Source organism: Microcoleus sp. MON1_C1, assembly GCF_036701945.1.
Taxonomy (GTDB): Bacteria; Cyanobacteriota; Cyanobacteriia; order Cyanobacteriales; family Microcoleaceae; genus Microcoleus.
In genome coordinates, this window is the sequence record NZ_JAUBRO010000027.1 from 11,522 (window position 1) to 69,192 (window position 57,671).

At 47.5% G+C, this 57,671-nt stretch carries 45 protein-coding genes and 1 pseudogene (1 of these 46 cut by a window edge); 27 read left to right on the plus strand and 19 right to left on the minus strand.

Translation table 11 applies throughout. The annotated features are described in order from the left end of the window. Window positions 1-4,499, minus strand: a 4,499-nt coding sequence (locus QUA62_RS16585; RefSeq protein WP_333405512.1) for a two-partner secretion domain-containing protein, incomplete at its 3' end; no start/stop codon positions are given. A gap of 899 nt (window positions 4,500-5,398) precedes the next feature. Here QUA62_RS16585 and QUA62_RS16590 point away from each other — a divergent pair. The 3 genes from QUA62_RS16590 (at window position 5,399) to atpC (ending at window position 8,524) form a co-directional block, all read left to right on the plus strand. Further along, window positions 5,399-6,322: a PEP-CTERM sorting domain-containing protein gene (locus QUA62_RS16590; RefSeq protein WP_333405514.1), complete on the plus strand. Its 924-nt coding sequence runs from the start codon at window positions 5,399-5,401 to the stop codon at window positions 6,320-6,322. A gap of 132 nt (window positions 6,323-6,454) precedes the next feature. Then, window positions 6,455-7,912 carry a F0F1 ATP synthase subunit beta gene (gene atpD, locus QUA62_RS16595; protein ID WP_333220809.1) on the plus strand — a complete coding sequence of 486 codons (1,458 nt, stop codon included), beginning with the start codon at window positions 6,455-6,457 and terminating at the stop codon, window positions 7,910-7,912. A gap of 204 nt (window positions 7,913-8,116) precedes the next feature. Further along, window positions 8,117-8,524, plus strand: coding sequence for an ATP synthase F1 subunit epsilon (gene atpC, locus QUA62_RS16600; RefSeq protein ID WP_190663502.1), 408 nt, complete (start codon window positions 8,117-8,119; stop codon window positions 8,522-8,524). Window positions 8,525-8,615: 91 nt separating this feature from the next. On the opposite strand, the gene QUA62_RS16605 is transcribed toward atpC, so the two are convergent. Continuing rightward, window positions 8,616-8,915 (minus strand): DUF7734 family protein, encoded by a 300-nt coding sequence (locus tag QUA62_RS16605; protein ID WP_333405516.1) that lies wholly within the window; start codon window positions 8,913-8,915, stop codon window positions 8,616-8,618. A gap of 407 nt (window positions 8,916-9,322) precedes the next feature. On the opposite strand from QUA62_RS16605, the gene QUA62_RS16610 reads away from it, so the two are divergent. From QUA62_RS16610 to QUA62_RS16620, 3 genes are all read left to right on the plus strand, one after another. Continuing rightward, entirely contained in the window at window positions 9,323-9,628 is a 306-nt protein-coding gene (locus QUA62_RS16610) for a hypothetical protein (protein WP_333405518.1), read from the plus strand. Between the two features lie 258 nt (window positions 9,629-9,886). Next, complete coding sequence (locus QUA62_RS16615) at window positions 9,887-11,143, plus strand: cache domain-containing protein (protein WP_333405520.1); 1,257 nt, start codon at window positions 9,887-9,889, stop codon at window positions 11,141-11,143. Further along, entirely contained in the window at window positions 11,144-13,282 is a 2,139-nt protein-coding gene (locus tag QUA62_RS16620; protein WP_333405522.1) for an ATP-binding protein, read from the plus strand. Between the two features lie 48 nt (window positions 13,283-13,330). On the opposite strand, the gene QUA62_RS16625 is transcribed toward QUA62_RS16620, so the two are convergent. The 5 genes from QUA62_RS16625 to QUA62_RS16645 all read right to left on the minus strand — a co-directional run bounded on the left by QUA62_RS16625 (window position 13,331) and on the right by QUA62_RS16645 (window position 17,603). Next, window positions 13,331-13,603 (minus strand): peptidoglycan-binding domain-containing protein, encoded by a 273-nt coding sequence (locus QUA62_RS16625; protein WP_333405524.1) that lies wholly within the window; start codon window positions 13,601-13,603, stop codon window positions 13,331-13,333. Window positions 13,604-13,823: 220 nt separating this feature from the next. Next, window positions 13,824-14,105: a peptidoglycan-binding domain-containing protein gene (locus tag QUA62_RS16630; RefSeq protein ID WP_333405526.1), complete on the minus strand. Its 282-nt coding sequence runs from the start codon at window positions 14,103-14,105 to the stop codon at window positions 13,824-13,826. A 514-nt stretch (window positions 14,106-14,619) separates the two neighbouring features. Further along, the gene (locus QUA62_RS16635) at window positions 14,620-16,074 is read right to left on the minus strand and encodes a hypothetical protein (RefSeq protein ID WP_333405528.1); all 1,455 of its coding nucleotides are present in this window, start codon (window positions 16,072-16,074) and stop codon (window positions 14,620-14,622) included. A gap of 270 nt (window positions 16,075-16,344) precedes the next feature. Continuing rightward, the gene (locus QUA62_RS16640) at window positions 16,345-16,965 is read right to left on the minus strand and encodes a DUF3177 family protein (RefSeq protein WP_190662786.1); all 621 of its coding nucleotides are present in this window, start codon (window positions 16,963-16,965) and stop codon (window positions 16,345-16,347) included. A 401-nt stretch (window positions 16,966-17,366) separates the two neighbouring features. After that, a complete protein-coding gene (locus tag QUA62_RS16645; protein WP_190662788.1) occupies window positions 17,367-17,603 on the minus strand; it encodes a Calvin cycle protein CP12 in 237 nt (78 codons plus the stop codon). A gap of 744 nt (window positions 17,604-18,347) precedes the next feature. Between QUA62_RS16645 and QUA62_RS16650 the strand changes: the two genes are divergently transcribed. Continuing rightward, window positions 18,348-19,601, plus strand: a complete 1,254-nt coding sequence (locus QUA62_RS16650) for an FIST N-terminal domain-containing protein (protein ID WP_333405530.1) — start codon at window positions 18,348-18,350, stop codon at window positions 19,599-19,601. A 170-nt stretch (window positions 19,602-19,771) separates the two neighbouring features. On the opposite strand, the gene QUA62_RS16655 is transcribed toward QUA62_RS16650, so the two are convergent. After that, the gene (locus tag QUA62_RS16655) at window positions 19,772-21,883 is read right to left on the minus strand and encodes an iron uptake porin (RefSeq protein ID WP_333405531.1); all 2,112 of its coding nucleotides are present in this window, start codon (window positions 21,881-21,883) and stop codon (window positions 19,772-19,774) included. A 1,008-nt stretch (window positions 21,884-22,891) separates the two neighbouring features. On the opposite strand from QUA62_RS16655, the gene QUA62_RS16660 reads away from it, so the two are divergent. Further along, window positions 22,892-23,836 (plus strand): hypothetical protein, encoded by a 945-nt coding sequence (locus QUA62_RS16660; protein ID WP_333405533.1) that lies wholly within the window; start codon window positions 22,892-22,894, stop codon window positions 23,834-23,836. A 145-nt stretch (window positions 23,837-23,981) separates the two neighbouring features. On the opposite strand, the gene QUA62_RS16665 is transcribed toward QUA62_RS16660, so the two are convergent. Both QUA62_RS16665 and QUA62_RS16670 read right to left on the minus strand, forming a co-directional pair. Next, window positions 23,982-26,102 carry a hypothetical protein gene (locus QUA62_RS16665; RefSeq protein WP_333405535.1) on the minus strand — a complete coding sequence of 707 codons (2,121 nt, stop codon included), beginning with the start codon at window positions 26,100-26,102 and terminating at the stop codon, window positions 23,982-23,984. Window positions 26,103-26,229: 127 nt separating this feature from the next. Beyond that, window positions 26,230-27,801, minus strand: coding sequence for a CHAT domain-containing protein (locus QUA62_RS16670; protein ID WP_445301672.1), 1,572 nt, complete (start codon window positions 27,799-27,801; stop codon window positions 26,230-26,232). An 867-nt stretch (window positions 27,802-28,668) separates the two neighbouring features. Here QUA62_RS16670 and QUA62_RS16675 point away from each other — a divergent pair. The 7 genes from QUA62_RS16675 to QUA62_RS16700 all read left to right on the plus strand — a co-directional run bounded on the left by QUA62_RS16675 (window position 28,669) and on the right by QUA62_RS16700 (window position 39,252). Further along, a complete protein-coding gene (locus QUA62_RS16675) occupies window positions 28,669-30,621 on the plus strand; it encodes an FAD-dependent oxidoreductase (RefSeq protein ID WP_333405597.1) in 1,953 nt (650 codons plus the stop codon). 306 nt (window positions 30,622-30,927) lie between these two features. Further along, a complete protein-coding gene (locus tag QUA62_RS16680) occupies window positions 30,928-31,614 on the plus strand; it encodes a methyltransferase domain-containing protein (RefSeq protein ID WP_333405538.1) in 687 nt (228 codons plus the stop codon). Continuing rightward, window positions 31,614-32,684 carry an aromatic ring-hydroxylating dioxygenase subunit alpha gene (locus QUA62_RS16685; protein WP_333405540.1) on the plus strand — a complete coding sequence of 357 codons (1,071 nt, stop codon included), beginning with the start codon at window positions 31,614-31,616 and terminating at the stop codon, window positions 32,682-32,684. The genes QUA62_RS16680 and QUA62_RS16685 overlap by 1 nt, the downstream gene beginning before the upstream one ends. A gap of 178 nt (window positions 32,685-32,862) precedes the next feature. Continuing rightward, window positions 32,863-32,964, plus strand: coding sequence for a transposase (locus QUA62_RS29390; RefSeq protein ID WP_445301673.1), 102 nt, complete (start codon window positions 32,863-32,865; stop codon window positions 32,962-32,964). A gap of 442 nt (window positions 32,965-33,406) precedes the next feature. Beyond that, a complete protein-coding gene (locus QUA62_RS16690) occupies window positions 33,407-34,597 on the plus strand; it encodes a TIGR03032 family protein (RefSeq protein ID WP_333405542.1) in 1,191 nt (396 codons plus the stop codon). A gap of 76 nt (window positions 34,598-34,673) precedes the next feature. Beyond that, window positions 34,674-36,923: a cadherin-like domain-containing protein gene (locus QUA62_RS16695; RefSeq protein WP_333405544.1), complete on the plus strand. Its 2,250-nt coding sequence runs from the start codon at window positions 34,674-34,676 to the stop codon at window positions 36,921-36,923. A gap of 295 nt (window positions 36,924-37,218) precedes the next feature. Then, window positions 37,219-39,252 (plus strand): cadherin-like domain-containing protein, encoded by a 2,034-nt coding sequence (locus tag QUA62_RS16700; protein WP_333405546.1) that lies wholly within the window; start codon window positions 37,219-37,221, stop codon window positions 39,250-39,252. Window positions 39,253-39,786: 534 nt separating this feature from the next. Here the strand turns inward: QUA62_RS16700 and QUA62_RS16705 are convergent. Beyond that, a complete protein-coding gene (locus QUA62_RS16705) occupies window positions 39,787-40,260 on the minus strand; it encodes a hypothetical protein (RefSeq protein WP_333217170.1) in 474 nt (157 codons plus the stop codon). Between the two features lie 468 nt (window positions 40,261-40,728). On the opposite strand from QUA62_RS16705, the gene QUA62_RS16710 reads away from it, so the two are divergent. Beyond that, entirely contained in the window at window positions 40,729-41,124 is a 396-nt protein-coding gene (locus QUA62_RS16710) for a transcriptional regulator (protein ID WP_333405548.1), read from the plus strand. A 16-nt stretch (window positions 41,125-41,140) separates the two neighbouring features. Here the strand turns inward: QUA62_RS16710 and coaBC are convergent, their stop codons facing one another. The 6 genes from coaBC to QUA62_RS16740 all read right to left on the minus strand — a co-directional run bounded on the left by coaBC (window position 41,141) and on the right by QUA62_RS16740 (window position 48,128). Next, on the minus strand, window positions 41,141-42,340 hold the full coding sequence (coaBC, locus tag QUA62_RS16715; RefSeq protein ID WP_333405550.1) for a bifunctional phosphopantothenoylcysteine decarboxylase/phosphopantothenate--cysteine ligase CoaBC: 1,200 nt from the start codon (window positions 42,338-42,340) through the stop codon (window positions 41,141-41,143). Window positions 42,341-42,484: 144 nt separating this feature from the next. Beyond that, on the minus strand, window positions 42,485-42,697 hold the full coding sequence (isiD, locus tag QUA62_RS16720) for a protein IsiD (RefSeq protein WP_006632739.1): 213 nt from the start codon (window positions 42,695-42,697) through the stop codon (window positions 42,485-42,487). A gap of 45 nt (window positions 42,698-42,742) precedes the next feature. Beyond that, window positions 42,743-43,366 carry an alpha/beta hydrolase gene (locus tag QUA62_RS16725; RefSeq protein WP_333405552.1) on the minus strand — a complete coding sequence of 208 codons (624 nt, stop codon included), beginning with the start codon at window positions 43,364-43,366 and terminating at the stop codon, window positions 42,743-42,745. A gap of 201 nt (window positions 43,367-43,567) precedes the next feature. Continuing rightward, entirely contained in the window at window positions 43,568-43,708 is a 141-nt protein-coding gene (locus QUA62_RS16730; protein ID WP_333405554.1) for a hypothetical protein, read from the minus strand. A gap of 45 nt (window positions 43,709-43,753) precedes the next feature. Further along, window positions 43,754-45,841 (minus strand): CHASE domain-containing protein, encoded by a 2,088-nt coding sequence (locus QUA62_RS16735; protein ID WP_333405556.1) that lies wholly within the window; start codon window positions 45,839-45,841, stop codon window positions 43,754-43,756. A 376-nt stretch (window positions 45,842-46,217) separates the two neighbouring features. Further along, window positions 46,218-48,128 carry an acetate--CoA ligase family protein gene (locus QUA62_RS16740; RefSeq protein WP_333405558.1) on the minus strand — a complete coding sequence of 637 codons (1,911 nt, stop codon included), beginning with the start codon at window positions 48,126-48,128 and terminating at the stop codon, window positions 46,218-46,220. Window positions 48,129-48,507: 379 nt separating this feature from the next. On the opposite strand from QUA62_RS16740, the gene QUA62_RS16745 reads away from it, so the two are divergent. Both QUA62_RS16745 and QUA62_RS16750 read left to right on the plus strand, forming a co-directional pair. Then, window positions 48,508-48,705, plus strand: coding sequence for a hypothetical protein (locus QUA62_RS16745; protein ID WP_333123502.1), 198 nt, complete (start codon window positions 48,508-48,510; stop codon window positions 48,703-48,705). Window positions 48,706-49,246: 541 nt separating this feature from the next. Continuing rightward, window positions 49,247-50,092: a cyanophycinase gene (locus QUA62_RS16750; protein ID WP_333217178.1), complete on the plus strand. Its 846-nt coding sequence runs from the start codon at window positions 49,247-49,249 to the stop codon at window positions 50,090-50,092. A gap of 162 nt (window positions 50,093-50,254) precedes the next feature. Here QUA62_RS16750 and QUA62_RS16755 read toward each other — a convergent pair whose 3' ends face one another. After that, window positions 50,255-50,503 carry a hypothetical protein gene (locus QUA62_RS16755; RefSeq protein WP_333405598.1) on the minus strand — a complete coding sequence of 83 codons (249 nt, stop codon included), beginning with the start codon at window positions 50,501-50,503 and terminating at the stop codon, window positions 50,255-50,257. 899 nt (window positions 50,504-51,402) lie between these two features. On the opposite strand from QUA62_RS16755, the pseudogene QUA62_RS16760 reads away from it, so the two are divergent. From QUA62_RS16760 to QUA62_RS16785, 6 genes and pseudogenes are all read left to right on the plus strand, one after another. Continuing rightward, window positions 51,403-51,516: pseudogene (locus QUA62_RS16760) on the plus strand (glycogen-binding domain-containing protein); the annotation flags it as partial. Window positions 51,517-51,705: 189 nt separating this feature from the next. Further along, entirely contained in the window at window positions 51,706-52,311 is a 606-nt protein-coding gene (locus QUA62_RS16765; protein ID WP_333405560.1) for an alpha-amylase family glycosyl hydrolase, read from the plus strand. Window positions 52,312-52,332: 21 nt separating this feature from the next. Continuing rightward, entirely contained in the window at window positions 52,333-52,722 is a 390-nt protein-coding gene (locus QUA62_RS16770) for an alpha-amylase family glycosyl hydrolase (RefSeq protein WP_333405562.1), read from the plus strand. Beyond that, entirely contained in the window at window positions 52,719-52,943 is a 225-nt protein-coding gene (locus tag QUA62_RS16775) for an alpha amylase C-terminal domain-containing protein (RefSeq protein ID WP_333405564.1), read from the plus strand. Before QUA62_RS16770 ends, QUA62_RS16775 begins: the two co-directional genes overlap by 4 nt. 337 nt (window positions 52,944-53,280) lie before the next feature. Continuing rightward, entirely contained in the window at window positions 53,281-53,652 is a 372-nt protein-coding gene (locus tag QUA62_RS16780; protein ID WP_333405566.1) for a BON domain-containing protein, read from the plus strand. Between the two features lie 113 nt (window positions 53,653-53,765). Next, complete coding sequence (locus QUA62_RS16785; RefSeq protein WP_333405568.1) at window positions 53,766-54,182, plus strand: DUF2294 domain-containing protein; 417 nt, start codon at window positions 53,766-53,768, stop codon at window positions 54,180-54,182. Here the strand turns inward: QUA62_RS16785 and QUA62_RS16790 are convergent. Continuing rightward, the gene (locus tag QUA62_RS16790) at window positions 54,151-54,609 is read right to left on the minus strand and encodes a response regulator (RefSeq protein WP_333405570.1); all 459 of its coding nucleotides are present in this window, start codon (window positions 54,607-54,609) and stop codon (window positions 54,151-54,153) included. The two genes, QUA62_RS16785 and QUA62_RS16790, sit on opposite strands and share 32 nt — an antisense overlap. A 98-nt stretch (window positions 54,610-54,707) precedes the next feature. Here QUA62_RS16790 and QUA62_RS16795 point away from each other — a divergent pair, with 98 nt between their 5' ends. The 3 genes from QUA62_RS16795 to QUA62_RS16805 form a co-directional block, all read left to right on the plus strand. After that, complete coding sequence (locus QUA62_RS16795) at window positions 54,708-54,854, plus strand: hypothetical protein (protein WP_333405571.1); 147 nt, start codon at window positions 54,708-54,710, stop codon at window positions 54,852-54,854. 295 nt (window positions 54,855-55,149) lie between these two features. After that, the gene (locus QUA62_RS16800; protein ID WP_333405573.1) at window positions 55,150-55,953 is read left to right on the plus strand and encodes a DUF2267 domain-containing protein; all 804 of its coding nucleotides are present in this window, start codon (window positions 55,150-55,152) and stop codon (window positions 55,951-55,953) included. A gap of 402 nt (window positions 55,954-56,355) precedes the next feature. Next, on the plus strand, window positions 56,356-57,671 hold the 5' portion of the coding sequence (locus QUA62_RS16805) for an EAL domain-containing protein (protein ID WP_333405575.1). Its footprint extends 1,333 nt past the window's final position; 1,316 of the gene's 2,649 nt are visible here — the first part of the coding sequence; the start codon lies at window positions 56,356-56,358; its stop codon lies off the right edge, out of view.

The following is a 57,671-nucleotide window of genomic DNA, read 5'->3' on the forward strand; positions in this document are numbered from 1 at the left end:
GCATCTCCATAAGTTTGACTCCCGATTGTAGTGACATTGCCATTGAGTTGAGTTGTGCCACCAATATCTGTAGTCAAGCTCGCGGCATTGACTGTTTGATTAAATGTAGTTGTGCCCGCACTACTTTTGACGGTGACCTTTCCTATTCCTAATGCCGGGGTGTTGCCTACAGCACCTTTAACGTCAATGTTTCCAGTACCTGTTTCTAAGGTAAGATTGCCGCTGCCATCAATGTTATTATTAAACAGAATATTGCCACCGGCTGCAGTGCCATTGCTGACTAACACGCTATCTCCAACTAGGGTATTGCCGTTAATTGTGATATCTTGAGATTGGGTGGTAATATTGCCATTCAGGTTATTAGTGGTAGCATTCAGAGTAATTGAAGCATTATCAGTTCCCGAAATCGATTGATTGGGATTTACAGAAATAGTGCCTTGAGTATTGAAAGTCACAGGATCTGGAAAAGATACCGGCAAATTCTCTACAGTGATATTGCCTGTAGTAGTGTTCCCTCCGAAAACAATGGCACTAAAGCCATTACGCAATGAGGATAAAAACGGTGATCCTATATCGATCGCCTGCGGATCGTCAGGAAGTTCAGCCTGGAACCGAATTCCGAAATTTGGCGAAAACGGCTGAACTGAAAAACTCCCTTTACTCTGCGCGAAACCTCCTTCCAAAAAGCCAATTTCATTGCCGCTAATGCTAATATTTCCAGTACCGGGCAATCCATTAGCATCAATGCTATTTATCCCAACTTCATTGGGAGTTGCGATCGCGATATCTCCACTGGCACCGGAACTCGAACTAGAATTAACTACTCCTGAGTATGCAAAAATGTTGCCTGTTTTGCCCGTGAGTGTTATGTTTCCGCCATTGCCAGCAGTGGAACTGGAGTTAAGATTACTAGCATTAATATTGTTGGCACTTAGTGTAATTGGCCCACCATTTGTGGTACTGGATGTGGTATCAATTGCCCCTGCAGTCGTATCAATATTGCCATTAGTGCTGGTAAGGCCGATCGCGCGTCCGGGATTTGTGATATCGCCTGTAGTAATATCGCCTGTAGTTGTAATCGCGATCGCGATCGGACTGGTAACATTAAGAGAATTTTCTATTTTCAGGGAACCCAAAGGCTCTGGCGCCCCAATTGGGCCGTTGAGATTAATAACGCCTGTTCCCGTAGTCAAAAGTAAGTTGCCACCGCCGTCAACCGTTCCCCCAAAATTAATGTCGCCTGCATTCGTTAACCCAGTATCGAGAGTGACATTATAACCCGCAGCGAGAGAGACTTGGCCACCAAAGATAATATTCTTTCCGTTGGTGATAATTTTTGAACTATTTAAGAAGTTAGTGGTTGGAGCATTAAAAGTAATGGAAGCGTCCTTCGCACCTGTAATGTCTCCATTGACTGCAATTGTGCCACTGGTGGGAGCTTGAATTGTGACTGGGAAATTAAAAATAACGCCTGGGTCAATTGCGATCGCCCCCGTCCCATCTGCCCGTCCGATAACCATTTGCGAAAAATCGTTTAGCTTGTTAAGTTCCGCCTGATCCAAATTCAAAAAACCGGCTTGATCAGCACCGCCGATCGTAATAGCTTTATCCGGCGTCAGCGGCTGCAAAGTAATAGTGCCCGTGCCATTAACTGTAGTCGTGCCTAACAGTGTAATTTCATCGCCCGTCAAAGTGACATTCTTGCTACTGCCTGCAGTCGCGTTAATCGAGCGATTGTTAATCACAATTGCATCGGCACTGTTCGCCCCCGTACCAGTCAAAGCAACATTTCCCGCAGTCGCTTCTAGTTCAGGACCACCATTCAGAAAAACGCCATAGTTGTTGATTCCTGTCCCACCACCAGTACCAGTCAGACTGACATTTCCAGAGGACGCTTTCACTCTGTTCGCCCCCCCAGGCGAAAGTTGTATCCCTTGATTGTTATCAGTCCCATTGCCACCAACACCCGTCAGAGTAACATTCCCAGTCCCTAGGGATTCCACCGGCCCTTGGATCAGAATGCCCGTGTTGTTCTCCCCATTCCCGTTGCTGGTTCCATTCAGGGCGATATCTCCATCCTGCGATTGAACTCTAGCAGGAGTAGAAATAAGTATCCCTGGATTAAAGTCCTTCCCATTGCCGCTAACACCGTTCAGAATCAACTTCCCGGTGCCTGTGGATTTCACAAACCCTAAGATCTCAAGGCCCGTGTTGCCGTCCCCATTCCCGTTGCCTTTTCCAGTCAGGGTGATATCCCCATTCTGCGATCGCACTATGCCATTAGGAAAATCACTAATCCTTATCCCTCGATTATAGTCCGTGCCATTTACCGCCCCCGTCCCGATGATGGTGACAGCCCCATTCGCCGTTGACTCCACTGTAGAGTCTCTTAGATTAACGCCGTCGTTGTAGGTTCCTGTCCCCGCACCTGTTCCCGTCAGGCTGATATTTCCCCCACCCGATCGCACTGTGCTGTTAGCAATAGATATCCCTGGATTATTATCTATCCCGTTCCCGCCAGTACCGTTGAAAGTAATACTTCCTGTCCCGAGCGATTCCACTGTGCTGGTAGTATTAATGTTAATTCCCTTGTTGTCGCTTCCAGTTCCATTACCGCCAGTACCATTGAGAGTAATACTTCCAGTCCCAGCCGTCGTGATTCCGCTGGTAGACACAGAAATGCCGTTATTGTTGCTGACTCCAGCGACTCCTTGACCTCTAATAGAAATATTTCCAGTACCGGCATTGAGTGTCGAACCGGTGAGAGAAACTCCGATGGGATTTGCCACAGTCCCTACTGCGGGGGAATTTGAGGGGCTGCTGCCACCTCCTAAAATGATGTTGCCGCCGTTGGAGTTGATGATAGCATTGGTAATGGCGATCGCCCCTGCACCACTGGCATCTACATCTGCATTCAGGGTGATACTGCCGCCGTTAGCCGTGATATTTTTGTTAACAAGTATGCTGTTATTAGCATTCAGAGTTAGGGAATTACTATTCGTCCAAGATACCGGAGCGTTGACTGTAATATCACCTTGATTCGGAGAAGCCGACGCAGTGGAAATAGTCACATTTGCCGAAGCAAGCTGTGTTTCCAGCGTCGTATTATTAATTGTAGAAGTACCACCAGAGGGCGTAAATGCTCCCGCTGAGAAACTGTCGCCTACAGTATCCGCACCTGTACTAATAGTAATATCAGTAGGATCTAACAATAAGGTGCCAGCGAGGCCAAAGGTCGATCGCAAATCAACTAATCCTTGAAAATCCAGCGATTGCTTTCCCGAAACTTCCACAAACCCGCCATTCCCAGAAAATAAGCCACCTCTCGCCGTAATATTGCCATTAAAGCGAGTAGTTTCATCCGCCCAAACTATGACTCGCCCGCCATTCCCATTACTAATAGCATCAGCATTAACCGTCGAATCGCTGCTAACAAAAGTCCGCGAAGCATTGGGCACAGTCCCCAAACCCTGATAATCTCCCCCAATCAGTACATTACCGCCGCCGTTAATCCCAGAAGCATCGATCTTGCCCGCAATAACTCCTACTTTGTCGCCTAAAATATTTACAGTACCGCCAGTATTGCCAGAGACGTTGAGAGTGCCGGATGCGATCGCAGTTCCCGCAGTTACCGGCACAGCAGCATTCCCAGTTAACACAACTTCGCCATTGGGATTTACCGTCAAACCCGTTGCCTGTGCCACACCTTGTCCAGTCAGCAACTCCGGCAAAGATAACACTGGCTGCGTCCAATTGTTTGGCAGCGAACTTTGATTTGCTGTCGGCTGAATATCCAAACTCAATAAATTCCCAGCTTGACTAATCCGCACCAAATTGTTACCCGGTACGGCGCTGATCAGAATATTGCCACTAGGTGCATTTACCTGACCGTTATTGACAACAGTACCGCCGATCAAACTTATACTTTGACCTGGTGCCACCGTCAAATTGCCTGCATTAACAATGCTTCCACCTGGCAAATTTGTAAACGCAAAACTATTCGGTGCCCCGATTAATGTTGCCCAATTGTTATTGCCGATCGCACTAAACCACTGATTGTTCCCAAAACCAATTCCTGTCGCCGTAGTAGCATTAAAAGATCCAGGCACGTTGAGACTGGCATTCGGCCCGAAAATTATGCCGGCAGGATTCATCAAAAATAAATTAGAATTTCCCCCCGTCACTTGAATTAAGCCATTTATTAAAGAAGGATTACCTCCAGTAATCCTTCCCAAAATATTTTGAATATTGGGATTAGTCAGAAAGTTAGCCGTTTGAGCCTCGCTGAGGCCAAACTGAGTAAAACTGTGAAAAAGATTAGCCCCATCTCCGCTGAAGGCCCCCCCGGAAATGTCGTAGCGGTTGCCGTTGGGAGTAACAACTGTGTTAGTGCCGTCTGGTGCGGGGGAGATGGGTTGCGCCTTTGCCGAACCCGTCGCTGCACTCAGCCAGCTAACAATGAATAACCATCCGAGCAAATGTAGTTTGTTGGGTGTCATTGTGTTTAAAGATTGTGCTTAAAGTGCGATGGTATTTATTTCTACTATTTTTACCCCTAAAAATTTCTCATGTCAATAGGAGCAGCCAATTTTGGGTGACCGAATAATTAGGACTGAAAAAGGAAATGTATGGTTTTAATTACTATGATTTACGTAAAAACAGTTTTTTTACTAGAAGTCAGGCGCGGGAAATGAAACTTAGTTTCTTTTTTTGACTTTCACTGCTTCCCTGACCCAATTACCTTAAAAAACCGGGTTAATGCGTCCGGGACTGTTGGTGAAAGTATGGCGCGGAATGCGAGGGTTAGAGGTTTAAAAAACTTGGAATATTAGTCAAAAGTACGTAAGTACCGATCGCCTACTATACAGCTTGCTTAGAGAGGCAAAAAACTCGCTCAAATTCCTACTCGCGGTCGCCGCCGCTTCTTTCTGCATCGGGCGACCAGCTTGCAGCCCGCTTTCACGAACAACTGACTGAACAGCCGACGTTCTCTCAAAAACTTTATATTTTAGGGATGAACTTTACCAAAACTTCATAAAGCTCGATTAAAAATTTTATGTATTTTTGATGAAAGCCAATAGTTGCAAGTCTTGTACTCAACTTTAGACTGTTACTAAAACGAAGTAAATGTAGTAAGTTGGAAGTCTAGGCAGGATGAAAATCTTGCTGTTACAGATTAAACTGTGCCAATCTGGTGTCAGTGAAAACTCTTAGAAGAAGCACTCATTTACTCCAAAACACCCTTAAGTAAGATCTCTCTGTAGATTCACGGGTGTGGAGCCTCTTCTTTAGATTTGACGATCGTCCTAAATATCGCAGGCTCGCGATCGTCGATTCGCGTCACGGCAACATGGCATTTTGCGCCTTACTACGTAACAATACTGGAGGAATCAGGGTTATGACTACCTTAACGCTAGTCAAAAAAACATCTTTTACAGTCGCCAGCTTGGCAACCACAATGTTGCTGAGCATCTGCACGCCCGTCAGAGCTTTCATGTTTGGCACTGCCGGCATCCAGTTCGATGAAGATACCAATATAAACTTTACCTTCGACCAATCTCACGGCGCTTACCAGTCCAGCTTGTGGGTAGCCCAAGCTCAGTCAGGAAACACTGGCTACACCAACATCGCCAGACTGTTCTACGAGACTAAACCCTCAGATAACGGCAGCGCGAATGACTGGCAGGGAAGCTTCGGCAACGCAGTCACCTCCGAAAACCGCTCCATCACCCAAACCTTCAAATTTTTGCAGGATCAAACTTATGCCCTGCTGCTGTGGAGCGACAGCGGCACCGGCCAACCATTGGAGCAGTACGCCTCCAGCAGCACCTTCATGAACAGCCCCAAATGGTTTGCCGCCAACACCCAGTACAGGAGAGATGACTGTCTGGTGGCGGGCTGTCAGCAAGCCGTGTTTGGCGACTTTAATCTCGACTACAACTCCCGCGACTCATTTACAAGCGTCAACGGCGGTAAAGGCCCAGAGCAATATTCATTGCTCACAATGGCCCAACTGGCTCAGGGTACAAAAATCTCATTCGACGATGCCGGAGGAGGAAACGACGTTGACTTCCAAGACTTCACCCTGTCGGCTCAGTTAGCTCCCAAACCAGTCAACGGCCTTGCCTTCCGAAACTTCACCGTGTCGGCTCAGTCAGTCCCCGAAGCAGTCCCCGGACCAGTCCCCGAACCAGTCCCCGGACCAGTCCCCGAACCAGTCCCCGAACCAGTCCCCGAACCAGTCACAGTGTTCGGGACTATGCTGGGGCTCGGGGCTGTGGCTGCAGCTCGCAGGAAAAAAAAGCGAGGGCAGCAACGATAAAAAAGACTCTTAACCAGCCCCATACAAATCTAAATAGTGCGTCTGTTCAGTGGTACTCTGAGGAATAGCATTTCTAAATGTTAAGACTTTTTCCATAACGGGAAAAATAGCATCCTAACAAAGGCACTATTCATGGTATCCACCGCAGAAAAAACGAACGTAGGCTACATCACCCAAATCATCGGGCCAGTTGTAGACGTAAAATTCCCAGGCGGCAAACTGCCCCAAATCTATAACGCTCTCACGATTTCCGGCAAAAACGAAGCAGGTCAAGAAATTGCCGTTACCTGCGAAGTTCAGCAACTGCTCGGAGACAGCCAAGTGCGCGCAGTTTCCATGAGTACCACCGACGGCTTGGTGCGTGGCATGGAAGTAGTAGATACCGGGGAAGCGATCCAAGTTCCCGTCGGAATCCCAACTCTCGGCCGGATTTTTAACGTCATCGGTCAACCCGTAGACAATCTCGGCCCGGTCAATACTTCCGAAAGTATGCCCATCCACCGCAACCCGCCGGCTTTCACCGAACTGGAAACCAAGCCTTCGGTGTTTGAAACAGGTATCAAGGTGATTGACCTGCTGGCCCCCTACCGTCGCGGCGGCAAAATCGGTTTGTTCGGCGGCGCAGGCGTCGGCAAAACCGTGATTATGATGGAACTCGTGAACAACATCGCCAAAGCTCACGGCGGCGTGTCCGTGTTCGGTGGTGTGGGCGAGCGCACCCGCGAAGGTAATGACCTCTACAAAGAAATGATCGAGTCAGGGGTTATTGACGAAGAAGACCGCAGCAAGTCGAAAATTGCTCTGGTTTACGGTCAAATGAATGAGCCGCCTGGTGCTCGGATGCGCGTGGGCCTGTCGGCTCTGGCGATGGCCGAATACTTCCGCGATGTCAGCAAGCAAGACGTGCTGCTGTTCATTGACAATATCTTCCGGTTTGTGCAAGCGGGTTCTGAGGTATCGGCTCTGTTGGGTCGGATGCCTTCGGCTGTGGGATATCAGCCGACTCTCGGTACGGATATGGGCGACTTGCAAGAACGGATTACTTCGACTACCGAAGGTTCGATTACTTCGGTTCAAGCTGTGTACGTACCTGCGGATGACTTGACTGACCCCGCGCCGGCTACGACATTTGCTCACTTGGACGCTACAACTGTGTTGTCTCGCGGTTTGGCTGCGAAGGGGATTTATCCGGCTGTTGACCCACTGGATTCTACGTCTACGATGTTGCAAGTTAGCGTTGTCGGCGAAGAGCACTATGGCGTTGCTCGCCAAGTGCAGTCAACTCTGCAACGCTACAAGGAATTGCAAGACATTATTGCAATTTTGGGCTTGGATGAGCTGTCGGAAGATGACCGCTTGACCGTTTCTCGCGCTCGCAAAATTGAACGGTTCTTGTCTCAACCGTTCTTTGTGGCGGAAGTGTTCACCGGTTCCCCCGGCAAGTACGTCAAGCTGGCAGACACCATTAAGGGTTTCCAGATGATTTTGGCTGGCGAACTGGACGAATTACCTGAACAAGCTTTCTATTTGGTGGGCGATATCAACGAGGCGATCGCCAAAGCTGAAAAAATGAAAGCTGACGCCAAGTAATTTTAGTCATTAGTCAGTTGTCAGTAGTCAGTAGTCAGTCGTTATTAGTTATTAGTTATTTGTTATTGGTAACAACTGACAACTGATAACTGACAACTGACAACTGACAACTGACAACTGACAACTGACAACTGACAACCGACAACTGACAACTGACAACTGACAACTGACAACTGACAACTGACAACCGACAACTGACAATTTATGACATTAACTGTGCGCGTAGTGGCCCCAGACAAAACTGTTTGGGATTCTAATGCTGAAGAAGTAATTCTGCCGAGCACCACAGGCCAACTGGGTATCTTGAGCGGTCACGCTCCAATGTTGACAGCTTTGGATACCGGAGTAATGCGCGTCCGTCCCGGCAAGGAATGGGTGTCTATTGCTCTGATGGGTGGCTTTGCAGAAATCCAAGAAAACAAAGTTACTATTCTTGTCAACGGCGCTGAAAAAGGCGAAACCATTGATAAAGAAGCTGCTCGTACTGCTTACACCGAAGCAGTAGCTCGTTTGGAAAAGTCCGCTAGTGGCACTGACCAAGAGCAAATTAAAGCTAAGCAAGCAATCAAACGCGCGAGAGCTCGTTTCCAAGCTGCCGGCGGCACGCTCTAGCTCTAAGGGTAACGACATAGTGCTTTTGTAGTAGGGACACAACATTGTTGTGTCCCTGCTGTTTTTCTCACGTTGTCTCCCTAATGTTTTGCTAAACTCCCGCCTCGGACAATAGAGATTGCATTTTTTCCCAAGATAACCCCTGCTGAAGATAGCGGGGGTTATTTGGATTGTAGGGGCTCTCCACACGATCGACACTGACAATTTTTGCTTCTTCCGGCAAAACAGGAACCTCGGGATCGAAAGCGGTCGATCGCGTCAGGGAACTAGAAAAGCCTTTAAAAATAGCAATTTCATCGAATTCGCCGTCAATTTCGGCCTTGACGATTAAAACTTCGTGCGATCGTTTTACCGTGTATTGTTCCAAACGACGAGCAATAGAGTCAGCCATAGCAAATCTCACTTTCCTGAAATCTGCTACAATATAGCTTAATTTTGCGGCTAATTTCAGCGACAGATAGCTAATTTTTTATTTTTAATTCGACCTTTTTTTACAGCAGGAAGTAAGCGGACATAATATAAATCCTGTAAAAAAAAATCTGCCAGATTTTCATCCGGCAAAACCTACTTGTCCGATATTTTATGAGCCACAGAAAGACTAGGTTTCAATTATCGTTGTCCCGTCAAAATTTTATTAAACAGCGTTTTGCTTGGGATATACGCTGCTATTTATGCTAGTTTTTTGCTTGAGATCAGCTATGGTAAGTGGCAACTCAAAGCTAATAAATAACTGTTTACGAGGCGGGAATTATAGTTAGTGGCTCAATTTTAGAGCCTTTGGGCTATCGAGAAAAATATATGTGCCGATTTGTCGAGCGAGTGACAGTAAAAGGCAAAAAATCTGCCGTCTCCGTGTTTGAAATTTATGATGCAGAAACAGAACACAGCATTGAACTAAAACAGGAAACTGCTGCTAAATTTCAAAAAAGTCTGAAGCTTTATTTCGAGCAAAATTTTACTGAAGCGCAAAAATTATTCAGTAAGATTTGCGAAAGAAATCCTCAAGATAGGTTAGCAGCAATTTACTACCAGCGCTCTCTAAAGAATGGAATGTATGGAGTGCCTGAAGGATGGTCGGGAATAGAAGCTTTGGATGAAAAGTAGTGATACAGATATATTGTATGTGAACATCGGCAGGGATATGGCAATGCCTGGTCCGGCGCGGGGAGTAGGACACGGAAATGCCGTGTCCGTATGGTTCGCTTTGACTTTTAATAATTTGCTATAAGATTAAGGATTGTAGAAACTAGATCGGGTCTTCCTTGCGTAAGTTGTGTTTAAGTACAAAATGGTTTATAATCTTTACCAGCGCTCAGCCTTCGCTCCAAGTATTAACTGGGTTTTTCAACCTAAATTAATGTTATGTCCACTCTTTCTCTCAAGCACTTAGTGGCAAAACTTTCAAGAAAAGCAACCCTGCAAACCGTACTCATAGTTCCGTTTGTCTTGCAAGTATTTGCAGCGGTGGGTATTGTGGGGTATTTATCATTTAGGAACTCTCAAAGAGCAGTAAATGACCTTGCGGATCAGTTGATGGGCGAGGTGAGCAATCGCATCGAGCAAAATTTGAGAACTTATCTGCAAACTCCGCACCAAATCAATCAAAGCAAGCTGGATGCAGTGAAACTGGGTTTTGTGAACATGAAAGACTTGTCAGCTTGGGAAAAATATCTGTGGCGGCAAGTGCAATTATATCCTTATATCAATTTTACGTCGATCGCTAATCAAGATGGAGAATATCGCACTGGCGAAAAGATGTCTAACGGCACTTTATTGATTAACGCATCGGGCCCGTCTACAAATTTTGATTTTTATTCTTACAATACTAATGATACGGGCGATCGCACTACAGTAGCCGCCTCCGTTAAAAACTTCGACATCCGACAGCACCCTTCCTACGCTTATGCGGCTCTAGCAATCAAACCAACTTGGAGTTCAGTTTATATATCCTTCCTAGAACCCACATTGATTCTCAGCGCGCTGCAACCAGTTTACAACAGCCAGAAACAGCTAGAAGGAGTATTAATTGCTGCCTTGCGTCTCGACAGTATCGGTCAATTTTTAAACAGCCTTAAAATAGGTAAATCCGGTCAAACTTTTATTATCGAAAAAAACGGGACGCTGCTGGCAACTTCCACAGCCGAAAAACCTTTCCGCACCCAAAACGGTAAAAAAGAACTATTTAAAGTTACAGAAAGCAGCGATGCAGTAACGCAAACTACAGCTAAATATTTAGAAAACCACTTTCAAAATTTGCACCAAATTACAAAAGCGCAGCAACTCAATTTTGAGATAAACGGGAAGCAGCAATTTTTAAAAGTCCTGCCCTTCCAAGACGGCAAAAGTTTAGATTGGCTGATTGTCGTCGTCGTTCCAGAAGCCGACTTTATGCAACAAATCCATGCCGGCAACCGAACTACAGTGTTGCTATGTTTGGCAGCTTTGGGCATGGCAACTGTGCTAGGAATTCTCACTTCTCGCTGGATTATCCAACCTCTTATAAAATTAAAAAATGCAGCAATAGCTTTATCTGAAGGACAATTTGACCAAACTGTAAAGCTCGATCGTTCCGACGAGTTGGGCGTACTTGCCGCTGCTTTTAACAGCATGGCAGCGTAATTGCAAGCATCTTTTACTGCCTTAGAAACTAAAAATACCGAATTGCAGCGACTCGACAAACTGAAAGACGAATTCTTAGCCAATACTTCCCACGAACTCCGCACTCCCCTCAACGGCATTATTGGGATTGCAGAATCTTTAATAGACGGTGCTACCGGACAACTGCCCGACTCAACAAATTTTAACTTAGCTTTGATTTCATCATCGGGCAAAAGATTGTCTTCTTTAATTAACGATCTTCTGGACTTTTCGCAGCTCAAACACAAAACAATAGAACTGCAAATTAAGTCCGTCGGTCTTCGAGAAATAGTCTCTGTAATTGTCACTTTGTCTCAGCCATTAGTAGGCAAAAAAAACTTGCAATTGATTAACTCAGTTCCTCGTGAATTGCCGCCAATAGCAGCCGACGAGAATCGCTTGCAGCAAATACTTTACAACTTAATTGGCAATGCGATTAAATTTACCGAAAGTGGCCGAGTAGAAATTTCCGCAGAATTGGTAACGGGCAACGCACAATCACCGTCTAATTCCCAGTTAGCCATTACTGTATCCGATACTGGCATTGGCATCCCCGAAGATAAATTAGAGCGAATTTTTGAATCCTTTGAACAAGCTGACGGTTCCACTGCTAGAGAATATGGCGGCACTGGTTTAGGGTTAACGGTTGCCAAGCAATTAGTTGAATTGCACGGAGGGAAAATAGGGGTATCTTCAACTGTAGGCGTCGGTTCCCAATTCATCTTTACTTTGCCCGTATCTGAGAGTCAGCCAGATTTTAGTAGCATACAGCCGCGTTTAACCGAGGGTTCTCCCATTTTAATCACTCCTGAATTCGCGGGGAAATCCTCTATAATAAATTCTCAGCTATCAGACAATAGCGGCTTGTTAGAAAGTGAAAAGCTAAAAATTTTGGTAGTCGATGATGAACCCATTAATATTCAGGTCATTATCAACAGTCTTTCTCTAGCAAACTATGAGATAACTCAAGCGAGCAACGGCTTAGAAGCTTTAATTCTGATTGAATCAGGATTTAAGCCCGACTTAATTTTACTCGACGTAATGATGCCGCAGATGACGGGTTATGAAGTGTGTCGAGAAGTCCGAAAAAAATACTCGCCTTTAGAAATGCCTATTCTGATGCTGACGGCTAAAAATCAAACTACTGACTTGGTAGAAGCTTTTAACTTAGAAGCAAATGATTATGTAACTAAACCTTTTATAAAAAAGGAATTGTTGGCGAGAATTAACACGCAAATTCGCCTTGCTAAACTGAATGCAGCCTACGGCAGGTTTGTGCCTCACGACTTTCTAAACTTGCTGGAAAAGCCGAGTATTATTGAAGTAAAATTAGGCGAAAATCAGGAAAGAGATATGACCGTGCTATTTGCTGATATTCGCTCGTTTACGGCGCTTTCAGAACAGATGACACCCCCTGAAAATTTTGCATTTATTAATACTTACTTGGGCAGGGTTAGCCCTGCAATTAGGAAAAATAAGGGGTTTATTGACAAATACATTGGGGATGCAGTCATGGCACTGTTTCCTACATCTCCAGAGGATGGTGTGCGAGCAGCAATTGATATGCAAAAAGAAGTGAATATCTACAACCAGCAGCGAGAAAAAAATGGCTTGTTTCCGATCGCGATCGGCGTCGGTTTACACGCGGGCAATTTGATGTTGGGTACAATTGGCGAGCGAGAACGGATGGAAAGTACGGTGATTGCTGATGCGGTGAATCTCGCCTCTCGTTTGGAAGGATTGACTAAGGTTTACGGCTCTGGAATTCTAGTTAGCGGTGCAATTATCGATCGGCTAGACGATCCAGAAAAATATAAGTACAGATTTGTCGATCGAGTAACCGTGAAAGGAAAGACAAATGCTGTGTCGGTGTTTGAAATTTACGAGACAGAAACAGAGAAAAGCATTGTACTTAAGCAGCAAACTGCGGAGGTTTTTCAAGAAGCTCTCAATTTTTACTACGAGCAAAAATTTGTTGCAGCCCAAAAAATATTTCAGAATATTTTACAAATCAATCCTGACGATCGGGTAGCCCTGCTGTATTTCAAACGAGCTCGCAAGTATCGAATGTACGGAGCCCCGGAGGGGTGGTGTGGGGTCGAAACTTCGACGGAGAAATAGGGCGCACACTGTACGCCCTACTCTCTTTAACAGATGGTTGCACAAACTTTAAAATATAGTGCTACAAACACCCAATTTATTCCAAGTTTTAGGGCCGACAATGCCATCCGCAACGATTTTTTGTTGCTTTTGAAAATTGATGACTGCTTGTTCGGTTTTCGGGCCGAAGCCTCCATCAGTATTTACAGAAAATCCGCTGGCGTTCAAGAGTCGCTGAAGGTAGCGAACGTCCTCATTTTGGGTGACGCCATCGTTGCGTTTGAGTAGGGGAAAATAACGACAGGAAGGTAATTCCATGTGAATGGCGTTGGTGGTTTGCATAGTTTGATTCTCCATTGGTTGTTTGCAAGTTGTTTAAAAGCAGGGCAGCGGGAAAAAATGTTAATTAATAGTCCTGGATGCACTTTTGACGGGCCTAAACGAGGTTTCGGCTTCGCTCAACCGCCAGATTTTTTAGCAGTTCTGGGGGCATAAAGGAAGTATTGCTCTGAAAAAAAACAGTTTTTTGCTACCCGTGCGCCTAGGATTAGTTAACTTGGATTTAACATCCGGGTTCACCTGTATAACAAGCGCCTAATAGACTCCAAGTTTGAGGGCCGACAATGCCATCAACAGCAATCTTATTTTCCTTTTGAAATTTGATGACTGCTTGTTCGGTTTTTGGGCCGAAGAATCCATCAGTTGCGACGGGATATCCGTTTTTGACTAAGGATTGTTGGAGATAGCGCACATTTTGATTGGCAGTGGTAATATTATTTCGTTTCAGTGTGGCCAGTGAAGAGCAAAGAGGCAATTGAGCGTAAATTGAATTTGTGGTTTGCATGGTTTGATTGGGGATTAGTGGTTTGCAAGTCGTTTGAACTTGCTATTCCCCAGTTGTAGCTGTGGGGGGAAGTGCTTTAACAGTCGCTTTTTATAGCGACGCTTATCTGGGGTAGCTCAGATGAGTGACAGCCAGCTATCAAATCCGTTTTGTGCAAAGTAATTGTCAAAGGAAAACAGCAGCGAATTTGCATTTTTTATCAACTTTTAGCATCTTTGCCACCAGCCCCACACCATAAGTAAGTCGGCGCAAAAAAACACCCCTATGTAAACAAGGGCAAAGTCTCCAAAGGCTCTCTACTGGCTGACTTAAACCTGTTTACACAGTGTTACATTATGTGGTTTAATCTCGTATACCTACTTACCTGTACGGCTGTTGGTGTGGGGATGGATAGGCAGATTGACGCAGGTTGGTTAGTCAATCGATCGTGTGACGGTGCAATCGCTCTACTCTTGTATAAGCTGAGTAATGGTCTTTTCTATAGAGGAGGCAAAAATACTGTATTTAAAGCTAGTTAACCATGCGAGCGAAAAGGGCGATCGGAAAAATTCCTCTTGGGTTGGGACTTTAACTTAGAAGTGATATCGTAGTATCGGTAGATAGTAGATTTCCGGGTGTCAAACAACTTGAGAATTGAATCAATGACAATTTCTGTAACTATCGGGTTAAAGTCGGAAATAAAGTCGTCAGCGTCGAGATTTTGTAGAAAAAATTCCTTAGCTCGATCGCACTGATAGCGCATTTCGTCAAAGCCAACAATTTTTACCACAAACGTTGTCAACGGCGAGTTTTCCAAATCGGTTTGAGAAGTGCTTTTAGCCCGCCCATTTTCTAATAAATTTAATACTTCCGCTTCTAAACCAATTTTAGGTTGATAAGGTTTTTCTATCTGTGGAAAAAAGCTTTCCAGGCGGACGCAGTTAGCAGCTTTATCGGGAATTCCTCCCATCATCATCGCCAGAGACACCTCAATCCCCAAATCCGAAGAAAGAGCTTCTAGCAGGGCTAGAGCAGGCAGTTTGCACCCCAAATAAAGCTTCGCAATTTCGAGATTGTACTTAGCAGTAGTTTCCCAGTGCTGATAGGTGCGATCGTCTGGATATCCCTCAAACTGCCGAAAAATTATTTCTGGCTTCAGATAATTCAGAAAACCTTCCATCTTGACCAAGGCAACTCGGTAGTCGCGAACCGTGTAAAAACCGCAGCAGATGAGATTGTGATTGGTTTCCGGCAGTAAATTCCACGTATTTGCCAAAAAATGCGCTGAACTATGGTGAGCAAAACTCATCACATCCCGGTTAGAAATTCGCACAGCTTTTTTGACCGTTTCCCGCATTTCCTCGTCAGTCAAACTGAGGTTAAATCGGCTATTTATTGCCTGCAAGCGCTCATAAAGGTGCTGGCTTACTGTTACTCCGGACTCGGCAGAGCGAAACGGAATGGTTGCTTCAATGCAGCCTGCAATTTGAAGCAATTGCTCGCGTTTGAGGAAGGGTTCTAGAGCTTTTGCTGCTACGACAGCGCTGAGAAATTCGTTTTTTCCGGCGAAAGGATTTAGGACTTCGCCCGGTACAAAATTGAATACCAGCATTACCATCTCGAAGATAGCATCCGCCGGCAGTTCAGATAGATCCCGAATTTGTAGCTGTTTGTTAACCTCTTTTGCAACAGGAGTGATGTAGTAGCTGACGTTAAAGTTAATGCTGCGATCGACTTGCACGTAGACGGTATCGTGAAATAAAGCTGCCAAAACCTCGATCGCGTCTTCATCTCCCCCCACCTCAAAAATATGTTCGGGAGTGTGAAAAAACCGCCACGGCCCCATCATCGGCTGAACAATCAGTTCGGCAATCCGAGCGACTTCACTTGGTTCGACTTTTGCTTCCAGGCGATCGAGCGCCCAAATCAGCCTTTCTAAGCACTGTAAGTAGGCTTGTTTGCTATCCATCACAGTCTTTCCCAGTAACATTGCTGTCAGTCGATTTGAGATTTGAGATTTGAGATTTGAGATTTACTGCACAGATGAATCTGGAAGCTTCAACCTTAGTCTAAAATTTTTATCTCTCCACGACTGGAGTCGGGGGCTTGTATCCGTTTTTGGGCGAGTTTACGTCATCCACCCTGCTGTTAGTTTAATTTTTTCCTAGCTGCGATTCCCCTTTTGGGAGTTGGGATTTTTGAGCTTTTTGTTGAAGACTTTAGCTGCTATTTAAAAGGCAAATACTTACTTAAAGTCCCCTTAATTTCCGGTAGCTGACCTCCCATTTTTTCCTAGTCTAATTAGCACAAAGTATGACAAGTAAATTACATAGATTACTAAACCTATCAGACCCAAAAATCCCAAAAATTGAGGGGTTGCCGTAGGGTGAAACATTTGTTTGTAGAGCCAAGGTGGATCTAACCAAACGCGACAAAAAGGTTCATCAATTATCTGAAGTTGAGATTTAAAGGCACAGCTTAAGAAGGGAAGTTGAGCTAATGCGCCCAAACCGCTGTAAACAGTAATCGCCCACCGCCAAGCTGTAAAAGCCAGTTTCAGGGGCGACTGCGGTCGATCGGCAATTTCTTCGTTTAAATCCTCCCAAAACCACAGACTAGCAGGAATTAAGGCCCTCGCAATCACCGACGATACAAAGCTCACAGGCAGCGCAGCCATCATCAGGTAAAGTGTAATTGCCAGCAAACTCGCCACCCGCCAATAAATAATCGACAAACGGACGATCGCGTCAGCTTTTGCCACAACAGCCCAAATCAGCACTACCAGCGGGATCGAAATTGTTAATAACACAGACAACCGGTAATCCATCCAGACTAGCGGTTGAAACCAAGGCCCGGTGGCTGCCAATAAAAGACTCAACATCTTTGGGAAAATATACTCACTTATTTGTGACAAATTTTACTACAAAAATGCTAAAAAATCAGCAACCTAAACATGGTCTTAATGTTTTAGTTACTGCTATTTTTTCTAAGGTACTTGGCGCGCTTTGAAGGGTACTGGAGACGCGATAGACGGCAATATGCTTGGATTAAAACTGTTTATCCCTCAAATCTCGCCTTCCCATCCCCCGAACCAAGGCGCGCCAGAGCGAATTATTGTCCCCCTTGGTTCGGGGAGTGGGGAGAAGCTGGCTGATTTTAACCGTATTGGGATAGAGGGCAAATCTCGCCACTATTTCAAGGCTCAACCCCTAAAATAAAATTCTCCCGCGCCAAAAGTTAGATTTCGGCGCGGGAGGGAAGGAATAGAGCTAAATGGCTCGTTTATTCCTCGTAGATGCGGCACTCAGCAGCGTCAGGATTGTCGTCGCAAAATTTTTCAAAAGAATTCTTAGGTTTGACTTGCTTTTGGTGGGAAGCTTCTGCTTGCAGTTCTTCAACTGCGTCCCACGCCGCCGCGCATTCCCCGGAAGTGGCGCCCTTGAGGTCACAGACGGTACGAGCGCTTTCTAGTTCTTCTTCAATTTTTTCTTGGATGTTGCCTGCGGGTGTTGTTGTCATAAAGCTTGTTGGTATGAATGTGTAGGAGAATATGGTGGTCCCCGACCTATTTCTAGGTAATGTTAGCACGCCCCTGGGTTTAGTGAGCTTGTTCGGCTAACGGCACATCCTTAACCCAAATAAAGATGTTTAACCGTTAACGACAGAGCAAGGGACTAGCTAAGCAGCCGCTTGGTGTCATCACTCAAAAAACTTAGACCTCTAGAGTCTTAGGCTGGTCAAGTAAAACTGAAGTTTTAGGCCAGAAGCCCAGTCACTTGAGTGTTGAGTCGTTGACTGTCACCTTATTAAGTAAGAAAGGTTTTCTTTTTGGATGTTTGTTTGGGTTGGATTTGCTGTTTCGGTATGGCGACCCCAGCTAATAATAGCTTGAGATGCGCTGCTGTTGCAGCAGCCCAGATATAAACCATCCATAAGTATGATGCAGTAGCCGTCTCTACTCCCTGCTTTACTAGCCCGTAGGCGGGTTCTAGTCCACAGGCATCAATGTAGGTCGAGCCAACCTTACTTTTGATGAAAACATTACACGAGGTTGGTGTGTCAAACTGTATTGAGCTTTATCTTTTAAGATTTAGCTGAACACGGCATTTCACACTTAACAAATTAAGGGGACTCTCATGTTAACTTATGTTAACACAAGAACGGCGATCGAGGGGGAATCGATCGCCCAAGAATACCGTCCCCCCAGCGGCAAGTTCCGGTTAGCCTAATGTATAGAGATAGTTTTATAGAGAAGTTTGCCTTATGTACACCGAAAACCAAATGCAATGGGTCAGCGCCTTATCAACCCGTCCGTCTTTGGAATCCGCCCTCAAAGAAGTTATAGAACAAGCCGATCGCGACCTAGAAGGCCCGGCCGATTTAGCGCTGATATTTATCTCGTCTGCCTTTGCCAGCGAGTATTCTCGGCTGATGCCTTTACTCCGAGAACTGCTGCCAGTGCCCGCGATCCTGGGCTGCGGCGGGGGAGGAGTCATCGGCACGAACCGGGGCGGCCTCACCGAAGAAGTCGAGGGATCTCCCGCAGTCAGCCTGAGTCTGGCGCGCTTGCCGGGAGTGAATGTCAGAACTTTTCACGTCGGTGCAGAAGAACTGCCGGACTTAGACAGCCCCCCGGATACTTGGGTGGATCTCTTGGGCGTGCCGGCCCAGGAAGAACCGCAGTTCATCATCTTGGCGGACCCCTTTTCGGCAAAAATTAACGATTTGCTGCAAGGGCTAGATTATGCCTATGCGGGTGCGGCGAAGGTAGGGGGGCTCGCCGGGGGGGACGGTGCGGGCAGGGGCGCGGCGCTGTTTTGCGACTATCAGCTTTACCGAGAAGGGACGGTTGGGGTAGCTTTGAGCGGCAATATAGTTTTGGAAACGATCGTAGCTCAAGGCTGCAGGCCGATCGGGCATCCTTATCGGGTGACGGAAGGAGAACGGAATATTTTGCTGAAACTCGAAGAACAAACCGACGATACCGGCAGCGGGGGCATCGAGCGATCGCCCTTAGAGGCTTTGCGAGAGTTAGTTCAAACTTTGAGCGAAGAAGACCGAGAATTAGCCCAGCATTCGTTATTTGTAGGCTTAGTCAGCGATGAATTCAAGCTGACATTAGAGCCGGGAGATTTTTTAATCCGCAATCTGTTGGGAGTAGATCCGAAAGTGGGAGCAATTGCGATCGGCGATCGAGTCCGTCCCGGACAGCGCATCCAATTTCACCTGCGAGACGCCCGCACCTCGGCAGAAGACCTAGAAATGCTGCTCGATCGCTATCAGCGGGCCGCCGAGTACAGTGGTACCTCGAGCGCCGGCGCCTTAATGTTCTCTTGTCTGGGGCGCGGTGAAGGGCTTTACGGCCAGTCGAACTTTGACTCTCGACTGTTCGGCCGATATCTCAAAAACATCCCGCTGAGCGGCTTTTTCTGCAACGGCGAAATCGGCCCCGTCGGCGGCAGCACCTTTCTGCACGGCTACACCTCCGTATTCGGGATTTGCCGCCAAAACTCATAATTTGTTAACTATTGACTGTTGACTGTTGACTGATGACTGTTAACGGATCACTGTTAACTGTTAACAATTGAAGATCTAAAATCTAAAATCTAAAATCGCTCCACTGATGACCAATAAATAAAAGCGGCAGTCGCCTGCCGCTTTTAGCTGTAACTAGATGTCTGGAAACCTTAGAAACTAAAGGTAGTACGGAGGAGTCCGACCCAGATATCCTTGTTTTCCTCGTTGTGTTCGGGATTCATAATCACGTAAACGCCCGGTGTCACTGAGATAAAGTCATTGACTTGGAAGCGATAGAAACCCTCTAAGTGATAAGAGGTGTTGCGGTTTCTGGCGACATCACTCTCAGTAACTTTTGGCGGTACACCGAAGACAAAACCCAGGAGGTTGCCTTGCCGGCCAAAATCTGCCAGGGCCAAAGTGATAGCACCATTCTGGATCGTCGCGTCATTGCCGCCCCCCCGCAGTTGCTCAGCCTTCGTATAACCGTACCAACCGCCAAGCTGAAAGCGACGGCTGGGTTTGAAGTTAACTTGCACGCCATAGTTATCTGCTTGAGTGGTTGCTTGACCGAAGGGCCGGTTAGCCAAGGCACTGCCCGTACCGCCCATGATGCCAACATCGCCTGCGCGATTGTATTTGTGGGTGTAAGTGAAGGCCAAATCAAACGGTCTGCTAAAAAAGCCGATCTGACCCAGAGCGCTGAAAGAACCGTCGGCAACGCCCCTGCCGTTTGCGGGGTCGGGAGCATCGCCGTCGGAGGCAAGATAGCCCCCAGTAGCTCGGAGGGGGCCCAAGTTGAAAGTCAAACTTGCGCCAGCTCCCTGCGGCCCGCGGAATACGGCCGGGTTGCGAACTCCAAATCTGGAAATTGCACCAGTACCCGTAGAGTTAAAGGGTGTTACCGTGTCTGCAATTTCATCCAGGTCAAGTCCTTTAGGACCGACAAAGACTGTAGCGGGACCGACCGGGAAACGATAGTACAGTTCGTCTAGTGTGAATTGGCTGCCCTCCTCGCCGTCAAAGGCCAAGCGAGCCATGTTAGTGCCGGTAGCGGTTGATGCTCCGTAGTTGGCGACGTTGACTGCTTGCAAGCGGGTTCTGAGCAAGTCTCGACCGGTGAAGCTTGTCAATAAGTTCAACCGCACCCGGTAGCCGAAGTTGGTGACAGTTTGGTCGTCGCGATCGCGGATATGATTGCCGTTGGCGTCACGAGCTTGTATAGGATCTCCGAAGGTGTCGCTGACGGCAAAAATGGCTTCTCCAGCCAGTTTGGTGGTGGTGGAGAACTGGTTGGCTTCGAGTTCTGCGGTGCGAGCTTCTAGGCCGTCTACTCGTCCGCGCAGGGTAGCGAGTTCGGCTGCAAATTCTTCTTGCAGGCGTTGCAGGATGGCTAAGTCATCTTTAGTAACTAAGTTACCTGTTGACCCAATTAGCTGGGTTATTTGGTCTAAGCAAGCGTTGACGCCGGCTGCAAATTCGTAGCGAGTCAGGGCGCGGTTGCCGCGGTAGGTGCCGTCGGGATAACCTACGATACAACTGTAGCGTTCGACTAGGGATTGCAGGGCTTGGAATGCCCAATCTGTCGGTCGCACGTCAGAAAGCTGAGTGACTGATGTCACCTGGGACATGGTTCCGGATGGTTGGGCCGGCAGCGCTTGGGGAGCCACAGGGACGATGGGACCGCCCATTCCGGCGGGTGCTGTCTGAGCAATTTCTACCTTAGTAGCTGGGGTAGTAACTGGGGTAGTAGCTGGGGTGCTGGCGACTGCTGGCACTTCAATTTTCCCAGCGGTGTCTGTCTGGCTGATTTCCACTGCCAAGTCTGATGCTTGGGGCGCGGGTTCGGCTGTACCTGCTGCTGCTAGGGGTTCAGTTGCTGCTGCGGCGCTGGTCGGAGCGCTTGGGGCTGCTAACTCGATGTCGCTCCCTGTTGTTTGCAGTGTTGTTGGCAGTGTTGTTTGCAGTGCTGCTTCGCTGGTTTCTGGTTTGATTGAGGCGAGTTTTTCAGCGTCTGCTTCGTTAACGACCGGGGTTTGGGCCGCTTCGACGCTGCTGTTTAAAGCCAGGTTTTCTGGGGCAGCAGGGGCTGCTGCAACTGGTTCTGCAACTATTTCTCCAACTATTTCTGCAATTTTTGACTCAGATGACTGAGCTGTAGTTAGCTGGTTGGCTTCAGCGGTTGCTGGAGCTTCTGCGGCGATCGCAGCGGCACTGACGACTGATGATAGCCCCAAAATTGTCGGGGATACTAGCAGTAAATTCCAAAAAGTTCTGTTCATTTTCCTCACACCTTCACACTCTATTCAACTCGACGAGCAGCAATTCCCAACTGCTAATTTTTGTGGTTGCTTGCCTGTTGACAATAACTGCCAAAATAGAACCTATCCATAACTGTTGATTCACAGTTGATTCACAGTAGGCGTGTCTACTTCTGCTTGAACGTAGGGGGCTGAGCCCTTATACCGCCCAGGCATCAATTCAGGTCAAGCCCACATTACATTACAGTTGATTATACCATCACGTGCTAATTTCATCTCTCGATCGCCCGACTTGCTTGAGTTGCTCTGCGGGCGATCGACAACTGGTTCTACGGGTTCGACCACAATCTGCCTCTAACTGACAACTGCCCCTAGTCCTCGATTACGCCAGACTTAACAGACAGTTATAGGTAGGATTGTGGCTGCTTGTCGCATCCCTTATACAGCTTTGTATCCTAGAATGTCAAGCTTTTTAACCTAACTTTAAACCTCGCGACCCGGCAGGGGCTATTTTTCCGCCATGAGTGGGGAACTGAGACCTAAAGGCTGGTAGATTTACCCGATCCAAACCAAAGTTCAGGCTTGACCAATGTTGGTTTTTTGAGGCCCGCTGCCGTCGGGACTTGCCAGGGCGATCGCCATTTTTGAGACTAAGCGTCAGCGGGTTTAATTTCCCGCTATTTTAACACAACTTTTTTGTTGTTTGAGTGCGACTGCAACGGGTGGTGCTTGACCCGCTGTTGGCGCAAGGAAAGCTCAGTGGGTTGACTGACCACTATATCCATGATTCCTAGAGGTTTTAACGATGTTTTGGCCTACGGACGCTCGCAGGAGTTTAGTGCTAAGCTGGCAAAAATGCAGAAGTCAAAAATCGAGCTGCTGTCAGAACAAAAAACCCAAACGCTGGGGGTGAGCAAGTTATACCATTTTCGATTAAATAATTGGCAATAACTGATGACATAAAGGTTTGGAGCTTGCCTACAGTTGCATTATTTTGGGTAACTGGTATTAGTAAAAGAGTGAGGGTTTATGGAAGATTTTGGTATTATTATTGCCTGCTGCGACCAAGATTATCTGTTTGCTAAGGGGTGCTGCGCTAGCATCCGATATTTCCTGGGAGATGTGCCGATTTGTCTGTTGATTGACGGTACGTTTTCTGTGACTGCTTTGGAAAAAGCCTATGGGGTGCGAGTTATCAATCGCACAACTGTTTCTGAAGAAGTTCTCAGAAAAAGAAGTTTTGGTTGGGGCAAAACTAAAATGATTGCTTTCTGGGAAAGTCCTTGGTCAAATTTTATGGTTTTGGATGCCGATACGATCGTCTGGGGCGATGTTCTCAAATTGGCTAATTTTCAAGACTTTGATTTTATTGTAGATAAGCCTTGTTACGATTACCCGGATGCGGATGTTTCGGAATTTTTCTTTGACATTCCGGGCGTTGAGAAGCATTTCCCGAATTTTCGTTGGTCGGAATCGCGATCGAACTATTTCTGTACAGGTACTTTCTTTGCTAAACGCGGCGTTTTTAGCTTGGAAGAATACGTGGAAATTTTAGATTTCACGGCCGCCAACCCGGGGATATTTAAGTACGGAGAAATGGGGTTTTTGAACTTTATGATTTTCCGGGCGGCACAAGAAAATCGACTGCGGGTGCAGAATGTGGATATGCAGTTGTTGGTGCCGGATTTTGACCAGGATTTACTGAGAAAGCAGTTTCCGGTTGAGTCAAGCGGGCCTGCGGGCGATCGCACTCAGGCCACGGTGATCCACTGGTGTGGACCGAAGCCGACCTTATCTACTGGGAAAGTTTACTCGGAACCGATGAATTTTTGTCGCCGCAAGTGTGAGGAGGATGTTTGGAACCGCACGGGTTTGGCTGCCGAGATGTCGCTGCAAGTTGAGGATTTACAGCGATCGATCTACGTGTATAAGAATAAGTTTAAGAAGAAGTTTCGGCAGTTGACTGGTAAGTAGATTCAGACTTGCGCGCGGGCGAGAAACCGGGAATATTCCTCGATTTCTCGCCGCCAAATCCAGATTTTTTGAAGAGTATTTTGTCAAGAGGCTTTTTTGTACCGCAGATGTCAGCCGATCAACGCGGAGGCACGCGGATTTTGGCTTACTCATCCAGGGGTAAAGTTGGCCCGGGTGGGGGTAAAACTTGGCGGTGAACGCTTACTTTGTGACTTTCCCGCTGAGTTTGCATTTCGACGGCGATCGCCTCAAATTCGACTTCCATGCAGCCGTAGGGAATCTCTAACTCGACACTTGCTCGAACGTTTCCCAACCCGTTAGATTTAAATTCGGTAATCCAGCGCGGCCCGTCGAGAATCAGGTAGGTTTGTCGATCGTACACCCAAACTTTCACATAAATCCGGGGCATTAATTCCGGGAGTTGCACTTGCACTTTTACGGGCCCGCCGGCAAGGATTTCGGCCCGCGGCAATTCTAAAATCGGCATCGGTACTAACTCGTCTTCTGGCAAAACGTAGGGAGTCGGGGGAGTTACTTCTTCTGCGACAGTTGTGGTTTTTTTAGCAACTTTTTTCGGTTGCGAGGGTTCGTCAAAAACGACAAATTCTCTGGCTTCCGGGCTAGTGGATTTGGGGTCGGAAATTGTTTGGCTGCTTTCGGGTTGCTGCTGGGTTGCGCTGCTTTCTTCCACAACAGCAATAGCGTCGCTGCTATTTGCGGCGGCTTTTGGAGTGGGCGACAAGGTGGTTGCTTTGAGCCATTCCGGGGATTCGCCGTTGCTGGCTAAGGAACTCAGTCGCGACCAAAATCGACTTTCGACGTTTAAGGTTTGAAATGCCTTTTTTGTGGGTGCTGGCTGGGTTTCTGGGGCTGTTTTTTCTAATTCGGGGCTGTTTTCTGGTTTTTGGTCGGTCGCCCCGATTTCCGCTGTTTTAGGGGAAGTTGGGATGTCTGAGGGTTTGGTTTGTGGATCGATCGACTCTGCGACCGTTCGAGGCGAATTGGAGATTTCCGACAGCAATTGGGATCGGCTGCTGTCGGGCAGTTTGTTGCCAAATGCGGGCAGTTCTAGGCCGCCTCCACTTGGGGTGTGACGCGAAGCCAGTAGAGGGGGTAAGGCTTCAGTGGTTGGGACTTCGGCGGGGGATGGAGGGTCTAAGGATTTTTCTACTAGCTTGAGGAAGGATATATTTTTGGCGCTTCCCGACGGTTTTGAGGCTGTTGGGGAGGGTTCGGCTTGATGCTTTTCTTCGATGAAATTGTCTTTAATTTCCTGTAGAAGGTGCTCTAAACGAGCTGTAATTGTGAATAGTTTGGTGGCTAGGGTGACGCCACCGCTGCTGAGAATTGCTTCTCCTAAAATTAGGCGGCTTTTGCACTCGGTTGGAATGTAGGTGACGCAGGCAAAGATGCAGGGGGGAACTTGTTCTGGCATCGGCTGCTGGATTTCTGCGAGAATTTTTGAGGTTTGGGGGTCGCGCAGGTAAATTTGCAGTTGTGCTGAACCGATGAGTTGTTTGAGTTCTATCGCTTCGGATTCGGGGATGAGAGTTGCTGTTTTTCTGCTTTGTTGGGGGTGTTGGGGAATGTCGATTTTGCCGGAAATGATTAAGGGGCGACCGAGTTGGGTGACGAAGGTTTCTCGATCGAGGACGAGTTCGAGTTTGACGCCCGGTTTGGGTTCGGGGGTTTGGGGAATGGGGAATTGGTAGATTTTGGTCTGCTGCGGTGCTGAATCGGCTGCTGGGATTTGGGTTGGTGCGGGGCTATCGACCGGTGCTGCGATTTGTGGGGCTGCGCGATCGACCGGTGCTGCGATTTGTGGGGCTGCGCGATCGACCGGTGCTGCGATTTGTGGTGCTGCGGGGGAAGTTGCGGGTTCGGTTTGGTCGATCGGCGGTAGGGGTTCGGAGGTTTCCGATTCTGCGGGCAATACTTCCAACTGAACGCCGTACTGCCAAGGTTTTAGTGGTGTTGCTTTGGGATCTGGCAAGCAGGAGAGTTCCCACAGTCCGGGTTTGAGCCTGGTGTAGGGAATGATCACGACTAATCCTTCGGGGTTGGTGCGGGCCGATCGGCTTTGGACTTTCCGCTGCGCCCCTGGGTCGAAGGAGGTATGGGTAACGCGAATTTCGATGTCGGTGTTGGGGTGCTGAATGCGAGCAACAACACGGTATTTACCTTCTAGAATTTCCACGTCGGAGGTTTCTAGGGGCAACCAGGCGCGATCGCCTTCTTTCTGTAGCAAAAATTCTAATTTTTTCATCTTTCTTTCCCCTTGAAGGCTCCCGCTTGATTCGTCACAGGTTGGTGGTGGTTTGTTGAGCGACAGCTACAGATATTAAATTACTTATGTTTTATAGCCTATCACCACTGTCGGTCAAGAGGCCCACTTACCAAGGACTGCCGATTATGCTGAAAGCTGCCCAATAATACGGATGGGATAAATCTTTGCTGTCGAGTTTGGAGATGGACGGCGGCAAGGGAATGTCGCCTCGGGAACTTCGCAGTTGACCGCGTTCGATCGTCACTTTTCCTTCGATCGCGGCAATTTGTGCTTGCCTGAGAGCTTCAGCTTTAATGATAGGAGGGTCGTTTGGCCTGCTGATTTTTAACTGCTGGTAAAACTCTGTCATCAGGGCGAGAGTGCCCGCATCGCTGACGTACCACAAGCTGGCGAGGGCTGATTTTGCTCCCGATTGCAGCGCTAAACCGGCAAATCCGAGTTCTGCTTCTTTGTCTCCCAAGGCGGTTCTACAGGCGCTTAATACTAATAGTTCGAGGGGCGGATTGTTCCATTTCAATTCTCTCATTTGAGCGAGGCGCAGTTGGGTGTCCCAAAATTGAATGTAGGAGTTATTTGGGGTTCCGGGGCGGAATTCGGCGTGGGTGGCAAGGTGGATGATTCCGTATCTTTGTTGCAGTCGCTGGGATTGCAAGTTTACTATGGTGAAATCTTCGTTGAGAAAGGATTGACCGGGCCACTGTCGGGCGATCGCGCCGAGTTCTAACGGCACTGCTGGCAGCGGTTCTTTGTTTGCCGTTTCTGCGAAATCTGATGCTCCCATTCCTAGGACTTGCACGTTTCTGAGGTCGGCGTAATTTATGTCTATGAGGTTGAAGGCGGGGATGCGGGCGAGGCTGTATTTTTCGATCAAAAATTGCTGTCCGTCGTGCATTGCTGCTAAGGGTACAGTTCGTAAACCTGCGCCGGCGCAGAACAGCAATGTTTCAATTCTTGCGGTTTGCAAATCTGTTTCTAGGGGTGCAACTATCCATTTGTAGAGTTGTTGGGCTGGTGCTAGATAGCTGGTGGTGTTGAGTTTTACGGGATTGGTGATTTCGCTACCTAATTCTTGGACTACTGAGAGCAGTTTCTCTTGTTTTGCTTCTGGAACGCTGCGGAGAATGGGCGGGCGATCGGGTAATATTAAGATTAATTCTAGTTGGTCGGTGCGCGGGATAGCGTAAATTAAAGCAGGTTTTTTCTTTGTTTGAACTGCTAGCCGGGAGAGAGTTTTTGATATTGCTTCGGCAGTTTGCCCACGGGTTTCAAAGTCTTGTTCAAAGTATTTTTGATAGTCTTCTTTCCAGGTTTCTTCGATTCTGGTTACGGCTTCGGTGAGGTTGCCCCGATCGAGCAAATTTCTCATTTCTTGCCCGTTAAGCCCGCCCTGGCCTGTGTTTTGGGCAATTGTAGCGAGGTTCGCGGTACTCCAGCAGAAAAATATTGCTATCAAACAGTAAAAAATAGCTTTTTTAATTTTTTTCTGATGGGTGTGTTTTTGGCGTTGCTGCTGGGATTGGTAGTGCATGATTTTGGGGCGGTTAAGGGCGCCGTTGGCGGCAGCAGTTGGCAAAAGTTGGGATGTGGGTGGGAATTTTGACTGTGCTGGCGATCGCGGCACGATTCTAGCATTCAAGACCAACTGCAAATATCTACCGTAGGGTGTGGACACCAGCACCAACAGAGTCCCCGCACCAAGAAATTCGCGATTTATGTAAAAGTTTGCAAATTATGCAGGGATTTTGCATAAACAGGACTTACGCAAAAACCCGGTTTCTTCAAGTAAGTCCTGTTTTCTACATAGCAGCCAGGTACATTTAACTGAGATGTTGCACCATTCTCCATAATCCTTTTATGAACAGGCAAGATGCCTGTTCCACAAAAAATTTATCTCTCGTGGAACGGGCATCTTGCCCGTTCTTAAAAAAGATGCAAAATCTGAGTTTAACCGGCATTACCTCTAGGGCCGTCTTTGACTTTTTGCGGCACCTCTGCACTTCTCAAGTTGAATCGGGTTTGGTCTTGGTATTAAGTGACGAATCCCCTGAATCGAGCGCCGATCTATTGAGTTACCTCAGGAGATATATTCTCTGTATTTACTTATTTTAAAATAGTTAAGTTTTTTCGCGCCAACTTACTTAAAGCTCGACTGGTTAATTGTTTTGCCTTGGATAGCTGCCCGGTTATTTCCTACACTTCGCCGAGAGGGCATTTGGCCTAAGATTTAGCGTGAAAATCTCCTAGTTTTTTAACATCATTGCCGGCGGTTGCCAAGAGTTGAGCAACATCAATAAAAACACTTAATTATTTAGAGGATTTTACGCTAGGCGGTCGATCGCTTTTTCCTTGTTGATTCTTAGTTCTCTCCTAGATAGCTGAAGCCTGCTTCCTTCCGCTATACATTGTGTGCGATCGCACTTGACACGGTGCGATCGCGATCGGACGGGCAAATGAGTCTTCGTATTTCTTCACATATCCTGCTTTCGGTCTATGATATATGCCTTATGGCGTATTTGTGTTTAAAGCCCGTTACCGCGTACCGCTGATGAGTCAATCAACCAATTCACCGCTATCCCCACCAGTTTCTCGAAGAACCGCCCTCAAATTCCTCGGAGTCGGTGCCGCCGGCGGGCTGCTGGGCTACTCTCGATTTTCCAAGCCAGAGCCCACCGTTTTTGTGCAAGATTCTCTTGACTTGCCGCGAATGCTGAATAACCGCAAAACCGTTGCAGTTGTGGGGGCAGGCTTGGCCGGGCTCGCCTGTGCTTACGAACTCTCCCAGCGGGGTTTCGCCGTAACATTGCTCGACAAATCGCCCCAACTCGGTGGCAAAATTGCTAGTTGGCCCATTCAAGTTGGGAACGAAACTTTTATGATGGAACACGGTTTCCACGGTTTTTTTCCACAATACTACAACCTCAAAAGTGTGGTTGAAGAACTAGAAATTACTGATAACTTTGTATCTTTAGAATCCTACGCTGTTCTGTTTCGAGACGGCAAATACAAACCCGAAGTTTTCCGTCCCAACCATTCAGCTTTTCCCTGGAATATAGTTGATTTGGGGATATCTTCTCCCAATCGGCTCAAGTGGGGAATCAATCTTACAAAACCCGCTCACTGGCAAGTATTTCGGGAAATCGGCGGTTTTCAAACTAAAAAAACTTTCGATCGCCTCGACAATATATCAGTTGCCGACTGGGTAAAAGGTGAATTTCCGCGCGGGCTTTATGACTTGTATTTTCTGCCTTTTGCCAAATCCAGCCTCAACGCTCCAGATGAATTGAGCGCGGGAGAATTAATGCAATTTTTCCACTTTTACTTTTTCGGAAATCCAGAGGGTTTGGCCTTCAACGGCACGCGGCAAGATATGGGAACGAGTTTGGTGCAGCCTATTGCCCGAGCCATTGAAAGCAAAGGCGGCAAAGTATTGACAGATGTCGCAGTCAGTGAGATTCGCTGGGAAAACGGCAAGATTGATTCTCTGAGTTACCAGTCGGGAGACGTGCAAAGTAAAATACCTTTTTGGGTTAAGCGAAACGCGCTGTTAACTGATAGCAACTCTACCGAATATTTCGGCGCTGGGGACAGCGTATTTGCCGCCGCACCGTCGGGAAAAGAGGCAATTTCTCTGACCTGCACTCACCAAGGCTGCACGGTTCAGAAACAGAACGACGGTCAATTTCACTGTCCTTGTCACGGGGCAGTTTTTGATGCCGAAGGGCGAGTGGTGAGCGGGCCTGCTCAGCGGGATTTGCCTCGATTTAAGGTAGTCGATGAAAAAGCAGATGAAATACAGTTAGCAGCAGCGGTTAACCAATCGCAGCCGCAAAAATTGGCAGAAACATTGAAGGCTGATTATTATGTTTTGGCGGCAGATGTTCCGGGGATGCAGCATTTGTTTAGTTTGGCCCGCGGTGAGGTGAATCCGCAGGTGCAGAGTCGGATCGAGAGTTTGAATATAGCCGATCCGTTTGCGGTGGGCCGCTTTTGGTTCGATCGCGAATTTCCCTGGGAGCACAGCAATTTCAGTTCGCTTTCCGGCTACAAGCTGACTGACAGCATTACGCTTTACCACCGAATTCAGGATCAGTTCATCGAGTGGAATCAGAAAACTGGCGGTAGTGTAGTGGAACTGCACGCTTATTGTTACAAGGAGAAGGAATTTCCGAACCAGGAAGTTTTACTGGCTACTTTTGAGCAAGAATTGTACGAAATTGTACCGGAATTAAAAGAGGCAAATATGCTGCACCGGGAATTAGTAAATCAAAAGAATTTCTCTGGATATCCGCCCGGTAGTTATGCGGAACGCCCGGAGACTTGCTGCGCTGTACCTAATCTTTTGTTTGCGGGAGATTGGGTAAAAATGCCGTTTCCTTGCGGTTTAATGGAAAGGGCGGTTAGCAGCGGTTTGTTGGCAGCTAATGCTATTTTATATCAGGAGGGTTTGCAGAGGCGATCGCTCTTGACGGTGAATCCCGAAGGCGTGTTAAAAATCTAAGGTTTGTAGCGGGGCGGGTTTTATAAATTGTCAATTATCGGCTGCTATTCTCGGTAAAACCAGCCCCCAGCCCTACCAGTTTAGATTTTAGATTTTAGATGTTAGATGTCAAGAAATGGGAATGACTGATTCAAGAAGGGTTTGGAGCTTTCTTACAGTTGCATTCTTTTTTTAAGATGAGTTACGGTTTGTGGGTGTGGTTTCCCTAAGGAGAAAAGGCAGAGCTTGCGAACAAAAAAAATATCTGCGTTGAGGGGGGTGGATATACGGTTAAAATATTATTGAATGAGTATAAAGCAATAATAGATGCTGAATAGTAACTGCAAAATTCGCAATAAATCTGTAATGTTTGATGCTTTTGCAACAGAATATGATTTCGCTGCCACCTTGCAAAACCAGAACGATTTCTTTACTAACAACCTATCGGCCAGCAAAGGTGCAGCATTAGAGATTGGCTGCGGTTCGGGAATTCTTGCTTTTGAATTAGCCCAGTATTACGATAATGTTGTCGCCGTAGATTTGTCAGCAAAAATGCTGGACATCGCCCGTCAAAAACGCTCAGCCCCCAATATCGAATACATCCAAATGGATGCCAGTCAATTAGCGATCGACCGCAAATTTGATTTAATAGTTAGTGCTGCTACTTTTCACCACCTGCCCAACCTCCCAGCCGCCCTTGAGGCAAGTAAAAAATTGTTAAATCCGCACGGAAAAATCGTCTTTTTAGATAATATATCGGAAGTCGAGACACCTCCTAGAATAGGCTACATATTAGGGGCAGCGAGAGATTTTAAGCCCGACTGTTCCACCTACGGATTTCGCAATGCTTTAAGATTATTAAAATTTAGATTGTCGCCGACGTGGTTGAAGCATTTAGCTAACGATAGGTATTTGTCAGAACGGAGATTTAGAAAAATTTACGGTCGTTGCTTTCCGGGCTGTTATTTTGTAAAATTGGGTTGTTTTATGGGCGTAATTTGGGAACATTTGTAATGCAAAACAACGCGATAAAATCGGTATCTGCAAGGGGAGAAAAAACTCACATCCGCCAGTTGGGCATTAATCTCGATCGCTGGTATGCCATCGCCCGCAGCACCGAGGTGCAAACTCAGCCGCTAGCTGCGAAAATCTGGAATCGGGCGATCGTACTTTTCCGCGACAGTGCAGGCAAAATCAACGCTTTAGAAGATAGATGTCCGCATCGGCAAGTTAAACTCAGCCACGGCAAAGTTAAAGGCGATTTAATCGAATGTGCTTACCACGGATGGCGGTTAAATGCAAGGGGAGAATGCGCCGAAGTAGATTATTTAGCAGAAAATCAAAAGCTACCTAACTGCAAAATTCGCTCCTATCCAGTCCAGGAAAAAAACGGTTTTATCTGGCTGTTTCCCGGAGACGAAATGCAAGCAGAAAAAATAGATTTACTGGATTTGCCAGAGTGGGAACATCTCAATTATATTGCGACTGTTTCAGTCATCGACTGTCAGGCACACTATTCATTTTTAATTGAAAACTTGATGGATATGTACCACGGACACTTGCACGATGATTGGCAAGCTTGGGCAAATCCGGTGTTAGATACTATAGAAGAAAACGAGCATCAAGTAACAGCGCGCTATCAGGCACAAAGTTATTACAAAATAGATAAAATTTGGTCAATTTCTCAGTTATTTTTTAAGTCTTTGCGCCGACTGCACCCGGAACCGCTGGACGTGAGTTATGTTTACCCGCATTGGGTTTCAACTTTGGGGAGCGACTTTAAGATTTACTGCTTGGTTTGTCCGGTTAGCGAGACAGCAACTCGCGCTTATTTAATTCATTTTACCTCATTAAATGCGTTTTGGCGGCTGCACAAATTGCCTGTGTGGTTTCGCAGGTTTATCAAAGATAGTTGTTTCGGTGCGGCTCAAAAGTTATTAGATGGTTTGGTGCGGCAGGATGTGTTAATGATTGAGGAAGAACAGCAGGCTTTTTTGCAGAATTCAGAAACAAAAAATTATGAATTAAATCGAGCTTTAGCCAGCGTGCAAAAGTTGATGAGAAGTCAGGCAGAAAATGGATAATTCAGGATCAGATTGAAATCTGCTGCGGGATGAATGAAACCTGCCTGCACAGGCTAGGGCGTGTTTTTTTGCCTCGTTGTATCCTTGAAAATAGGCGATCGCAAGCTCTTAACGCTCATCAACCCTTGGAGACTTAAGCAGCGAACAGTGGGATTCGTTAAAACCGCTACTTCCACCACTGAAACCCCGAACAGGTAAACCCCATCACGACCACCGACAAGTCGTGAACAGCATTCTCTGGATACTCAGAACTGGTGCCCCGTGGCGACACCTGCGGTGAACGTTATCGAAAGTGGGAAAGCATCGCCACACGGTTTTATCGATCGCAAAAAGCCGATATTGGGCAGCAAGTCTTTTATGAAGTCAGTGAATTTGTTTAGGTGAACTCGTGAAAAATAGATGAAGTTTTATATATTGACAGCTTGAAGTGCGATCGGCTATATTTTTTTACTTAGGCGAGAAATTATACTATCGGCAGATGACAAGATTGAATTAATCAATTAATAGGCGACTTGTTTTGAGGGTATCGCCCTAGCCGCCCCAAGGTCACCTCGGCTTGTGAAAGAAAGCAGAAATCGAGCTTAAGACCGAATTCAAGAGGCAATCGAGGTCACCATCGGCGGACTCAATGAGTCAGTCCAAAGCATTCCTGAAGATAGCAGCGCTAATTTAGGCGGCTCATCAGGTGACTCCATGAACCACGTACACATAGAGATTGAACTATGTCATTAATGCCAGATAGCGATCGCACTCCACAATCTACCGCACCTTCCTCTAGTAATTTCCCACAGGCAGTAGGTACAACAGCCACACCCACTTTGGAAATCAACGCCTCTCGGCAGTTCACTTCCTGGTTAGCTTCACAAAATCTCAGTTTAGTTTTCACCACCTATCAGGCGGGGAAGGTCTTTTTCATTGGATTACGACAAAACGGGGAACTGTCGGTATTTGAACGGACATTTGAACGGTGTATGGGATTGTATGCCCACAACAGCAGCCTGTATATGAGTTCGCTGTATCAACTGTGGCGGCTTGAAAATGCCCTAGAACCCGGACAAGTAGCGGATGGCTGCGATGCCGTTTATGTACCGCAAGTGGGGTATATCACCGGAGATTTAGATATTCATGATGTAGTGCTGGTTGAACCCCCGCAACCCCCCAAGCTTCGGGGGGAACAACAAGTTGAACCACAAGTTCCTTCCCTTAATAACGGGGAGTTAGGGGGGGTAGTCTTCGTCAATACCCTATTTAGCTGCCTTGCCACAATTAGCGAAACGAAAAGCTTTGTCCCCTTGTGGAAACCGCCGTTTATTTCCAAATTAGCCGCAGAAGACCGATGCCATCTCAATGGTTTGGCGATGCGAGACGGTCAACCCCGTTACGTCACGGCAGTGAGTCAGTCGGATGTGGCGGATGGCTGGCGGGATAAACGCAAAGATGGCGGCTGCGTGATGGATATTAGCACCAATCAGGCGATCGCCACAGGCTTATCGATGCCTCACTCACCCCGTTGGTACAACGATAAACTGTGGTTGCTCAATTCAGGTCGTGGGGAATTTGGTTATCTAGACCTGGAACGGGGAGTATTTGAAGCGGTAGCCTTTTGTCCGGGATATCTGCGGGGTTTGAGTTTCTGCGGTGATTTTGCCGTGGTGGGGATATCCAAACCCAGGCACAACAAGACCTTTTCAGGTTTAGCGTTGGATGAGCAGTTACAGGCAAAACAGGCCCAAGCCCGATGTGGACTGCTGGTGATTGACCTCAGAAGTGGGGATATCGTCCACTCGTTACGCATTGAAGGAGTTGTAGAGGAATTATACGATGTGCAAGTCTTGCCAGGAGTGCGGCGACCGATGGCAATTGGGTTGAAAACTGACGAAATTCGCCGCGTGATCTCGATAGGCGGCGGCTAAAGCAAGAAAACCGACTTCTGGAAAGAAGTCGGGATGTGAAAACTTTCAACTAACCTAACAAGGAAGAAGTAACACTATGTTTGAACCAACCTTCAACCTCTCAGACCTCAACGGCAGCAACGGCTTTGCGATTAACGGCATCGCGGCGTATGACCAATCAGGCAGGTCGGTCAGCAGCGCCGGGGACGTCAACGGCGATGGCTTTGATGACCTGATTATCGGGGCAGACTGGGCCGACCCCAACGGCATCATTTATGCAGGGCAAAGTTATGTAGTATTTGGCAGCAACAGTGGCTTTGGTGCGGGCCTCAGCCTCTCAGAGCTCAACGGCAGCAACGGCTTTGCGATTAACGGCATCGCGGCGTATGACCGATCGGGCTCGTCGGTCAGCAGCGCTGGGGACGTCAACGGCGATGGCTTTGATGACCTGATTATCGGGGCATCAAGTGCCGACCCCAACGGCATCAATGGTGCAGGGCAAAGTTATGTAGTATTTGGCAGCAACAGTGGCTTTGGTGCCAGCATCAACCTGTCAACGCTCAACGGCAGCAACGGCTTTGCGATTAACGGCATCGCGGCCTCTGACTTATCAGGCTCGTCGGTCAGCAGCGCCGGGGACGTCAACGGCGATGGCTTTGATGACCTGATTATCGGGGCAAGATATGCCGACCCCAACGGCATCAGTGGTGCAGGGCAAAGTTATGTAGTGTTTGGCAGCAACAGTGGCTTTGGTGCCAGTGTCAACCCCTCCACGCTCAACGGCAGCAACGGCTTTGCGATTAACGGCATCGCGGCCTTTGACTTCTCAGGCTTCTCGGTCAGCAGCGCCGGGGACGTCAACGGCGATGGCTTTGATGACCTGATTATGGGGGCATCAAGTGCCGACCCCAACGGCATCAGTGCTGCAGGGCAAAGTTATGTAGTGTTTGGCAGCAACAGTGGCTTTGGTGCCAGTGTCAACCTGTCCACGCTCAACGGCAGCAACGGCTTTGCGATTAACGGCATCGCAGCGTATGACGAATCAGGCTCGTCGGTCAGCAGCGCCGGGGACGTCAACGGCGATGGCTTTGATGACCTGATTATCGGGGCATTTATTGCCGACCCCAACGGCATCGGTGGTGCAGGGCAAAGTTATGTAGTGTTTGGCAGCAACAGTGGCTTTGGTGCCAGTGTCAACCTGTCCACGCTCAACGGCAGCAACGGCTTTGCGATTAACGGCATCGCGGCGTATGACGAATCAGGCTGGTCGGTCAGCAGCGCCGGGGACGTCAACGGCGATGGCTTTGATGACCTGATTATCGGGGCATACTTGGCCGACCCCAACGGCATGAGTTTTGCAGGGCAAAGTTATGTAGTATTTGGCAGCAACAGTGGCTTTGGTGCCAGTGTCAACCTGTCAGAGCTCAACGGCAGCAACGGCTTTGCGATTAACGGCATCGCAGCCTTTGACTTATCAGGCTTCTCGGTCAGCAGCGCCGGGGACGTCAACGGCGATGGCTTTGATGACCTGATTATCGGGGCACTAGCTGCCAACCCCAACGGCATCAGTGGTGCAGGGCAAAGTTATGTGGTGTTTGGTCAGGCAACGACTCCCACCAATCAACCCCCCGTGGCTAACAGCGACAGCGCTACCACGGCTCAAAATACTGCCGTCACCCTGGAGGCTTCAACTCTCTTAGCCAACGACACCGATGCCAATGGCGATAGCCTCAGCCTGACGGGGGTCAGTAATGCTGTCAATGGCAGCGTTACCTTCTCTAATAGCAATGTCATCTTCACCCCCAGCACTAACTTCACGGGTAACGCCAGTTTTAATTACAGCATCAGCGATGGCCAAGGCGGCACCAGCAGCGCTACTGTCGGTGTCGCTGTCGGCGGTACTCAAATGGGTACCAGCGGCAACGACACCCTCACTGGCAATGCCGGGAACGACTCGCTCAACGGCGGCAACGGTAACGACAGCCTCACCGGCAATGCCGGAAACGACACCTTGATTGGCGGCAATGGCAGTGACTTCCTATTCGGCAGTGCGGGCAACGACTTACTCAATGGTGACAATGGGGATGACACCTTGAGGGGTGGACCCGGTAGCGACACCTTGACCGGTGGCAACGGCCCGGATATCTTCGTGTTTGCCTCCGGCGAGGGCATCGATACGATTACTGACTTCAAGTTGGGTAGCGACAAAATCGGTCTGACTGGGGGTTTAACGTTTGGGAATCTGTCGTTCTCCGGGAATGAGATTCGTATGGGTAGTGACGTTTTAGCCGTCCTGACTGGGGTGAATACTAATACTCTGACTGCCTCCAATTTCGTTAGCGTTTAGAACCGCGCACCGGCCCAGTGAGCCTCGTCAGCAGCGCTTGTGGCTGACGAGTCCCCGCGCTACTTTTTGCCTCGACTAAAGAGTCGCTCAATTCAAGGCAAAACATCTCTGATGAAAAGCTCAAATCCCGCTACGAATCAAACCAGGTGAAAGTGAGATGAAATCAAGGCAGCTCAGGCGAACGAAATTCGCCGCGTGATCTCGATAGGCGGCGGCTAAAGCAAGAAAACCGATTTCTGGAAAGAAGTCGGGATGTGAAAACTTTCAACTAACCTAACCAGGAAGAACTAACACTATGTTTGAACCAACCTTCAACCTGTCAGAGCTCAACGGCAGCAACGGCTTTGCGATTAACGGCATCGCGGCGGATGACCGATCGGGCTCGTCGGTCAGCAACGCCGGGGACGTCAACGGCGATGGCTTTGATGACCTGATTATCGGGGCAGACTTAGCCGACCCCAACGGCATCTTGACAGCAGGGCAAAGTTATGTAGTGTTTGGCAGCAACAGTGGCTTTGGTGCCAGTGTCAACCTCTCAGAGCTCAACGGCAGCAACGGCTTTGCGATTAACGGCATCGCAGCCTTTGACTTCTCAGGCTCGTCGGTCAGCAGCGCTTCGGACGTCAACGGTGATGGCTTTGATGACCTGATTATCGGGGCATACCGTGCCTCCCCCAACGGCATCAGTGGTGCAGGGCAAAGTTATGTAGTGTTTGGCAGCAACAGTGGCTTTGGTGCCAGTGTCAACCCCTCCACGCTCAACGGCAGCAACGGCTTTGCGATTAACGGCATCGCGACGTATGACTTATCGGGCTCGTCGGTCAGCAGCGCCGGGGACGTCAACGGCGATGGCTTTGATGACCTGATTATCGGGGCACCCTTTGCCGACCCCAACGGCATCTTGACAGCAGGGCAAAGTTATGTAGTGTTTGGCAGCAACAGTGGCTTTGGTGCGGGCCTCAACCCCTCCACGCTCAACGGTAGCAACGGCTTTGCGATTAACGGCATCGCAGCGTATGACCAATCAGGCTCGTCGGTCAGCAGCGCCGGGGACGTCAACGGCGATGGCTTTGATGACCTGATTATCGGGGCCTACCGTGCCAACCCCAACGGCATCGGTGGTGCAGGGCAAAGTTATGTAGTGTTTGGCAGCAACAGTGGCTTTGGTGCCAGTGTCAACCTGTCAGAGCTCAACGGCAGCAACGGCTTTGCGATTAACGGCATCGCGACGTATGACGACTCAGGCTTCTCGGTCAGCAGCGCCGGGGACGTCAACGGCGATGGCTTTGATGACCTGATTATCGGGGCACGCTTTGCCGACCCCAACGGCATCAGTTATGCAGGGCAAAGTTATGTGGTGTTTGGCAGCAACAGTGGCTTTGGTGCCAGTGTCAACCTGTCAGAGCTCAACGGCAGCAACGGCTTTGCGATTAACGGGATCGCGGCGGATGACGTATCAGGCAGGTCGGTCAGCAGCGCCGGGGACGTCAACGGCGATGGCTTTGATGACCTGATTATCGGGGCACCCAGGGACTTCAGCGGCACCACTGATGCCGCAGGGCAAAGTTATGTGGTGTTTGGTCAGGCAACGACTCCCACCAATCAACCCCCCGTGGCTAACACCGACAGCGCTACCACGGCTCAAAATACTGCCGTCACCCTGGAGGCTTCAACTCTGTTAGCCAACGACACCGATGCCAATGGCGATCGCCTCAGCCTGACGGGGGTCAGTAATGCTGTCAATGGCAGCGTTACCTTCTCTAATAGCAATGTCATCTTCACCCCCAGCACTAACTTCACGGGTAACGCCAGTTTTAATTACAGCATCAGCGATGGTAAAGGCGGCACCAGCAGCGCTCTTGTCAGTGTCGCTGTCGGCGGTACTCAAATGGGTACCAGCGGCAACGACACCCTCACGGGTACAGCAGGGAACGACTCGCTCAACGGCGGCAGCGGCAACGACAGCCTCACCGGCAATGCCGGAAACGACACCTTGATTGGCGGCAATGGCAGTGACTTCCTATTCGGCAGTGCGGGCAACGACTTACTCAATGGTGACAATGGCGATGACACCTTGAGGGGTGGACCCGGTACCGACATCTTGACGGGTGGCAACGGCCAGGATATCTTTGTGTTTGCCTCCGGCGAGGGCATCGATACGATTACTGACTTCAGTTTGGGTAGCGACAAAATCGGTCTGACTGGGGGTTTAACGTTTGGGAATCTGTCGTTCTCCGGGAATGAGATTCGTATGGGTAGTGACGTTTTAGCCGTCCTGACTGGGGTGAATACTAATACTCTGACTGCCTCGAATTTCGTTAGCGTTTAGAACCGCGCACCGGCCCAGTGAGCCTCGTCAGCAGCGCTTGTGGCTGACGAGTCCCCGCGCTACTTTTTGCCTCGACTAAAGAGTCGCTCAATTCAAGGCAAAACATCTCTGATGAAAAGCTCAAATCCCGCTACGAATCAAACTAGGTGAAAGTGAGATGAAATCAAGGCAGCTCAGGCTTTCCCCAGAGCTTGCCTTGGACTGGGATAAGCTGCCTTAAACCTCATACCGGAATCGCCGGAATCAAGCCTTTTTAACAATCGATTTTCCTCGATATATAGCTAGCAGCAATCGCGCCCGAAAAGAAGAGGGCAGAGAATCTCAAAATACGTCCACTAATACAACCCAAGTGCATCAAAGGACAACTCTATTCAATCAATCAGCCGTGCATCAAAATAACGCTTGAGAATGCACCGATGCTGCAATTTGTCAGCCGTCCTTGGCGCCCGTATTTAACTTCCTGCTCGGAGTCCCGGTATTCCCTAAAACCTAGGGGCGGCAGTCAAAAAAATCTAAATTCCGCCAGCACAAACTTTACTTTTTAGGTTGCTGCTGCTGGTAAACGCTGATAACTTTATCGGCATAAGTAGCAGTTGCGCCACTTTTGCAAGCTGCGGAGTCCCCTGTCATCCACCAGCAAGCGGCGCGGCGTACAGCGGTTAATTCATTGTTGCTGCTAGCTTTGTACTCGTCGCGCAGCAAATCGCCCACGATACAGGTAACAATTGATTTGGCTTTTGTCGCGTCGGCCTCAAATTGTTGCGGTGTTAAATCTTGTTTGGTACAGAATTTGGCCCAGCGGGAAATATTGCCCGGTAAAACTTGCCACTGACTGTACATTCCGTCATTTGCGGCTTGTGGCGGCGCGGCTTGTCGCAGCGCTTCTACGAGGGCGGAAACTTGGGCGTCGGTGACTGCTTGCGCTGTGGCTGGAAGTGCTTGCAATCCCAAGCTAATTATCAGGCTGCCGAATAGTAGATTGGTTTTTGCGATCGATTTAAAATTCATTCACAATGCCCTGTTTGATTTAAACTTTGTTTCCTCAAACAAGGTTTACTATTTTGTCTATCGAATACCTCTGTCTTAAGTATGATTTCCCCACTTAATGCACTGTCGATCGCCCTTACGATAGAAATTGTTAATCAAGTACGATAAAATCATGCAAGTACAACCCAGGGAAATTCCACGTTACACTACAGCAGAGGGTACGGCACCATTCACCGAGTGGCTTGATGCCCGCCGCGATCGGAATGTTAGAGTTAGAATCAAATCTAGGCTTGACCGAAGTCGAGCAAGGTAATCTCGGAGATTTCAAGTCAGCGGGACAATGAATTTTTGAACTCAGAATTAATTATGGCCCGGGCTACCGCGTCTACTTCGGACAAGTCAGCTTGCCAATTGTGGTAATCCTCATAGCTGGGGATAAAAGCACCCAAGAACAGAACATTCGACAAGCTATAGAATACTGAACAGATTATGAAAAACGTGAAAGCACCGACAAGTGATGGCTACCGCGAGTACCTAATTGAATCTCTCCACGAGCCGGAAGAAGCTGCTGGTTTTATCGGGGCTATCTTGGAAGAAAAAGACCCTGAACCCGCACTTTTGAGAAATGCCATCCGAAAGGTGATTGAGGCTCGAATCAGGATGAATACTCTTTCGGAGTCAGCAAAACAGCATCACGAAAAACTCGACAAGATGCTGAGTGAAAGTGCAGGTTCGGAAATCTATAGTTTGGTAGAATTGCTCGAAGCATTAGGATTTAAACTAGAAATTACTGTCGCAGATAGTGAGTTGTCGCCTGACTCGGAATCAACGGATTTTGGGGAATCAGAATTATCGCCCGAACCAGTAGTAATTAATCCCAGTTAATCAGTAAATCGCGCCCTCACCCTTCCCTCACAAAATCTAACAATCGGTGAGCCATTTCTAACTTGCTGCAAGGTGCTATTTCTACTTGCTTGCCGACGGCATTAATTAATATGGCTTGATTGGTATTGCTGCCGAAACCTGCACCTATTCGATCGATCGGGTTTGCGGCAATTACATCCAGTTTCTTCGCCCGCAATTTCTCCAAAGCTGGCTTGACAATATCCCCAGTTTGTGCTGCAAACCCGATTAATTTTTGGTGCGGCTGTTTCAAATTTCCCAACTCTGCCACAATATCTCCTACCGGTGCCAAAGGCAAACAATTCGGGAGCGATCGCTTCGGCAATTTCTCACTACTGTACTCAGCCGGCTTCACATCCGCTACTGCCGCAGCCATCACCGTCACATCCGCATCGTGAAAACATTGCAGCATCGCCTGCCGCATTTCTTGTGCACTGGTAACTGCGATCGCCCGCACACCTGAGAGCGGCAATTCCCCAGTTATACTGTGTACCAGCGTCACTGTAGCGCCGCGGTGCTGTGCAGCTTGCGCCAAAGCTATACCCATTTTGCCACTGGAAGGATTGCCGATAAACCGCACCGGATCGAGGTGTTCCCGCGTTCCTCCCGCACTGATCAACACCCGAATGCCCGCTAAATCTCGATCGCCCTTCGCATACAACAGCGATTCAATATGAGGCAAAATCTCATAAGGTTCTGCCATGCGGCCGACACCCGCGCGATCGCACGCCAGCATACCCGCCCCCGGATTCGCAGCATGATAGCGCCGATAACTCAATACTTCCCGCCAATTCCGCTGCACCGCCGGCTGTTCCCACATATCCGTATTCATCGCCGGTGCCAGCAAAATTGGGCAATTAGAAGCTAAGACAGTATTAGTCAACAAATTATCAGCAAAACCCCCCGCCAACTTAGCCAAAGTATTAGCTGTCAAAGGAGCAATAACAAAAACTTCCGCCCATTCTCCCAGTTGAATGTGCAGGGGGCGCCCGTGACTTGGTTGCCAAAAATCTTTGTCAGTAAAAGCAGGATGGCGGCACAGAGTAGCAAAAGTCAAAGGCGTTACAAACTCCCCGGCCGCATCAGTAAGAATAACTTTAACTTCCGCTCCAGCTTTTGCTAAAGTTGAAACTACTTCGCAAACTTTGTAAGCTGCAATCCCGCCACTAACGCCGATTAAAATTCGTCTGCCCTTCATGTCATTTTTTCATAAAAAAAAATCAAGAAAGAAATTAAGATAAAAACAGACTCAAATCTCTAATTCATCTGTTTAATCCGCAACAAAATATGCTGCTAACTTCTTCCTCAATTCCGTCGAATTTTTTGACCTAGATTTTTAAGTCTATGCTTCGTCGTAGGCTTCCATATCCAGAAGGTGGAGATAAGGTTCAACCAGCTCCGGCCGCTGAAAGGCAAGCGATCGCAACAAATGCCAATCATTCAATCCCTCAAAAGGATCTGTATAATCGTCAACTTCCAAACGGACAGCCAATTCTGCCACGTCCTGAGAAGTAAGTACAGCAATATCGCGCGATGCTTTGGTTAAAGTTTTCATTTTTTTCCCCTGCCCGAGACTTCCGCCATACTATATACTAAACCTTTAATCCGATTTCGACACAGTTTGTACAACAAAACTTCGCATTACATCTATAACTTCCGGCCGAATCTCGTGTCCCATGTTAAATTCTTGATACTGCACCGCAGCTCCCCAAGCCGTCAAACTCTCGCGCGATCGCACAGCAGCACTAACCGGCACAATAGTATCTTGAGTACCGTGCACGATTAAAACAGGTGGCAAAGCACTCCCAGCAACTGGCGAAATCGGGTGTAAATAACCGCTCAGACAAATTAAACCGGCTACGGGCAAAGTCAATCCCACATCTAGAGTCATCGCTCCGCCTTGAGAAAAGCCACCTAAAATCGTGCGAGATAAAGGCACGCCCGTGCTGCTTTCCAAAGACAGCAAAAATTCCCTCAGCAATTGCCGGCTTTCTACCAATCCCTGAGCGTCTTTGCTTTGAAGGTTATACCACGCTTTGCCGCTCGTTACCTGGGGATGGGGGAAGGGGGCATCGGGAAACACAAACTGATAATCCGGCAAATTGAAAACGGGTGCTAAGGAAGTCAAATCCCGAGCATTAGCACCCCATCCATGCAAAGCGACCATCAAAGCGACAGGTTGGCGATCCGTTGTGGGCGGAATGCTAATAGATTGTAAAGACATCGTAGTTAATAATTGGTAATCTGGCCTTGCTACAATTATAAATTGTCACGACGGGTAAAACCCAATGTATTTGTTTTCGACCATATTCCACTGGGAATAAGCACGCGCTTGCCAATAACTATAACCGTTAACAGTTGACAGTTGAAAATAGACTGCGAAATCCGCAGCTTTCCCAAGTAGAGTGCGGATAGTTCACATTTTCTAAACTGGAATTAGGGAGCATCTCATATTTGTAAAAACACTTTTTCTGGCTCCTTCCTTCTTCCTCTTTTCTTCTTCCTCTTTCCTCCTGCCTCCTGCCTCTTGCCTCCACACTCCAATTTCTAGCTTTGCTGCTTTCATTGAGATGCTCCCAGTAAGACTCACCTAGAAGCGAGATTTCTGCCGCTAATTCCAACTGGCACCTACCGCAGGTGAAACCTTAGAAACAGATTGCTTAGACTGTTGTAGCACCGGCACCTCAATCCAAAATTCAGTTCCCTCTCCCGGAGCCGATAGGCACCTGAGCGAACCTTTATGTTTGTCCACTATTTGATAGCCGATCGACAATCCCAAGCCAGTACCTTTGCCTACAGGCTTGGTAGTAAAAAACGGATCGAACAAACGTTTTTTTACATTCTCCGTCATGCCCGCTCCATTGTCAGCAATTCGCACGCATACACAATTAGAACTTAAAAGTTCAGTACGAATCCGAATCCTAGGTAAAAAAGCCGCATCATAGGAATTTTTACCATTTGGTAAAATGTGACTCTTTTTTTCATGTAAAACATCAATAGCATTGCTCAAAACATTCATAAATACCTGATTCAATTGTCCCGGCCAGCACTCCACTAAGGGCAAATTTCCGTATTCTTTGATGACTTGAATGCCCGGAAAACCAGGTTGGGGTTTCAGCCGACTATCCAAAATCATCAAGGCGCTGTCAATGCCTTGGTGAATGTCAACCGACTTCATTTCTGCTTCATCCAAGCGCGAAAAATTCCGCAGAGAAAGCACGATCTGCCTGATTCGTTCAGCTCCCATATTCATAGATTGTAGGATTTTAGGCAAGTCTTCACTGAGAAACTCCAAATCAATCTCTTGTAGTTTCGCTTGCACTTCGGGCGTTGGGTTGGGATATTGCTGCTGGTATAGTTCCACAAGTTCCAGCAAGTTTCGGGTATATGCGCCTGTATGGATCAGGTTGCCAGAGATGAAGTTGACAGGATTGTTAATTTCGTGGGCAACTCCAGCCACCAACTGCCCCAAGCTGGACATTTTTTCAGTTTGGATTAGTTGAAATTGAGTTTCCTGCAAATTTTTTAGTGCTGTTTCTAGTTCAGCGGTGCGCTGTTTTAGTTGAATTGTGCGATCGTACACTTGCTGTTCTACTTTTGCAGTACGTTCTAGAGACATCAACAGGTAAATCGTCAAGCCGCCAGTCATCAATAGCCCGATCGCGCAAATTGCCAGCGAACCCTGATGCGTCGTCATACTGTTGTACCCCTTCCCAGGCAAAACTAGCAGCCTCCACTGGCGGTCTGCTACGTTAAATAGGCGAGTGCAAGCACTAGGATTTTGACAGATTTGTCCGAGATTAGCTAACTCTGGCTTTTCGTGTTTTGGGTTATCTATCAACTGCTTAGCTTGTGAGTTGTAGCGCACCAGAAAGCGTTCTTTCTCTATAGCAGAGTTGTCATATAGGTAAAAATTAATCTTGTCTAAATTTAGCGATTCTAAAGAGAAATCGACCATACTGGTAATCTGAAACACACCCGCAATAACTCCCATGAGGTTTGGGCGGCCGTTGACCGAGTTATCCGCAGAAGTTGTGCGGCGGGGTACTGGTAGAAATACTTGCAATCCCGGTTGATTGTTGCTGACTAATTTAATCCGCCCGGAAGCGGCTATTTTTCCGGTATTCACCGATTTCTCTAAAGCTGCTTTGCGATCGGGGCTGGAGGCAACATCAAAACCGATCACTTTGTTATCTTCTTCTAGTGCTTCTCTGTAAATAATTGGAAAATATTCCGATCGCACTTTTGCTTTGACCTGCTTTTTGTCAGGAGTTCGCTCGTAAATTTGAAATGCCGGAAAACCTTCGGCTCGAATTGTTTGTTCGTAAGCTACTTTTTGGGCAGCCGGCACGCGCCGAATCCAGTTAACAGAATGTATAGCAGAATTTCGGGAAAGTGCAGGTTGAGTGAATTGCTTAAAATCTTGTCTGCTAACTTCACTAGATGCGCTGTAGAATGCTTCAAGTGAGTACAGAAATTCTAAATTTTTGTGGATGCTTTGCTGCAATGCCACATTCAGGCGATCGGCTTGCTGATGAAATTCCGCTTGCATTCGTTGGTTTTCCGAATGCCACACGAAGGCTGCGGCTGCCAATGACAAACTCGTACCGGTGCAAAGAGTCAGCGCTGCTGGAATGTAGCGACGGTGCGACAGTAAACTTTCCTTCAGCGAATTAAACCAATTGCTCGCAACATTCATATTTCCACACCTTGTGCTACCGGAGTGCAATTGTTTAAAGACTTGTGAAGTTCCTTGATAGCACGATCGACAGCCTATAAACTAAATTGTTTAAAAACTTACGATCGCAGCAATAGCACTTACCCTGAGAAACCCAATTTCTACGAAAATATGGGTGTGGTAACGAGAAAGTTGGGAAGCAATTGGCTTTTTACGAATAGTGCATCCCCCACTGAGGGATTGCCACCAATTGTAACTAAGTGTAACGAAGCGAGTTCAAATCTGGGCGAGCCCCAAGTTACTTCCCCGGAAGCACCCGAGAACGAGAAAAAGCCTCGATCTGGTGGGGCGGGTAATCAATACCCGCCCTAGAAAGCCAACTTAAATGTGGAACAGCTTACAAAACAGTCCCTATTTCCTTCAAATAAACCCGTGTGAACGGTTCATCATCTCCCAGAGTATACTGTTCGATCAACCCTTGGCGGCGAATAGAAATACTATTTCCTTCCCTCACCACAACAGTATCGTGATCGGTGCTTTCTCTGATCAACATCATCTCAGTTTCTCCCGGATTGTCCAGCACCACCATATTGCTCCCCCCATAAAACATTCCCTCAGCTTCCAAAATATTTCCGGGATATTCAGCAATTAACAAATCGAGCTTGGGATTCCGCAGCAAACTTTGCACGTTAAGATTGTAATTCTTATGCAAAACTTTTTCAGAACGGTTAACAAAAAGTCCCCCGCGGCAAACAGCACCGATCGTCCAATCGGGATGCTGCAAAAGAATGTGGTCGATTGTTTCTTGCAGATCGTGCACCGAAATTTGGTTGAAAGTAATAATCGGAATTCGGGCGGATTTTCCCGAGTCAAAGAAAGTTTCGACAATATGCGACGGCACATCAACCCCTTCTCCGACAGCCGGGTTGAGGTGCATAAAAATTCCCGGCGCGGCATTGATTTCGAGAATCCCAAAATTGCCGGTTTTCCAAGATTTGGCAAGAGTTTCTGTTATCACATCAACCCCCAAACAAGTTAACCGAAAATGTAGGGCGATATCTTGAGCTAAAACAATGTTATCCGGGTGAATACTGTGGGTAGCGTCGATGCTGACGCCGCCTGCGGAAAGATTGGCGACTTTGCGTAGAGACACAACGCGATCGCGCTCTAGGACACTCTCTAATGACAGCCCTTGTTCTGCCAGATACATTTCCATCGCTTCGTCGGACTGAATTTTGCTCAGGGCCGAAGTTGGCGTATCCAAACGTTCTGGTTTGCGGTTTTCGCGGCGGATCAATTCGCGAACTGTTGAGTCGCCATCACCTGTTACCCAAGCGGGCCGGCGTTCAGTTGCCGAAACAAATTTGCCGTCAACGCACAACAGCCTAAAATCCGATCCTTTGATGCTGTTTTCCACAATTACTCGCACCGGTTCTGTTTCCGGAATCGCCTTAACTGCTCTTTTAAAAGCGGCTTGCAATTCCTCAGCATCTCGGATATCTGCTGTGACGCCAATTCCTTTATGACCGACTACTGGTTTGACAGCAACTGGATAGCCAATGTCTCTAGCAACTGCCACAGCTCCGCTTTCTGTGGAGACGATATCGCCTTTGGGAACAGGAAATCCTAATGTAGCGAGAAAAGCTTTACAATCGTCTTTGCGCGTGGTAAAATCTGAGTCTAAATGGCTGTCAGAATCAAAAGTAGTTGCAGAGCCGCGCACGAGTTTTTTGCCGTAACCGTATTGCATCAATCCTTCATCCCACAAATAAAATACGGGAATGCCTTTTTGAGATGCCGCTCGCATTAACGAATAAACTGTCGGGCCTCCGTAAACTGACTGCCGGAACATATTTTGCAGCGCGCCCATTTGTGCTTCCAAGGGAAAGTCTTGATTTTGATTGATGGCTTCAAACCAATCCCAAACTGCGTAAACTACGGATCTGGCGGTGCGGGCGTGAAGTGCTTCTATGCTAATTCTGTTAAACTGAGAAAACGGCTGGATGTTCCAGTTTTGGAAGTGCAAACCCATGTCGAGTTTGGCTACTTCTGAGGCGGTACGGCCGAAGAGTTGGGCGTGGTTCGAGAAAGTTTCGTGCAGGATTTGCGGGTAGCGATCGCCAATAATTTCCTGGTAATGTGCGATCGGCAAAGGTTCGCTCGCGCCCGTCAACGCTAAATCGAAAACTAAAGCTGCTGTGTCTAAATAAGGGTTTGGCCCCATATAGTGTTTGAAGTTGAACACATCAAAAACATCTGTTTTTCGAGCATTGACGCGGGCTGTTTCGGTGCTTTTTTCTTGCAACATTTTCTAACCTCCTTTTAGCTAATTTTTAACGGTAACTTTATACTCGGTGCAGGGGATACTACCTGCGGGCATAGATATCGCACTGCTCAGTTGAGACAACTACTCCGACCCATTCTGCCTTCAGCCTTATTGCGAGAGTGGGGCAGTGGGGGAGTGGGGCAGTGGGGGAGTGGGTGAGAGGGGAGAGGGGAGAGTGGGAAAATATTCCTTCTTTCTTCAAGATCTGACTGAGCATTCATGACTAAGCATTGATAACTAAGCACTTATAACTAATGACTACTTCCTTCCCCGTTCAGGAAAAACCTATAACTTTAGAGAGGTACACTCCCCACTTATAATTGTTTATGACTGTGAAAGAAAATTTAAGAAGCAGCAAATTATGAAGATCGCACAAACTGCTCTCAGGGATAAAGTTCATGAATTAGCTGAGGAAGCATTTCACCGGAAGCTAATTTCTGGCTACGGCGACGGTCAAAACAGCAACGAATATCAGATTGTCTGGAACGGCAAACCCAGACACCTACCTTTAGAACGGGCGAGCACCATATTGAGCAATTTGATCGAGCGATCGCACTAACGGGCGATCGGACTAATTGAGGACTGACGCTGATCAATCTGATTTCTACGAGCAATCAGAGGAGGATTAGCGAAGAATCAGGTCAGAAACCGGATCGATCACCCCCCCCCGCGTCGGCCTTGTAATTTAAGCTCATTTTTTGACCCCTCCTATCTTCTGTTAGGGGGGGTAAGTTTTTTGTGTCGATCGTCGAGGATGAGTTAAGTAGATAGTCCTAGACGCAGAAACCGGTTTTTTTTACCAGTCGCAAACGCAAAAGCTCTCTTAAAAACCGGGGTTTCTGAGTTAAGTTTTTCCGTTCAAACGTAGAATTCTCGTTCCTATTCCCGGTTTCTTTAGTCTAGTGCCTCCAGGACTGTTTACCAAACCATCGTTACAGCCCGGAGCAAGAGTAGAAAACCACCAGAACGCTTGAGCTGTGTGCGTCCTGGAGGGGTAGGAGTCTGAGATGTTTTTGGTATCTATATATACCTTTGGGCAGTTTTCGGAAAAAGGAATTTTGTGTTTTAGTGAAACTTAATAAATTAAAAGTGGAGATAATATGGCGAGCCAGGAAACTCAGGGGAAGTTGCTAATTATTGGTGGCGCGGAAGACAAAGAGGGCGACTGCAAAATTCTGCGGGAATTCTTGCGCTGCGCCGGAGGCACTAAAGCCCGCATTGTAGTAATGACCGCTGCAACAAGCCTACCGGGAGAAGTAGGAGATAATTACATCCGAGTGTTTGAGCGACTTGGCGCTGAAGATGTGCGAGTTATTGACACTCAAAGACCCGAAGATGCCAGCGATCCAGAGCATTTAGAAGCGATCGAACAAGCCACGGGCATATTCTTTACCGGCGGAGATCAAGCGCGGATTATTAGCTGCTTGAAAGACACCAAACTCGACGCAGCTATGCACAAACGCTACTCTGAAGGGATTATCATTGGTGGCACCAGTGCCGGCGCGGCGATGATGCCAGACATGATGATTATTGAAGGAGACTCGGAGACAAATCCCCGCGTTGATGCGGTAGCAATGGGCCCGGGAATGGGTTTCCTTCCCAATGTTGTCATCGACCAGCATTTCGCCCAACGAGGTCGTCTGGGACGCTTAGTTACGGCACTCTTGCTGCAACCGGCTGTGTTGGGATTTGGTATTGACGAAAATACAGCTATTTTAGTCCACGGTGACGAGTTAGAAGTCATTGGCGAAAGCGCTGTAACTGTCATCGACGAGTCGGAAAAACTCCACGACAATATTGAGGGACGCTTGAAGGATGAGGGTTTGGCGATTTGCGGGGCCAAGTTGCACATCCTCCCCCACGGATATCGGTTTAACTTGAAAACTCGCCAGCCGGTGTTTGATAGCGCAGCAACAACAGCAGAGAGACAAAGGCAGCTCGCCTAATTTACTGGCAACTGGCAAACGTCTCAAAAGTATGTAGGGTGTGCAGTGCACACCTTACCGCTGCAACGAAGTAGGATGGTTAAAAACCCAGTTTCTGCGTCCAAAACCAATAAAAAGAAGAGGTGAAATCCTCTTCTTTTTATTGCGGCGGTTTCGGGGTTTTTAAGCAGTTTTCTGTTCGCCAAAAATCGACTGCTGCCCTTCTTCAGTCGATATTAAATTCCACCCTTGAACTCTCAGCTTCTGAAATGTTGCCCATCCCTTAGAACCGCCCGGTTCCCGGTAGTCGGATACAGCAAACTGCGGAAAAGCTGTATAAGGCCGCCACGCCTGACGGGCATCGGTACGCAAGTGCAATATCTTTTCTCCATTGCCTCCGAGTCGGGGCAACCAACACATTTGTTTTAGCATTTTTAACACTCCAGAGTTTTACAGTAACGGTAATTCGCCAACATCCCACATTAAACTTTTAGAGCCTTAGAGCCACTGCTCGGAATATCTAACGGGTAACAGGGACGAATGAGATTTTCACCAATTACCAATTACTGAGGTAGCAGCAGTCGTTAAAGCTGATTTTGGTTCTACAAAGTTTGCCGGTCAACAACTATAAAACAAGTGCTGCCAAGACATAAGCAAAAATAATCATTGCTATTCTCGGCTCAAACTTGGCTTAAAGTCGCAGGAAAACCCAGTTGAATATAGGATTCATGTTTCTGGTTTCCCTTGCCTTATAATTACAAGCTCATCCTCTCTGTTCCCGCATAAAATGACCTCTTTCTACGGTATTATTCCTGTCCGCTAAAAAATGTTTCTTTAGTTACAAATCTTAAATATTCACCACGATTTATTTAGTTATCAAAAGTTAAATTACTTTTCATACAATACTTCGGACAGTTTTGGATAGCCAACCGTAGAATAGGGGTTCAAGCCTCTAAGGCAAGTTCGCTACCAACAGAAAATCTAGGGTTTCAGACTGCGAACTCAAAACAGTCCGGACTATTTTTCATAAATAGCACTTAATAAGTTTTAGTTACTTTAACTACATTTTTGATTAAAATCAGGTTTCGGGTGCCTAGGGGCGCACCTTACTCAATCGCTAGGGTTCGCACTACTAAATCCTCCGGCTGCGCCCCCAAGTACCTTACAACATAAGAGATACAGGTTTAACTCTTAAGAACAAGAACGGTGGCGACAGATTTACCAAATTGTAAAAATCACTACTAATCACGCTTATAAGTTCTGCAAACCAGGTATTCCTGACCGCTGCAATTGAATTCAAACTCTTCGCTCCCAACAACAAAGCAGCTACACTGCTCGGCTCCTTTTCCCAATGGGCAGCAATTCCCTTAGAAAAAGATGAGAAACGTTATTTCCTCACTAACATTAAGTTAGAAGACGGTATTTATCAATACAAATTCCGAGTTCAGTCGCAAAGTCCATGTTTTGAACCGGACGAATGGGTAGAAGTCAATGACCCCTACGCTACTGAAATTGACCGCACTACGGATACAAGTACAGTTCGCATCAAAGCAGGCGCGCGAATTATTGATACCTATGTTTGGCAGCACGACGACAAAGAACTCCCCAATAATGAAGAATTAGTCGTTTACGCAATGCACGTTGCTGATTTTTCCGGGCGGGATGGTTCCGAAAGTGGCGGTAAATTCCAGCAGGTGAGGGAGAAATTAGATTATCTGTGCGATTTCGGGATAAATGCGATCGAACTAATGCCAGTTAATGAATATCCGGGCGATTATAGCTGGCGCTACAAAGTCCGCACTTTCTTTGCCCTGGAGTCCAGCTACGGCGCAACCGCAGATTTGAAGCAATTGATTGACGAGTGCCACGGACGGGGCATCCGAGTGCTCCTGGAGGGGATTTACAACCACTGCGATGAAGAATGTCCCTTATTGCTAATCGATCGCAATTATTGGTACTACCGCGACAAACACTATCCCGAAGATCCGGCTAACTACTGGGGATCGGAGTTTAACTACGAAAACTTCGACCCACAACTCGGCATTCGTCCTGCTTGGAAATTCATCGGCGATGTCGTTAATTTCTGGATTCAAGAATATCATATCGACGGCATTCGCTACGATGCAGTGCGACAGTTGAACAATCGAGATTTCCTGCACTGGATAACTCGCGAAGCGAAAAAAACCGCTGGCGACAAGCCATTTTACAACCTAGCAGAACACTTTCCCCAACTTCCCTAACTCCTCGCTGCAGAGGGGCCGATGAATGGGTGCTGGCACGAAAGTTTTCGCATTTTTGCCATAGAAAATCTCGCGGGGGATACTTTAGATATTGAAAAGCTCAAGGAAGTTCTGGATGCCAAACAACAAGGCTATCCAAAGGTAACTAATGTTATCAATTATTTACCCAGTCACGACCGATCGCACTTGCTGGCGGCAGAAAGCTTTCAGACTCTCGACCCAGAAGCGACTTTGAAACAGGCTAATTTGGGAGCAGTTTTGTTAGTCACAGCAGTAGGAATACCGATGCTGTGGATGGGCCAAGAGTTTGGACAATCCGCTCGGCAAACTCCCTACCAGCCGAATAAACTGCAATGGTTTTTGTTGAAAAATCAGCCCAATCTGAGTTGTTGGAATACTACAAACACGTGATTCGGCTACGGGAAAAAGTTCCGGCACTTTATACCGAAAATATTGAATTTATCCAAGAAAATGCCGAAGCCAAAGTCCTCGCTTACTACCGCTGGAGCGAGGAGGGAACGCGAGCAGTAGTTGTCGCCAATTTTTCGGATACTTATCTATCTGGTTACTGCATTCCTAAGTTTCCGGCTGCCGGAACTTGGCACGAGTGGATGCACAACAAAATCGTATAAGTTGGGGAAGAAGGGTTTAAGTTTGATTTGCCGGAATGGTCAGCGCAAGTATTTGTTTGAGAGTGGGAGAATTATGTCTCCAGGCAGATGAGCCGCTGAGTTGTACAACAGTAAATTGTATTTAGGATGGGCGCACCAAACTAAACAAACTGGGTTTTTCTGCCTAGGTGGATGGCTGTAACGATACTTTTTTGTAAAAAAACTTGGTTTCTGCATCCAAGAGTGCGATCGTAATTCCTGGTATTGAGAATAACAATTACAGGACGACTTGCCAACCGTCAATTAACACGTCAATTAACACGTCAATTAACACAAACTTTGTCGGAGGACAAACTCTATGGGCTGGCTAAAAAGATTGTTTGGTTTAGAAAAACTTGAAAATCAAGAAACTGTTGAGGCTCCTGCTTACCAAGCACCTGTAGCTGAAGCTCAAGCTCAGTCTGGTGGTAGCGCTCAGACAATCCCGCCGGAACGCATGGGATTGAATGGAGAATACGATCAAAGCGGTTTAGCTAAACGGGTGGCTCAGGCTTTTGATGCAAATCCAGATGTGGCGGATATTGAGACTGTTTATGTGGCTCAACTTGGCACTACTGTGGTTCTCAAAGGTACAGTTCCCAGTCAGGAAATTGTCAACAAGTTGGTGACAATTGCTAAAGGTGTTAAGGGTGCAACTGGGGTGGAAACTAATGAAGTTACTGTCGGCTAACGCGACGGTTGTTTCTAACAGTTAGCTGTTAGGAGTTAACAGTTAACTTAACTCCTAACTGTTAACTCCTAACAGTCTTTTTTATTTATCTCTCATGGTTTCAATCAAAAAATATGGCAGGGGAAACCTTAGAACCTACTCGCGGGAAATTAGAACGGACTCTTTCGCAAGGAATTCAAGCTTTGTACCGCTCTCAACTCGGACACTCAACCAGTCAGGCGCTGTGCAATCTTTTGGATAACAAATTGATAATAGTTGTCGAAAATGGGCTTACTCAACCCGAAAAACTGCTGGCTGAGAATGGTCAGCAAGATTTGGCGTTGCAGGTGCGGACACAATTAGAATCACTTCTGGAATTGCCACTGAAAGAATTAATCCAAAAGGTTTTGGGCGTGGGAGTCATTGATTTGCTCCGCGATGCGACCTTGGAGACGGGCCGCACGGGAACGATCGCAATTTTGGACTCTGCACCTCAAGTTCGTGCTTCTAATTATAAATCTAAAACTCAACCAAAACCATTGGAGAGTTAAGGTGCTGGCGGATAATTCTTTCTAAATCTTTGATGTTAAAAGGTTTGGAAAGGTATTCCACGCAGCCGGCTTGGATAATTCGAGCGCGGTCTTCTGGTTTTGCTAGTGCTGTGACAGCGACTATCGGAATATCTCTGAGATCGGGGTTTTGTTGAATGCGTTTTACCACTTCCATACCGTCTATATCCGGCAAGCAAATGTCGAGTACGATTAGGTCGGGAGGTCGATCGACTGCTGCTGAAATAGCTGCGTACCCGTCAACGGCTCCTACGCACTCGCAGCCGCATAAATCGAGTATTTGTGTCAGCAGCTCTAAGTTGTCGTGATTGTCGTCTACAGCCAACACTAAGGGGCGCTGGTCTAGCGCCTGTTGACCGTTATTTACAAACGAGGATTCCAATTTATTGTTCCAGTGAGGGTAGTTCATAAATGCCGATCGAAACGATCAAAAAAGTTGCCCCCGAGGCATTCTTCAAGTGGCGCTGCGGCACTTGAAACAGATTGGCTCGTATTTGTAGCTCTCCGATGACCAGTTTTTGGTCTAAGCCGATACAATCTCGCTACAAGGTGCGGGCAAAACGACCGCAGTGGATTAACCCCATAGCATCTGCTTATTCTACCTCTCCTAGCGCCGATTACCAACTGATGCGAGCTTGGCGTCAGCCTCGGTAAAAATACGCAATAACTACGAAAAATCTTACCAATAAAGCATCCTCGCTTAATAGCATTCCATACTGGCGACAGCTTTTTAGGATATTAACCACATTAGACATGGGTTCCCATAGACGGATCTATCTAAAGGAAGATTATAGCGGACACTTAAGTTTCCTAACTTCCACCTGCTGAGAGATACTTGATTACTCTACTTTAGACTTCAATGTTTTTAAGTAGTAAATCACAATTTAAGCCAGTAAAAAAAATTTAGTTTTTACATGAGCTTTACCGGATATTAACCTAGGAGGTTTTAATGACAATTCCAATCAGAGACGACCTGACTTACATTTTGCTCAAAAAGATTGGCAGCGGCAACGCCAAGGGAGAGTCGGAAATTAGGAACGCAGCGGAAGAATATGTCGGTCACCCGGTGGCGGAAGCGGAATTGCTAGGTCATTTGGACTACCTCAACCAAAGAGAATTTATCAAAGCTCAGTTTAGTGGCGAGCCTTACGGAGGAGCTGAGTTATTGCCGCCTTTAGTGGCATTTCAAGAAGCTGAGTTAACAGACAAAGGCCGCAAACTGTTACACAAAATGGAGACGAATCCTCCGACATCGCTCCACCACGAAGGATCGGCAGTTCCTATCGCTTCAAAGGATATGCCGTTTTTGGAAAAAGTGATGGTAAACGGTCACTTGGAGGATATTTTTGATGCCAGGGACATTACCGAAGTAGTGTACCGGGTCATGCGCGATGTGATGACAAAAGATGCCATCGAGCACGTGGAATCTGAATTGCACAAAGAAGTTTTGCCTACGGATGACAAAACCCTGCAACAAGAAATAGCAGACCTGTGGAAAGATACAAATCCGCTGGTGGGATTGCTAAGCCGGATACGTCAGCCTTTGACCGGCCCGCCTGCACCTGCGGGGATCGATGGCAATTTGTTTGCACGGAGGGTGGAACTAGAAGGCGCACTTCCTTCGGGAGTAAAACCGGAAACTGCGATCGCGGCTGTATTTTCGGCAACGAAGGATGAGCTGTCCGAGGAGCGAATTCAGGAAATAGCCGGCTTTTTGCCGGACAGAATTCGGGAATTGTGGGAGTCGGCTTAACGAGACCTTTTAAGGTATAAATACTTACCAGCCGGGTTGACCAACCAGTATTCTCCCTCCAGAGGGGACTATAGTGCTTGGTCAACCCGGTTTCTCTATACCTTTTGTCTGCTAGCTCTGCAATTGTTTTGTAGTGAGGACTTGAGTCCCGATCGAACTCGATCGGACTTGAGTCCTCACTCATTGTCAGATTGCTCTTTCCTTGCCTTGTAAGTGCTGTGAAAAACCCGGTTTATCACCCAAATTTGTCGAAAAAGCCGAAAGATCCCCAGAAACGGAGTTTCTAGCTGTTGGGTTGGGTCAATGCCCTAGAGGCCGCGAAAGTGTAGTAATGTATAATACAGGGCAACTTAAGACGGTGGCTCGCAAAAATGCTGTCAACAGCCCGGGAGATCAAAAGGCATGACCCGCACCAAAGCTAGACAAATGTCACGATCGACTTTACAACAAGAGATTTTACTCAATCGAATTACCAATCGCATCCGCAACTCTTTAGAACTCCAAGAGATTTTGACGACAACTGCGCGAGAAATCCGCAGCTTTTTAGATAGCGATCGAGTAAAAGTTTATCGCTTTGAGGCCGACGGTAGCGGTGAGGTAATTGCTGAGTCGATCAACGGCGACAATTTGTCCTCTATGCTGGGTTTGCGCTTTCCCTCAGGCGACATTCCCCAGAGTGCTCGGGAAATGTTTCTCAAAGCGCGCCAGCGAGTGATTGTAGATGTGGAATTGAAGCATCAAACAATTAATCGGTTAGATTGTCCCGAAACCGGCAAAACTTTAGCAGTTGAAGATATTAGCTATAGTCCTGTAGACCCGTGTCACGCTGAATATCTGAAGGCTATGGGGGCACGTTCTTCTCTGACGGTGCCGATTGTGCATCAAAATCAGCTTTGGGGGCTGTTGGTGTCTCACCACAGCCAACCGAAACGGTTTAGCGATCGAGAATTGAAAATGGTGCAGTTGCTTGTGGATCAACTTTCAATTGCGATCGCCCAATCTTTTCTCCTGAGTCAAGCTAGACAGCAAGCGCGTGACGAAGCCGTTATCAACCAAATTACCAGTTTGCTGCATTCTCCCCTAGAACTCAACGAAATTCGGAAAGCAGTTCTCGAACAAACAGTCAAGCATTTGCACGGTTCGGGAGGGCGACTCTACCTTGCAGCCGAGTTTGGCGATCGGCCCGCTTTGCTTTATACCTGTGGCCAGCAGCCCCCGGACATCGACCTTGAACTCAGCCCGTTTTGGCAGCAGATTATGGGGAGGGCAAACGAAGACGATCGATCACAAACTGCTAATCATACAAGCCAATTAGGTATTTTTGAAAATCTATATTCCCAGCATTACAATTCAATTGACAGCAATATTCCCAATTTTATCGTACCGGACTTGTACGCAATTTCCGATATTTCTAAAGAACCTCAACTTAAATCTGCATCTGCCAATTTAGTCGCCGCTTCCATTTGTTCATTTTTGGCAGTACCGCTGCAATACCGCCAACAGTGCATCGGCTGTCTCACCGTTTTTCGCAGCCCTATAGAAACAGAAATTTTGTGGGCGGGCCGTTGCAGTTCGGACGCCCGGAACGATCGTCCCCGACAGTCCTTTGCAGCTTGGAAAGAAATCAAAACAGGCGAAGCTCAAAAGTGGACCAGCGAAGAACAGAAGCTAGCACAATCTTTAGGAACTCACCTGTACATGGCTGCAATGCAGAGGCG

What these genes read in the sequence shown, in the direction of transcription:
- QUA62_RS16590 (WP_333405514.1), top strand. Translation starts at nt 5,399, where the DNA reads ATGACTACCTTAACGCTAGTCAAAAAAACATCTTTTACAGTCGCCAGC.
- atpD (WP_333220809.1), top strand. Translation starts at nt 6,455, where the DNA reads ATGGTATCCACCGCAGAAAAAACGAACGTAGGCTACATCACCCAAATC.
- atpC (WP_190663502.1), top strand. Translation starts at nt 8,117, where the DNA reads ATGACATTAACTGTGCGCGTAGTGGCCCCAGACAAAACTGTTTGGGAT.
- QUA62_RS16605 (WP_333405516.1), bottom strand. Translation starts at nt 8,915, where the DNA reads ATGGCTGACTCTATTGCTCGTCGTTTGGAACAATACACGGTAAAACGA.
- QUA62_RS16610 (WP_333405518.1), top strand. Translation starts at nt 9,323, where the DNA reads ATGTGCCGATTTGTCGAGCGAGTGACAGTAAAAGGCAAAAAATCTGCC.
- QUA62_RS16615 (WP_333405520.1), top strand. Translation starts at nt 9,887, where the DNA reads ATGTCCACTCTTTCTCTCAAGCACTTAGTGGCAAAACTTTCAAGAAAA.
- QUA62_RS16625 (WP_333405524.1), bottom strand. Translation starts at nt 13,603, where the DNA reads ATGCAAACCACCAACGCCATTCACATGGAATTACCTTCCTGTCGTTAT.
- QUA62_RS16630 (WP_333405526.1), bottom strand. Translation starts at nt 14,105, where the DNA reads ATGCAAACCACAAATTCAATTTACGCTCAATTGCCTCTTTGCTCTTCA.
- QUA62_RS16635 (WP_333405528.1), bottom strand. Translation starts at nt 16,074, where the DNA reads ATGTTACTGGGAAAGACTGTGATGGATAGCAAACAAGCCTACTTACAG.
- QUA62_RS16640 (WP_190662786.1), bottom strand. Translation starts at nt 16,965, where the DNA reads ATGTTGAGTCTTTTATTGGCAGCCACCGGGCCTTGGTTTCAACCGCTA.
- QUA62_RS16645 (WP_190662788.1), bottom strand. Translation starts at nt 17,603, where the DNA reads ATGACAACAACACCCGCAGGCAACATCCAAGAAAAAATTGAAGAAGAA.
- QUA62_RS16650 (WP_333405530.1), top strand. Translation starts at nt 18,348, where the DNA reads ATGTACACCGAAAACCAAATGCAATGGGTCAGCGCCTTATCAACCCGT.
- QUA62_RS16655 (WP_333405531.1), bottom strand. Translation starts at nt 21,883, where the DNA reads ATGAACAGAACTTTTTGGAATTTACTGCTAGTATCCCCGACAATTTTG.
- QUA62_RS16660 (WP_333405533.1), top strand. Translation starts at nt 22,892, where the DNA reads ATGGAAGATTTTGGTATTATTATTGCCTGCTGCGACCAAGATTATCTG.
- QUA62_RS16665 (WP_333405535.1), bottom strand. Translation starts at nt 26,102, where the DNA reads ATGAAAAAATTAGAATTTTTGCTACAGAAAGAAGGCGATCGCGCCTGG.
- QUA62_RS16675 (WP_333405597.1), top strand. Translation starts at nt 28,669, where the DNA reads ATGAGTCAATCAACCAATTCACCGCTATCCCCACCAGTTTCTCGAAGA.
- QUA62_RS16680 (WP_333405538.1), top strand. Translation starts at nt 30,928, where the DNA reads ATGCTGAATAGTAACTGCAAAATTCGCAATAAATCTGTAATGTTTGAT.
- QUA62_RS16685 (WP_333405540.1), top strand. Translation starts at nt 31,614, where the DNA reads ATGCAAAACAACGCGATAAAATCGGTATCTGCAAGGGGAGAAAAAACT.
- QUA62_RS16690 (WP_333405542.1), top strand. Translation starts at nt 33,407, where the DNA reads ATGTCATTAATGCCAGATAGCGATCGCACTCCACAATCTACCGCACCT.
- QUA62_RS16695 (WP_333405544.1), top strand. Translation starts at nt 34,674, where the DNA reads ATGTTTGAACCAACCTTCAACCTCTCAGACCTCAACGGCAGCAACGGC.
- QUA62_RS16700 (WP_333405546.1), top strand. Translation starts at nt 37,219, where the DNA reads ATGTTTGAACCAACCTTCAACCTGTCAGAGCTCAACGGCAGCAACGGC.
- QUA62_RS16705 (WP_333217170.1), bottom strand. Translation starts at nt 40,260, where the DNA reads ATGAATTTTAAATCGATCGCAAAAACCAATCTACTATTCGGCAGCCTG.
- QUA62_RS16710 (WP_333405548.1), top strand. Translation starts at nt 40,729, where the DNA reads ATGAAAAACGTGAAAGCACCGACAAGTGATGGCTACCGCGAGTACCTA.
- coaBC (WP_333405550.1), bottom strand. Translation starts at nt 42,340, where the DNA reads ATGAAGGGCAGACGAATTTTAATCGGCGTTAGTGGCGGGATTGCAGCT.
- isiD (WP_006632739.1), bottom strand. Translation starts at nt 42,697, where the DNA reads ATGAAAACTTTAACCAAAGCATCGCGCGATATTGCTGTACTTACTTCT.
- QUA62_RS16725 (WP_333405552.1), bottom strand. Translation starts at nt 43,366, where the DNA reads ATGTCTTTACAATCTATTAGCATTCCGCCCACAACGGATCGCCAACCT.
- QUA62_RS16730 (WP_333405554.1), bottom strand. Translation starts at nt 43,708, where the DNA reads ATGAAAGCAGCAAAGCTAGAAATTGGAGTGTGGAGGCAAGAGGCAGGA.
- QUA62_RS16735 (WP_333405556.1), bottom strand. Translation starts at nt 45,841, where the DNA reads ATGAATGTTGCGAGCAATTGGTTTAATTCGCTGAAGGAAAGTTTACTG.
- QUA62_RS16740 (WP_333405558.1), bottom strand. Translation starts at nt 48,128, where the DNA reads ATGTTGCAAGAAAAAAGCACCGAAACAGCCCGCGTCAATGCTCGAAAA.
- QUA62_RS16745 (WP_333123502.1), top strand. Translation starts at nt 48,508, where the DNA reads ATGAAGATCGCACAAACTGCTCTCAGGGATAAAGTTCATGAATTAGCT.
- QUA62_RS16750 (WP_333217178.1), top strand. Translation starts at nt 49,247, where the DNA reads ATGGCGAGCCAGGAAACTCAGGGGAAGTTGCTAATTATTGGTGGCGCG.
- QUA62_RS16755 (WP_333405598.1), bottom strand. Translation starts at nt 50,503, where the DNA reads ATGCTAAAACAAATGTGTTGGTTGCCCCGACTCGGAGGCAATGGAGAA.
- QUA62_RS16765 (WP_333405560.1), top strand. Translation starts at nt 51,706, where the DNA reads ATGCACGTTGCTGATTTTTCCGGGCGGGATGGTTCCGAAAGTGGCGGT.
- QUA62_RS16770 (WP_333405562.1), top strand. Translation starts at nt 52,333, where the DNA reads ATGAATGGGTGCTGGCACGAAAGTTTTCGCATTTTTGCCATAGAAAAT.
- QUA62_RS16780 (WP_333405566.1), top strand. Translation starts at nt 53,281, where the DNA reads ATGGGCTGGCTAAAAAGATTGTTTGGTTTAGAAAAACTTGAAAATCAA.
- QUA62_RS16785 (WP_333405568.1), top strand. Translation starts at nt 53,766, where the DNA reads ATGGCAGGGGAAACCTTAGAACCTACTCGCGGGAAATTAGAACGGACT.
- QUA62_RS16790 (WP_333405570.1), bottom strand. Translation starts at nt 54,609, where the DNA reads ATGAACTACCCTCACTGGAACAATAAATTGGAATCCTCGTTTGTAAAT.
- QUA62_RS16795 (WP_333405571.1), top strand. Translation starts at nt 54,708, where the DNA reads ATGACCAGTTTTTGGTCTAAGCCGATACAATCTCGCTACAAGGTGCGG.
- QUA62_RS16800 (WP_333405573.1), top strand. Translation starts at nt 55,150, where the DNA reads ATGACAATTCCAATCAGAGACGACCTGACTTACATTTTGCTCAAAAAG.